51 protein-coding genes and 4 pseudogenes (1 of these 55 running past the window's edge) are annotated in these 57,671 nt (G+C 54.1%); 30 read left to right on the forward strand and 25 right to left on the reverse strand.

All coding sequences use genetic code 11. The annotated features are described in order from the left end of the window. Positions 1–221 precede the first annotated feature (221 nt). Entirely contained in the window at positions 222–854 is a 633-nt protein-coding gene (locus C468_RS00005) for a hypothetical protein (protein ID WP_193788237.1), read from the reverse strand. 285 nt (positions 855–1,139) lie between these two features. Here C468_RS00005 and glmU point away from each other — a divergent pair, with 285 nt between their 5' ends. From glmU to glmS, 3 genes are all read left to right on the forward strand, one after another. Next, positions 1,140–2,351, forward strand: coding sequence for a bifunctional sugar-1-phosphate nucleotidylyltransferase/acetyltransferase (gene glmU / locus C468_RS00010; protein WP_049911718.1), 1,212 nt, complete (start codon positions 1,140–1,142; stop codon positions 2,349–2,351). A gap of 106 nt (positions 2,352–2,457) precedes the next feature. Further along, positions 2,458–3,636, forward strand: coding sequence for a sugar phosphate nucleotidyltransferase (locus C468_RS00015; protein WP_080510538.1), 1,179 nt, complete (start codon positions 2,458–2,460; stop codon positions 3,634–3,636). Between the two features lie 2 nt (positions 3,637–3,638). Continuing rightward, on the forward strand, positions 3,639–5,495 hold the full coding sequence (gene glmS / locus C468_RS00020) for a glutamine--fructose-6-phosphate transaminase (isomerizing) (RefSeq protein WP_049911720.1): 1,857 nt from the start codon (positions 3,639–3,641) through the stop codon (positions 5,493–5,495). 68 nt (positions 5,496–5,563) lie between these two features. Here glmS and C468_RS00025 read toward each other — a convergent pair whose 3' ends face one another. Further along, positions 5,564–6,070: a metal-dependent hydrolase gene (locus tag C468_RS00025; RefSeq protein ID WP_008846791.1), complete on the reverse strand. Its 507-nt coding sequence runs from the start codon at positions 6,068–6,070 to the stop codon at positions 5,564–5,566. Beyond that, positions 6,063–6,578, reverse strand: coding sequence for a hypothetical protein (locus C468_RS00030; RefSeq protein WP_008846792.1), 516 nt, complete (start codon positions 6,576–6,578; stop codon positions 6,063–6,065). Before C468_RS00030 ends, C468_RS00025 begins: the two co-directional genes overlap by 8 nt. Positions 6,579–6,930: 352 nt before the next feature. On the opposite strand from C468_RS00030, the gene C468_RS17020 reads away from it, so the two are divergent. Continuing rightward, a complete protein-coding gene (locus C468_RS17020; protein ID WP_241430942.1) occupies positions 6,931–7,326 on the forward strand; it encodes a hypothetical protein in 396 nt (131 codons plus the stop codon). Positions 7,327–7,644: 318 nt separating this feature from the next. Here C468_RS17020 and C468_RS00035 read toward each other — a convergent pair whose 3' ends face one another. Beyond that, positions 7,645–8,559, reverse strand: coding sequence for an NAD-dependent epimerase/dehydratase family protein (locus C468_RS00035; protein WP_008846793.1), 915 nt, complete (start codon positions 8,557–8,559; stop codon positions 7,645–7,647). A 638-nt stretch (positions 8,560–9,197) separates the two neighbouring features. Between C468_RS00035 and C468_RS00040 the strand changes: the two genes are divergently transcribed. Beyond that, the gene (locus C468_RS00040; protein WP_008846794.1) at positions 9,198–10,037 is read left to right on the forward strand and encodes a TrmB family transcriptional regulator; all 840 of its coding nucleotides are present in this window, start codon (positions 9,198–9,200) and stop codon (positions 10,035–10,037) included. An 81-nt stretch (positions 10,038–10,118) separates the two neighbouring features. Here C468_RS00040 and C468_RS00045 read toward each other — a convergent pair whose 3' ends face one another. The 3 genes from C468_RS00045 to C468_RS00055 are packed head-to-tail and all read right to left on the reverse strand — an operon-like array spanning position 10,119 to position 13,322. Further along, positions 10,119–11,120, reverse strand: coding sequence for an NAD-dependent epimerase/dehydratase family protein (locus C468_RS00045; RefSeq protein ID WP_008846795.1), 1,002 nt, complete (start codon positions 11,118–11,120; stop codon positions 10,119–10,121). Next, entirely contained in the window at positions 11,117–12,085 is a 969-nt protein-coding gene (locus tag C468_RS00050) for an NAD-dependent epimerase/dehydratase family protein (RefSeq protein WP_008846796.1), read from the reverse strand. Before C468_RS00050 ends, C468_RS00045 begins: the two co-directional genes overlap by 4 nt. Before the next feature lie 55 nt (positions 12,086–12,140). After that, complete coding sequence (locus tag C468_RS00055; protein WP_008846797.1) at positions 12,141–13,322, reverse strand: NAD-dependent epimerase/dehydratase family protein; 1,182 nt, start codon at positions 13,320–13,322, stop codon at positions 12,141–12,143. 225 nt (positions 13,323–13,547) lie between these two features. Here C468_RS00055 and aglF point away from each other — a divergent pair, with 225 nt between their 5' ends. Beyond that, positions 13,548–14,273, forward strand: a complete 726-nt coding sequence (gene aglF / locus C468_RS00060) for a UTP--glucose-1-phosphate uridylyltransferase AglF (protein WP_049911723.1) — start codon at positions 13,548–13,550, stop codon at positions 14,271–14,273. A gap of 109 nt (positions 14,274–14,382) precedes the next feature. Beyond that, positions 14,383–15,846, forward strand: a complete 1,464-nt coding sequence (locus C468_RS00065; RefSeq protein WP_008846799.1) for an oligosaccharide flippase family protein — start codon at positions 14,383–14,385, stop codon at positions 15,844–15,846. Here C468_RS00065 and C468_RS00070 read toward each other — a convergent pair. Further along, positions 15,843–17,072 carry a glycosyltransferase family 4 protein gene (locus C468_RS00070; protein WP_049911725.1) on the reverse strand — a complete coding sequence of 410 codons (1,230 nt, stop codon included), beginning with the start codon at positions 17,070–17,072 and terminating at the stop codon, positions 15,843–15,845. The genes C468_RS00065 and C468_RS00070 overlap by 4 nt on opposite strands. A gap of 157 nt (positions 17,073–17,229) precedes the next feature. Here C468_RS00070 and C468_RS00075 point away from each other — a divergent pair. Then, positions 17,230–18,031, forward strand: a pseudogene (locus C468_RS00075) (IS5 family transposase). Positions 18,032–18,437: 406 nt separating this feature from the next. Here C468_RS00075 and C468_RS17025 read toward each other — a convergent pair. From C468_RS17025 to C468_RS19375, 5 genes and pseudogenes are all read right to left on the reverse strand, one after another. After that, positions 18,438–18,941, reverse strand: a complete 504-nt coding sequence (locus C468_RS17025) for a glycosyltransferase (RefSeq protein WP_008846803.1) — start codon at positions 18,939–18,941, stop codon at positions 18,438–18,440. Then, positions 18,938–19,444: a hypothetical protein gene (locus C468_RS00080; protein ID WP_080510539.1), complete on the reverse strand. Its 507-nt coding sequence runs from the start codon at positions 19,442–19,444 to the stop codon at positions 18,938–18,940. The genes C468_RS17025 and C468_RS00080 overlap by 4 nt, the downstream gene beginning before the upstream one ends. Beyond that, positions 19,441–20,538, reverse strand: a complete 1,098-nt coding sequence (locus C468_RS18860; protein WP_008846804.1) for a glycosyltransferase family 4 protein — start codon at positions 20,536–20,538, stop codon at positions 19,441–19,443. The genes C468_RS00080 and C468_RS18860 overlap by 4 nt, the downstream gene beginning before the upstream one ends. A gap of 152 nt (positions 20,539–20,690) precedes the next feature. Beyond that, positions 20,691–21,370, reverse strand: a pseudogene (locus C468_RS00090) (IS6 family transposase). A 75-nt stretch (positions 21,371–21,445) separates the two neighbouring features. Beyond that, a pseudogene (locus C468_RS19375) lies at positions 21,446–21,540 on the reverse strand (IS6 family transposase); the annotation flags it as partial. Between the two features lie 374 nt (positions 21,541–21,914). Between C468_RS19375 and C468_RS17030 the strand changes: the two are divergent. After that, positions 21,915–22,862, forward strand: coding sequence for a glycosyltransferase family 2 protein (locus C468_RS17030; RefSeq protein ID WP_008846806.1), 948 nt, complete (start codon positions 21,915–21,917; stop codon positions 22,860–22,862). Here the strand turns inward: C468_RS17030 and C468_RS17775 are convergent. From C468_RS17775 to C468_RS17040, 6 genes are all read right to left on the reverse strand, one after another. Then, complete coding sequence (locus C468_RS17775) at positions 22,845–24,587, reverse strand: hypothetical protein (protein WP_152422808.1); 1,743 nt, start codon at positions 24,585–24,587, stop codon at positions 22,845–22,847. The genes C468_RS17030 and C468_RS17775 overlap by 18 nt on opposite strands. Before the next feature lie 622 nt (positions 24,588–25,209). After that, complete coding sequence (locus C468_RS00095) at positions 25,210–25,587, reverse strand: DUF2304 domain-containing protein (RefSeq protein ID WP_008846807.1); 378 nt, start codon at positions 25,585–25,587, stop codon at positions 25,210–25,212. After that, positions 25,584–26,693, reverse strand: a complete 1,110-nt coding sequence (locus tag C468_RS17035) for a glycosyltransferase family 2 protein (protein WP_080510540.1) — start codon at positions 26,691–26,693, stop codon at positions 25,584–25,586. Before C468_RS17035 ends, C468_RS00095 begins: the two co-directional genes overlap by 4 nt. Further along, positions 26,690–26,935 carry a hypothetical protein gene (locus C468_RS17780; protein WP_241430943.1) on the reverse strand — a complete coding sequence of 82 codons (246 nt, stop codon included), beginning with the start codon at positions 26,933–26,935 and terminating at the stop codon, positions 26,690–26,692. Before C468_RS17780 ends, C468_RS17035 begins: the two co-directional genes overlap by 4 nt. 617 nt (positions 26,936–27,552) lie before the next feature. Then, positions 27,553–27,819: a hypothetical protein gene (locus C468_RS00105; RefSeq protein WP_008846809.1), complete on the reverse strand. Its 267-nt coding sequence runs from the start codon at positions 27,817–27,819 to the stop codon at positions 27,553–27,555. A gap of 29 nt (positions 27,820–27,848) precedes the next feature. After that, positions 27,849–28,175 carry a MarR family transcriptional regulator gene (locus C468_RS17040; protein WP_008846810.1) on the reverse strand — a complete coding sequence of 109 codons (327 nt, stop codon included), beginning with the start codon at positions 28,173–28,175 and terminating at the stop codon, positions 27,849–27,851. 377 nt (positions 28,176–28,552) lie between these two features. Here C468_RS17040 and C468_RS00110 point away from each other — a divergent pair, with 377 nt between their 5' ends. The 4 genes from C468_RS00110 (at position 28,553) to C468_RS00125 (ending at position 33,543) form a co-directional block, all read left to right on the forward strand. After that, on the forward strand, positions 28,553–28,867 hold the full coding sequence (locus C468_RS00110) for a helix-turn-helix transcriptional regulator (protein ID WP_008846811.1): 315 nt from the start codon (positions 28,553–28,555) through the stop codon (positions 28,865–28,867). Beyond that, positions 28,867–29,349: a hypothetical protein gene (locus tag C468_RS00115; protein ID WP_008846812.1), complete on the forward strand. Its 483-nt coding sequence runs from the start codon at positions 28,867–28,869 to the stop codon at positions 29,347–29,349. Before C468_RS00110 ends, C468_RS00115 begins: the two co-directional genes overlap by 1 nt. A 287-nt stretch (positions 29,350–29,636) precedes the next feature. Further along, positions 29,637–32,387 carry a hypothetical protein gene (locus C468_RS00120; RefSeq protein ID WP_008846813.1) on the forward strand — a complete coding sequence of 917 codons (2,751 nt, stop codon included), beginning with the start codon at positions 29,637–29,639 and terminating at the stop codon, positions 32,385–32,387. 253 nt (positions 32,388–32,640) lie between these two features. Beyond that, positions 32,641–33,543 carry an HNH endonuclease signature motif containing protein gene (locus C468_RS00125; RefSeq protein ID WP_152422810.1) on the forward strand — a complete coding sequence of 301 codons (903 nt, stop codon included), beginning with the start codon at positions 32,641–32,643 and terminating at the stop codon, positions 33,541–33,543. A gap of 472 nt (positions 33,544–34,015) precedes the next feature. Here the strand turns inward: C468_RS00125 and C468_RS18425 are convergent, their stop codons facing one another. After that, on the reverse strand, positions 34,016–34,153 hold the full coding sequence (locus tag C468_RS18425) for a hypothetical protein (protein WP_008846815.1): 138 nt from the start codon (positions 34,151–34,153) through the stop codon (positions 34,016–34,018). 53 nt (positions 34,154–34,206) lie between these two features. On the opposite strand from C468_RS18425, the gene C468_RS17045 reads away from it, so the two are divergent. Both C468_RS17045 and C468_RS18430 read left to right on the forward strand, forming a co-directional pair. Continuing rightward, positions 34,207–35,547 (forward strand): IS200/IS605 family transposon protein TnpB, encoded by a 1,341-nt coding sequence (locus C468_RS17045; protein WP_008846816.1) that lies wholly within the window; start codon positions 34,207–34,209, stop codon positions 35,545–35,547. A 92-nt stretch (positions 35,548–35,639) separates the two neighbouring features. Next, complete coding sequence (locus tag C468_RS18430) at positions 35,640–35,831, forward strand: hypothetical protein (RefSeq protein WP_152422811.1); 192 nt, start codon at positions 35,640–35,642, stop codon at positions 35,829–35,831. A gap of 710 nt (positions 35,832–36,541) precedes the next feature. On the opposite strand, the gene C468_RS18315 is transcribed toward C468_RS18430, so the two are convergent. After that, on the reverse strand, positions 36,542–36,691 hold the full coding sequence (locus C468_RS18315) for a hypothetical protein (RefSeq protein ID WP_161609705.1): 150 nt from the start codon (positions 36,689–36,691) through the stop codon (positions 36,542–36,544). A 114-nt stretch (positions 36,692–36,805) separates the two neighbouring features. Here C468_RS18315 and C468_RS17050 point away from each other — a divergent pair, with 114 nt between their 5' ends. The 3 genes from C468_RS17050 to C468_RS00140 all read left to right on the forward strand — a co-directional run bounded on the left by C468_RS17050 (position 36,806) and on the right by C468_RS00140 (position 39,262). Further along, positions 36,806–37,108, forward strand: coding sequence for a UPF0175 family protein (locus C468_RS17050; protein WP_008846819.1), 303 nt, complete (start codon positions 36,806–36,808; stop codon positions 37,106–37,108). Further along, entirely contained in the window at positions 37,105–37,632 is a 528-nt protein-coding gene (locus C468_RS17055; RefSeq protein WP_008846820.1) for a hypothetical protein, read from the forward strand. Before C468_RS17050 ends, C468_RS17055 begins: the two co-directional genes overlap by 4 nt. Before the next feature lie 394 nt (positions 37,633–38,026). Continuing rightward, positions 38,027–39,262, forward strand: a complete 1,236-nt coding sequence (locus C468_RS00140) for an RNA-guided endonuclease InsQ/TnpB family protein (RefSeq protein ID WP_008846821.1) — start codon at positions 38,027–38,029, stop codon at positions 39,260–39,262. Positions 39,263–39,886: 624 nt separating this feature from the next. Here the strand turns inward: C468_RS00140 and C468_RS00145 are convergent. Further along, positions 39,887–41,260: an ATP-binding protein gene (locus C468_RS00145; protein ID WP_008846822.1), complete on the reverse strand. Its 1,374-nt coding sequence runs from the start codon at positions 41,258–41,260 to the stop codon at positions 39,887–39,889. A gap of 606 nt (positions 41,261–41,866) precedes the next feature. Further along, entirely contained in the window at positions 41,867–43,039 is a 1,173-nt protein-coding gene (locus tag C468_RS00150; protein ID WP_049911734.1) for a tubulin/FtsZ family protein, read from the reverse strand. Positions 43,040–43,330: 291 nt separating this feature from the next. On the opposite strand from C468_RS00150, the gene C468_RS17800 reads away from it, so the two are divergent. The 3 genes from C468_RS17800 to C468_RS00160 all read left to right on the forward strand — a co-directional run bounded on the left by C468_RS17800 (position 43,331) and on the right by C468_RS00160 (position 47,981). Beyond that, complete coding sequence (locus tag C468_RS17800; protein ID WP_152422812.1) at positions 43,331–44,167, forward strand: hypothetical protein; 837 nt, start codon at positions 43,331–43,333, stop codon at positions 44,165–44,167. A gap of 915 nt (positions 44,168–45,082) precedes the next feature. Further along, positions 45,083–46,345, forward strand: coding sequence for a Cdc6/Cdc18 family protein (locus C468_RS00155; RefSeq protein ID WP_008846824.1), 1,263 nt, complete (start codon positions 45,083–45,085; stop codon positions 46,343–46,345). A gap of 394 nt (positions 46,346–46,739) precedes the next feature. Next, positions 46,740–47,981, forward strand: a complete 1,242-nt coding sequence (locus C468_RS00160) for an RNA-guided endonuclease InsQ/TnpB family protein (RefSeq protein ID WP_008846825.1) — start codon at positions 46,740–46,742, stop codon at positions 47,979–47,981. Here C468_RS00160 and C468_RS17060 read toward each other — a convergent pair. Further along, positions 47,948–48,274, reverse strand: coding sequence for a hypothetical protein (locus C468_RS17060; RefSeq protein WP_080510541.1), 327 nt, complete (start codon positions 48,272–48,274; stop codon positions 47,948–47,950). The genes C468_RS00160 and C468_RS17060 overlap by 34 nt on opposite strands. 43 nt (positions 48,275–48,317) lie before the next feature. Between C468_RS17060 and C468_RS00170 the strand changes: the two are divergent. The 7 genes and pseudogenes from C468_RS00170 to C468_RS17805 all read left to right on the forward strand — a co-directional run. After that, positions 48,318–48,869, forward strand: a pseudogene (locus C468_RS00170) (MarR family transcriptional regulator); the annotation flags it as partial. Positions 48,870–49,310: 441 nt separating this feature from the next. Then, the gene (locus C468_RS17065) at positions 49,311–50,972 is read left to right on the forward strand and encodes a tyrosine-type recombinase/integrase (protein ID WP_080510542.1); all 1,662 of its coding nucleotides are present in this window, start codon (positions 49,311–49,313) and stop codon (positions 50,970–50,972) included. Positions 50,973–51,475: 503 nt separating this feature from the next. Next, positions 51,476–51,910 carry a DUF7344 domain-containing protein gene (locus C468_RS19380; RefSeq protein WP_049911753.1) on the forward strand — a complete coding sequence of 145 codons (435 nt, stop codon included), beginning with the start codon at positions 51,476–51,478 and terminating at the stop codon, positions 51,908–51,910. Continuing rightward, positions 51,907–52,590, forward strand: a complete 684-nt coding sequence (locus C468_RS18870) for a hypothetical protein (protein ID WP_241430944.1) — start codon at positions 51,907–51,909, stop codon at positions 52,588–52,590. The genes C468_RS19380 and C468_RS18870 overlap by 4 nt, the downstream gene beginning before the upstream one ends. Beyond that, positions 52,587–53,627 (forward strand): restriction endonuclease, encoded by a 1,041-nt coding sequence (locus tag C468_RS17075; protein WP_008846829.1) that lies wholly within the window; start codon positions 52,587–52,589, stop codon positions 53,625–53,627. The genes C468_RS18870 and C468_RS17075 overlap by 4 nt, the downstream gene beginning before the upstream one ends. A 910-nt stretch (positions 53,628–54,537) precedes the next feature. Continuing rightward, complete coding sequence (locus C468_RS00190; protein WP_008846830.1) at positions 54,538–55,521, forward strand: hypothetical protein; 984 nt, start codon at positions 54,538–54,540, stop codon at positions 55,519–55,521. A gap of 162 nt (positions 55,522–55,683) precedes the next feature. Next, positions 55,684–55,977, forward strand: coding sequence for a hypothetical protein (locus C468_RS17805; protein ID WP_152422813.1), 294 nt, complete (start codon positions 55,684–55,686; stop codon positions 55,975–55,977). A 39-nt stretch (positions 55,978–56,016) separates the two neighbouring features. On the opposite strand, the gene lrp is transcribed toward C468_RS17805, so the two are convergent. Beyond that, positions 56,017–56,475, reverse strand: coding sequence for an HTH-type transcriptional regulator Lrp (gene lrp / locus C468_RS00195; RefSeq protein ID WP_008846831.1), 459 nt, complete (start codon positions 56,473–56,475; stop codon positions 56,017–56,019). A gap of 239 nt (positions 56,476–56,714) precedes the next feature. On the opposite strand from lrp, the gene C468_RS00200 reads away from it, so the two are divergent. Together C468_RS00200 and C468_RS17810 are read left to right on the forward strand one after the other, a co-directional pair. Beyond that, positions 56,715–57,152, forward strand: coding sequence for a TRAM domain-containing protein (locus tag C468_RS00200; RefSeq protein ID WP_008846832.1), 438 nt, complete (start codon positions 56,715–56,717; stop codon positions 57,150–57,152). A gap of 502 nt (positions 57,153–57,654) precedes the next feature. Then, on the forward strand, positions 57,655–57,671 hold the start of the coding sequence (locus C468_RS17810) for a hypothetical protein (RefSeq protein WP_152422814.1). Its footprint extends 175 nt past the window's final position; only the first 17 of its 192 coding nucleotides appear in the window; its start codon is at positions 57,655–57,657; its stop codon lies off the right edge, out of view.

Consider the following 57,671-nt stretch of genomic DNA (forward strand, 5'->3'; position numbering starts at 1 on the left):
AACGCTGGCTCAGTGGAGGTCATACCTCCCGATTACCGGCGACTTAGTGTAATTATACGGTCTTTCCGCGTTTCTACATAAGAGCGTGGCGTCTTAACCAACAAGCCGATGCCTTTGTTCGCTAGTGTTGGTTAAGAGTCAGCCGGATACGACCACGTAATGACGAGCGCCCAGATATACTAGAGAGAACGGTGACTGAGAAAAGCCCCTTCGCAAAACCCTCAGAGTTGGAGCCGAACTCGGGCACTTACTACGGCCAACACGAGCAGTAGCGCGCCGATACCCCCCATGACGACTGACTGTGCTGTCAGGCCGTGTCGGAGTAGACTGCCAACCAGTGTTCCACCACCGATTGTCAGGATGAGACTCCCAAGGACAACGAGGCCACGCATCACTGATTGTGAGAGCCGGGTGGTGACCCATGGCGCGACAGCGAGTTGGCCGCCGAGTGCGAGTCCCCCAGTACCGGCAAGAGCCGTTCCAACACCGAGATACAGCCCTTGCAGCCCGCCAACACCCACGTGGACACTCCCAACGGCAACCAACCCGACGCCGCTGATGAGCGCCAAGAGGCCAGCGCTCCGAACGAGTGTGTCAAGCGATCGGACTGCCGTGAGTGGTCCTGGGTCGGTTGTCGTCGTGGTGCGTTCGTGAGTCCGGTATGCCCAGTGATCGCCGAGACTCACTACGAGGATGAATGCACCGAGTGCGAGCGCCGCCACCGTGTACGAATCCGTGGGATCGACGACATCGAGCGTCTGGTGGAACCAGAAGACGTTCGTGAAGACTGACGAGTGGAGAGCTTTGAGCTCGGGGGCGTAGAACGGCGCGACCCAGTGGACGTCTGGCAGCATGCCCCAGCCACCACCGAGGAGCACAAGAGTGCGTGCGTACCGTGTCGGCGGCAGCAAATAGAGCGCGATGAGGGCCGTACAGATCCCTCCAACAGCAAAATGGGTGATCGCTAATGACACAAGTAGAATCTCGCGTAATGTTGTGAAAGCTTTGTGCTCGGCCTCGATGAGGATGTGTGATACATTAGAGAACAATAGACGAAGACTCGGACTTAACGTCGAGTACGTCCAGCTATTCAGGTAGTACCGTAGCGGCTAAACCCCAGTCTCCCATCGCCACTAGGCATGTACGGAGTCGTGCTAGCGGCCGGCCGTGGGACCCGGATGCGACCCTTGACAGATCGTCGCCCGAAACCGCTCCTGCCGGTTGGCGACCGGTCGCTGCTCGAACGCGTGTTCGACACCACGGTCGACATCGTCGACGAGTTTGTCGTTGTGACCGGGTACCGCGGCGAGGCGATCCGCGAGAAGATCGGCGAGTCGTACCGAGACCGCCCGGTCCACTACGTTGAGCAGGTGGAGGCACTGGGGACGGCTCACGCCGTGGCACAGGCCGAGCCGGTCATCGATGATGACTTCTTGGTGCTCAACGGCGACGTGGTTGTGGACGCATCGCTGCCGCGCGCGCTCGCTGAGGCCGAGGGGATGGCGGTCGCAGCGACTGAGGTCCCAGACCCGCGGGCGTACGGCGTGCTCTCGACGACCGACGATGGCTCGCTCGCGGGGATCGTCGAGAAGCCCGACGACCCACCGACGAATCTCGCGAACGTCGGCTGTTACGCGTTTGAGCCTGCGGTGTTCGAATACATCGACAGAACGCCTAAGAGCGAGCGGGGTGAGTACGAGATTACGACAACGATCGAGCTCCTGCTCGACAACAACTACCGAATCGATGTGGCCCCCTACGAGGGCACGTGGCTCGACGTCGGTCGCCCGTGGGAGCTGCTCGAAGCCAACGGGCTCGCGCTTGCAGAGTTCGAGGAATCGGACGAAGCCGTCGCCGGTACCGTCGAAGAAGGCGTTCATCTGCACGGGCCGGTCGTTGTCGAGGCGGGGGCCAGACTGCAGTCTGGCACGTACGTCGAAGGGCCAGCAGTCATCCGTGAGGGGGCGGAGGTCGGCCCAAACGCATACATCCGCGGGTCGACGGTGATTGGTCCGGACGCCCATGTTGGTCACGGCGTCGAGATCAAAAATAGTGTGTTGATGGACGACGCGTCGGTGGGCCATCTTTCGTACGTTGGTGACTCCGTGCTCGGGCGCGGCGTGAACTTCGGTGCGGGAACAAACGTCGCCAACCTCCGGCACGACGACGCGAACGTCCGGCTGACGGTGAAGGGGAACCGCGTGGACACCGGCCGGCGGAAGCTCGGAGTGATCGTCGGCAACGGGGCCAAGACCGGAATCAACACGTCGCTGAATGCCGGCCTCCGGATCGGCGCGGGTGAAACGACAGGCCCCGGCGAGGTTCTGACGCGCGATCGGCTCTCTGACTGATATTCGTTCACCTGGACAAAACGACTGAATCTGTATCGGACTCTCAGAATCAGTTACGGATCCTAGAGCGATGTCCTTTACCGTGTCGGAGAGTGACGCAGTTGACATGAGCGACGCACCAGTCACGGCGGTGATTCTCGCCGCCGGCGAGGGACATCGTTTAGAACCGCTGACAAATCGGCGGCCAAAACCGATGATCCCCGTGGCAAACCGACCACTCCTCGAGTATGTTGTTGAGGCGGTCGCCGAGGCAGGCCTCGATCACATTACACTCGTTGTCGGATACCACCAAGAGCGCATCCGGAACCACTTCGGTGACGGCGACGAGTGGGACGTGACGATCGAGTACGTCGAGCAATCGACCCAGCTCGGAACCGGCCACGCTGTGCTCCAAGCCGAACCAGTGGTTGACGGGCCATTTGTCGTGCTCAACGGCGATCGAGTTGTCGATGCGGCACTGGTCGAGCGTGTTGCCGATGCCACGCGTGACGGCACCCGTCCCACGATGGCAATTACGGCAGTTGAGACACCGCGTGACTACGGTGTGGTGGCGTTTGATGAGGAGCGCGTGACAGAGATCGTGGAAAAACCTGAAAGGCCGGTTGAGACGAATCGAATCAACGCTGGCGTCTACGGCTTTTCACCTGCAATCTTCGATGCAATCCGGAACACAAACACACACGGCGAGTTAGCGCTGACAGCGACCCTTAATGAGCTCGCCGATGAGACCGATGGCGTCAACGGGATCACATACACCGGTCGGTGGCTCGATGTCTCGAACCTCTGGGACCTACTGACGGTCAATGCCGGCCTGATCGGCGCTGAAGCAACGGCCTCGAACGAGAGTCGTGTCGAGAGCGCGTCAGTGAGTATTGCTGATGACGTCGTGCTGGCAGACGGCATTCGCGTGGGGCCGACAGTGACAATTGGGGGGAACACCGCTGTTGGTCGGAACGTGACGATCGGATCGAATGCGGTCCTCGAGAATGCGATTGTCTTCCCCGATGCGGTGATCGGGGCTGGCGCAGTGGTGCGCGATGCCGTTGTCGCCAACAACGCACGAATTGGACCGAATGTGACAATTGAGGGAACACCGTCGACGATGGTCATCGAGGAGAGTGTCCATCACAATATCGAGTTTGGTGGCGTGGTTGGTGATAATGCCACGATCGGTCCCGGCGCGATACTCACGACGGGCGCGATTGTTGGCGATGATGTCGACACTGATGCGGGCGTGACGATCGACAGTCGGGTTGCGGCGGGTACAACGGTACGGAGGGGATAATCATGTGTGGCATTATTGGGTACGTGCAAGCAAGTGGTGGCGGGACACCGACAGTTGCGAGGGACGGCGGTGTAACGTACGATACTGGTGAGATCATCCACGAGGGGCTTCGGAATCTCGAGTATCGTGGGTACGATTCTGCGGGAGTGGCGCTTGTGGGCGCGTCGAGTGGGCTCACCGTGGCGAAGCAGTCAGGTGCAGTCGATGGGTTGGAGATTCCTGACGTGGCGGATGCGACGCACGGCGTTGGTCACACACGCTGGAGCACGCATGGCCCGCCGACGGACGCGAACGCACACCCACACACTGATTGTGTGGGCGACGTCGCGGTCGTCCATAATGGGATTGTTGAGAATTATGAGACGCTCAAAGCGGAGTTGGCAGATCACGAGTTCACGAGCGACACGGATACTGAAGTCATTCCGCATCTGATCGAGGAGGAGCTCACAGCCGACCCCGATGCCGATCTGCTGGCTGCAGTCCGACGCGTTGAGGATCGACTAGAGGGCAGCTACGCAATCTGTGCAGTTCGTGAGGACGACGATCGGATTATTGTTGCGCGACGTGGGAGTCCGCTCGTGTTGGGACGTAGCGAAGACGCGTCGTTCGTCGCGAGCGACGTGACCGCGTTCTTAGAACATACGCGCGACGTGACTTATCTGGAGGATGGTGACGTGGCGGCGCTGTCGGAGGATGGCGTCGAAATCTTCGCAAGCGGTGAACGGGTTGAGCGCGATATTGAAACGGTGACGTGGGACGCTGATGCCGCAGAAAAGGGCGGGTATGAACACTACATGCGCAAGGAGATTCACGAGCAGCCTGAAGCACTCCGACAGACCATCACCGGCCGCTTAGATGTTGACGCTGGGGACGTCGATCTTGATGTCTCGTTCCCGCCGGGGTTTCTGGCGGATGTCGAGGAAATTCGGGTTGTTGCCTGCGGGACCTCCTACTACGCCGGTCGGTATGCCGCGCAGCTGTTTGAGGAGCTTGCCGGTGTGCGCGCGACCGTCGAAATTGCCAGCGAGTACGAGTTCGGTGCCGGACGAACCCCAGATCGGACGCTCGTGGTTGCGGTCACCCAGAGCGGCGAGACGGCCGACACGCTTGGTGCGGTGCGGCGTGCGAATGAGGCGGGCGCGCGGACGTTCGCCGTGACGAACACCTTGGGGAGTACAGTGACGCGGGAAGTTGATGGGACCGCGTTCATCCGGGCTGGCCCGGAAATTGGCGTGGCGGCGACGAAGACGTTCGCTTCGCAGGTGGCGACGCTTGCGATGCTTGCGGTGAGTATCGGGCGGGATCGTGGTGCGCTCGCAGCCGCCGACGCGCGTGCTGTATTAGAAGATCTACAGGGGCTACCTGGAGCGGTTCAACAGGTGCTTGATAAGGAGTCACGAGTTCGGGAGGCAGCCCAAACGTACCAAGATAGCGAGGCGTTCTTTTTCGTCGGACGTGCGCTTGGTGTTCCGGTGGCCTTAGAGGGTGCGTTGAAGCTCAAAGAGATCTCCTACGACCACGCTGAAGGGTTTGCCGCGGGTGAATTGAAGCATGGGCCATTGGCATTAGTGACGCCAGAGACACCCGTGCTAGCGGTGTTGACGGAGGGGTCGCGGGCCAACGAAACGATGAACAACGTCACCGAAGCGCAGACGCGTGGCGCGCCCGCGCTGGGGTGTGTCTCTGCTGATGCGGAGTATGACACACTTGATGTCGACTTTCCCGTGCCCGATGTGGGTATCGTTGAGCCGCTGGTTGCCAACGTGTACTTGCAGTTGTTCGCGTACCACGTTGCTAACGAGAAAGGCCGACCAATCGATAAGCCACGGAATCTAGCGAAGAGTGTAACGGTGGAGTGACCCGACTCTGAGCCTCGTTCAGAAGACCCGACCGGCCCGCTCTGTCGAACTACACATTCTGCGATCGATTATTGGCCCGGGGAATCAGTGAGCATCACCCGTCGATCGATGAGCCACACAAGCCCAGCAAGCGCCATCGCAGCAACTACTGGCCACCGGTCGCTGCTCAGGTAGAATCCATTGACGGCAATCCCATGTGTAATGAACGGCCACAGGAGCGGGCTCGTTATCCCAGACGGTTTATACAATAGTAAATCGAGCGCGTAGTGGGACCCGGCACCGGTACACAAGAGTGCGAACACGATACGTCGATACGCGTTCGGGACGAGGAGTGCGCCAATACACACAACAAGGAGCGTGCCGCCAACCCGATGGAGTGGACCCCACGTGAAGGGCACTCCCAGGAGTATAGTAATCAGATCGCTGGGGAGCACAAGATCGATCCGGTTGAGATCTGGGAGCGTTGAGCCGATCATCACCGCTGTGATGAATGGGTACGAGATCCACTCGTACCGCCACGAAAGCACGATCCCGAGAACGTATCCAAACAAAATGTGGGTGAAGAGATCAGCCATCCGTATCTTCCTCCGACAAATAGCGGGTATGAAGCGGTGTGTCCCGCGGTGAGAAGGCGATCTCATTCAGATCAAACCGCCACCCATCGAAGATACGAACAGCAACGAATAGCGCCCCAAGCACTGAGATCGCGTACATGTACGTTGTCTCCCACGGCTCACGGACGACTGCACGGTCCCGGTTCACGACGAGTGTCCCGTCCGTGGTGAGCGTGCCATCGACAATGATCCCTTGCCCAACACGTACATCCGGCGCATTCTTAACGGGAAGTCGTTGGGTGCTGGTGCCGTCCTCAATCTCAATGGTGACGGGATCAGTCGCGATGACCTCACCACCGGTCTCAACGTGTTCACCGGCAAAATTTTTAGGCGATACGTCAGGATCAGCGAGGTTCGGGCCCGAGTCTGGCGGTGCTGGGTACCCCGCGCCAGCAAGCACAAAGAGTCCGACAAGGAGTACGACACAGACTCCAAGGGCACCCATGCGATACCCGACAGCAGTAGCCATCTAGGTATTGGTCCGTCAGTGTCGGGTAAAGATTCACCGGTAGTACTGTGTCAATCAATAGCCCGTACACACACGAGATCCTCGATTAACCAACAGTCATGAAACTACCTGTTCTTTGTTGGTTAATAAGTTAGTTCCAACCTTATAGACATATCACCTGATTTATGACGTGTTGGTGACATTCAATTCGGCAGTCATCTTTCCGACTTTAGTGCGGAGAGGCCATTCAGTACTGGCGCACCCGGAGTCTCACGAACACAACGACGGCGAGGATTGAATGCATCCCGTTCTAAATATCCAATATGAAAGTAATCTCGCAAGGTGGATATCTCACTCTAGTAACACCGTGTATATGGAACCGACAGCGCAGTCACTCGCGCGGACCTACTTCGATTGTGTCTACTCCGACGCATGGGAGAAAGTCGAAGAAGTAGAGGGGATACAGAACCACTCTCAGCACGGAAAACTCGTGTTGTACGCACTAACACGGCTCCACGAACGTGGTGAAACGCCGGTGCGGACGCGTGAAGTCGTCGATACGTACCGGACCGTGGCTCACTCGAAAGGTATGAGTCCGGTCTCGGAGCGTTCGGTGCGTGACTATCTGGGTGAGTTGGCACAGTTGGGAATCACGAGGGCGACAGAACACAATCGAGGGAAAGACGGTAGAAAATACAACGAACATCGGTTGTCGAAGTCTGTTTCGGCGGTCCGGAGCGGGGTATCGACCTTGTTGGAGTCGGCGTAAATCAGGCGTCCCGGGTACTCTGGTGACAGTGGTGTCTGCCCCATCTAACAGCGGAAGCGGTGGGGTGCGTCACTACGCGATCGGGATCGAGGGCTGGCTCGTGGACGTTGAGTATCCTGAAGATCATGAAGGAGTCGAGGCGCGACTTGTGAGGGAGATTGAGGGAGGCGAGGCGGCTACGGGATCAGCGGAAAGAGAGAAAAAAGTATTTAGATAATCTAAGGTAATTCCCACAAATTTGGATGCAAAGCATACTAGATGACATAATCCTAACAAGAAACCATAATAATGGGTGGTTGCGTTCTTTCTTTGGCTAATTCAATTTTGATACGGTTCACAGACCCGCGAAACGCCCTTCTCAAACCCAATCGTTGGCTCCCATCCAGTGGCCTCATGGAGTTTCGAGTAGTCAGCCATCGTGTCGTGAACGTACTCTTCAAGTGGATTCTCGATATACTTCGGCTCGATGTCGGTTCCGAGCTCATCGTTGATCAGTTCGATCATTGTATTGAACGAGTAGCTCTCTTCGGTACCAACGTTGTAGATACCCTGGAGTTCATGATCGGCAGCGAGTTCACACGCACGAACGACATCGTCGACGTGCGTGAAGTCGCGTGTCTGGGTGCCATCGCCGAACAGTTCTGGCCGTTCCTCATTCGCAATTTTGTCGGTGAACTGCGCGACGGTGTTTGCAAACTGTCCTTTGTGTTTCTCGGCACCGCCAAAGCCCTGGTACACTGAGAAAAAGCGCATGCCAGCCAGGGTCATCTCGTGGAAGCTGTGGAAGTACTCCGCGTAGCGCCCACGGGCGAGTTTGGAGGCTTCATACCCAGTGCGGGCTTGCACGTCCATTGTCTCTGGTGAGGGGTCGGTGCGATCGCCGTAGATCGACGAGGTGGTCGCGTACACGACAGTGTCACACCCGTCTTGCCGTGCTTGTTCGATGGTGTTCACGAACCCCTCCACGTTGACGCGAGCGCCTTGTGCAGGGTTTTCTTCGTGCATCTTGTACGAGGAGAGGGCCGCGAAGTGGAACACAACGTCGACGTCGGTGGGGAAATCATCGTCGACGACGGAGGCGTTGATAAATTCGACTTGGTCAGCAAGATTTTCAGGTGTTCCAAGATAGCAGTCATCGACGGCGATCACATCATTGTGGTCCGCCAGATGGTTCGCGAGATTCGAGCCGATAAACCCAGCACCGCCCGTGACGAGGACGCGTTGATCTTCCATACACATATCTGTTCGGTGATTGAGTGAAAGACTTGTGATACTGGTGGTAGTGGGGTATCAGTATCATAGGATCTCTAATGAGAATGTCTGAATTAGTATCCAGATAACAAAGCCTGTGACAACCGTACACTACTCTATGAGTGAGAGATGCCCATGGTGTGAAGAGCAAGTGCATGGTGCAGTGAAACTTACTGGTGAATCGTTCGTACTCGTCTGCCCCAGCTGTCGCAGTGAATATTCTCCCACCGATGCGGCATCGTCAAATCAGCGAGTAGTCTGATACTAACGCGTGTCCATTCTTGATTCTAGTTAGGAGTGAAGAACGACCCAGTATCGCTCGCAGAATTAGTCGTCGGCCGCTTCCATGCGGTTTTCACTAAGCTTTTCCCAGATCTCGGTACAGCCTGCCCCATCTTCTAAACCATCAAGGTGGTCGTGTTCATCCTCGTTTGTGTTACTCATTACGTGAGTAACCAGTTAAGACCTGATTATATTAATGCATCGGAGACTTTCCCTAGTGTATCCAACTAGACCGTCAAATAGACCCTGAAGATTACTTAGAGTATCTGCAGCCTTCAGTAAACAGGTCTCTTTGCGTAGTACAACGTTTTATTCATATCCGCAAACGAAGACCGCTCATGACTGAGAATCCATCGGATCTTCTTGAAACACTTGATCTCACCGAATACGAGGAAGAAGCGCTTGAAACGCTCCTCATACTGGGAAAAACGTCTGCTCCTGATCTGTCTGAAGCGACAGGAATCCCCAAAGCGCGAATCTATGGTGTGCTAGATACGCTCGGTGATGCGGGGTACATCAAAATTATCCCTGGTCGCCCAAAAATGTACCAGCCCAAACCACCCTCAGAGATTCTCGATCGCGCTATCGAAACACGTCGTCAAGCGTTCGAAACCTACCAACAGACGCTTGAAGACATTCGTACCGAGTTTATCGAAACACTGCAGCCGCTTTATGAATCCGCAAGTTCGGATGTTTCACCGACCGAGAATCTATTTTATGTAGTTAACGTTGGTGACTCAAGCGAGGAAGAAACTCGCCAACTCTACCGCAACGCAGCCAACCAGATCGATATCATCACAAAAAGTTTCGAATATTTTGATGCAGTCGAGCCAACACTCACACAGGCTGTCGACGACGGCTGTACTATCCGTATTCTCTTTCTCCATCCCAAGCACCTTTCGACGACAAATCAGCAGATCCAACGCGCGATCGTCGATTATATCCACGACTCGCATCCCAGCATCGAGACACGGTTTAGTGACAATCAGCTCCCGTGGCGGGGGACAATCACTGACCCGAGTATGGACTATGACCAAGGTTCTGCGATTTTTCTCGTTGAAGAGAAAAATATTCCACTACACAAGCGCCAAGCTGCTGTCACCGATAACGGCTCGTTTGTCGCTGGCCTCGAACGCTACTTCAATCTTACCTGGACGTACGAAACCACCGACACTTAGCCTCGCTAGGCGTGGCTAAACTCTTGGGCCGCAAGAGAACGAATTCGAATAGATGAGTGGCGATTTCGACGTCTGGAAAAATCAGTTTTCGGCTGCGGTGTCACGAAGGAGACCACGAATGCTGTCTGCAACCGAGTGTGTCGGTTCCCATCCAAGTTCAGATTGTGTGTTGGTGGTGTCGACGGTGAAATCCTTAACAAGCGTTTCGTCGTCACCGCGTGGATTCTCAACGAGTTCAACATCGATATCGTCCCCGCGTTCCTCAGCCGTTATCTGTTGGACGAGTTCGGCGACAGCTTGGACGCTCGGATCTTCGTCCGAGGCGATTTCGTACTTTTCGACACCCGTCTCGCCAGCGTCGAGTTGCTCGAGGAGTCGTTCCGTGCTGTGGACGTACGCACGGGCGACATCATCCACGTGGACATAGTTCCGCGACTGCGTTCCAGGTCCGTACACGGTGAGCGGCTCTCCGTTGAGTGCCCGATTCACGAAGAAGTTGATGACCGTCCCTTTCGAGACACGCTGACCGTCGATGGTGTGTTGGCCATAGAGATTCGACTTCAAGTAGAGGTGCGCCGGGAAGGCATCTTCAGCGTATGCTTCGATAGCTCTCTCTCCGAGTAGTTTCGTGCGGCCGTACCAGTTGAATGGGTCACGTGGATCATCAACGGTTATCGGAAATGTTTGTGGGTCGCCGAGGACTGCCATACTGAACGGGAACACGAGCCCAGCACCGGTTTTCCGGCAGAACCACGCCACATTGTTCGTCCCGGTGACGTTCACATCGTATGCGAGGTCTTGCTGTTGCTCACAGTCATCAACACCGCTGATCGCCGCGAGATGAAGGACAATGTCTGACCCGGCGAGTGCGGCTTCGAGTTCGCTCCGATTTCGGATGTCGACGTGAGAGACCTCGACATCGCCAATGCGGCGGACATCGCCCAAATAGAAGTTGTCAAGGGCGACGTACTCCCAATCGGGATATTGGTCGGTCAGTAGCTTCACGACGCGACTCCCGATGTAGCCAGCGGCGCCGGTGATCGCAATCTGTGGGGTCTCTGTTGCTGTGGGTGTGTCTGTCATTGTGGTAGTGGTGCAGTCAGTTGGTGTGTGTTTGTGAACTGGTCCGCGAGCTCTCGAACACCCTCTCGAAGTGTGTACTCGGTACTGAACTCGGTCTCAGCGAGTCTATCGAAGTTCACGTGGTAGGATGGTCCAGGGTGTTCGTCACGGAGGTACGTGATCTCGAGATCGTGATTGAGTTCGTCTTGGATGATTTCGGCGATCGTCTCAACCTGGTAGTTTTGATTGTTGGCACCGACGTTGTAGATGTCCTGTGGCCACGAGCCAGGATGTAGAGCAGCGTGTTTGTACGCACGGGCGGCGTCTTGGACGTGGATGAACGGCCGCCAGTTGCTGCCGTCGCCGTAGATGGTCAGTGGTCGGTTTGTCAGTGCACGGAACACGAAGTAGTTGACCACGAGATTGAATCGGACACCTGGCGAGTACCCGTAGTTCGTACTCATTCTGAGCGCTGTCGCGTCAAATCCGTACTTCGTTTGTGTGTCTCTGATGAGAGTTTCAGCCTCATACTTTGCTTCTGCGTACGGATTCAGGGGATCAGGCTCGGTGGTCTCGTCAATGTCTGTGCTGGATGCGCGCCCATAGAGGTTACATGACGACGCGAATACGACGTTGCCGACATCGAGCTTCCCGGCAGCTCGAACAACGTTTTCAGTTCCTTCGTAGTTCACATCGAAGGTTTCTGCACGCCGCTCATGGGTACTGTCTGCGCCCGTGATCGCAGCGAGGTGAATCACTGTGTCCGTGTCACCCATTGCTTTCTCGACGTCACCGTACTCGCGGACATCTCCCCGCTGAAACGTCACGTGATCGGGTGTCCCAACGCCTAATCCCATGAGGTTCCGAGGCGTGGACGCAGCCAGGTTGTCGAGAACGGTGACCGAATCGACGGTCTCGTCTTCGAGTAATTTGGGGAGGAGTGCACTTCCGATATAGCCACAGCCTCCGGTTATTAAGACGTTCATATACTCAGTATATTTACGAAAGCGAGGGGTAAACCATTCGATACCGGCTTCCTCGTTAATCCTCGAGGCGATCTTCGAGGACACCGGGGAGGAAGCGGTCTTCGTGGGCTTCGATTACGTCGGCGTGGTTGGTGAGCGTCTCGAAGACGTCCCCAATGCCTGCTTCGAAGTCTTGGGCTTGCTCGCCAATAAGGTCGTCATACTGGCCGTGTTCGATCTCCATCTTGTGGGTTTCGTCCTCGTCACGCGGATTCTCGAAGTGTTCCACCGCGACATCGAGCCCGTGCTCAGTGCCGACGTCGGCAATTGTGTTCGCGATCTCGACGATGCTGATCGCACGCGTGGTCTGATTGTAGACGACGTGGTTGTCCGGACGCTCGTCGGGATCGATGAGTGCGAGCTGCGCGAGCCCTTCGACTGTGTCTTCGAGGCTGATGAAGGGTTTGCGCTGTTCACCTTTGCCGTAGACGGTGACGGGGTAGCCAGCGACCGCTTGGGCGGCGAAGCGGTGGGCGACAGTCCCGAAGTAGTAATCAAAGTCGAAGCGCGTGTTGAGGCGGTCGTCTGCGCGCGTCTCCTCGGTTTGGGTGCCGTAGACGATCGCGGTTCGGACGTCGCTGATCGGAATGTTGAACTGCTGGTGGGCCAGCCGCATGTTGGCCGCGTCGTGGCTTTTTGTGAGGTGATACCAGCTGCCGGCCATTGCTGGGAACGGCACTTCGTCCTGTTCACCTTCGTTCTCCATGGTGGCGCCGCCTTCAGGGATGGGGAACTCGGGCGCGCCGTAGACACCAGTGGTGGTGGTCTCGATAAAGTGGGTGTCAGTGAGATCGTGTTCTTCGAGACCCCACAGGAGGTTGCGAGTTGCTTGGAGGTTGTTGTGCTGGGTGTAGTTAGCGCGCTCACCATTGATCTGCGAGTAGGGCGCTGAGGGCTGGGCCGCGGTGTGGATGATCGTGTCTGGTTCGTGGACGGCGAGGAGTTCGTCGACGAAGTCCTTGTTCGTAAGGTCGCCCTCGACGAACGAGAGGTTCGTGAGGCCGTGGGTTTCTTCAGCGGCGTCGAGGCGCGTTTTGATCGGTGCGACGGTGGTTGCGGAGGTGGAGCCAACCTCGTCGACCCACTCGCGGCGCGCGAAGTTGTCAACGAGGAGGACGCGATCGTCGGTTCTAGAGGCAATTCGGAGTGCGGTCGGCCAGCCGACGTAGCCGTCGGCACCGGTGATGAGGATAGTCATAGTTACTCAAGGAATGAGTAATTCTATCACATCAAAAAGCCATCGAAGAGAAATTCCCTGACTGTACGGGGGTAAGCCTTAGAAATCGAAGAAATAAAATGACCGATCGAACATAAAGATGAGGGTAGATTAGAAATTGACGATCAAACCTCCGGTTTCGGAGGCTTATTGACGAATTCAATTAAGTGAAAAGGGCTATGACGGAGCATCATCTCCGCTAATGACATGAAAGCCGTTGTACTCGCTGCCGGCGAAGGGACACGACTCCGCCCCCTTACCGAGGACAAGCCCAAGGGAATGGTAGAGGTAGCAGACGAACCACTGCTTACCCATTGTTTTGACCAGCTGATCGAGTTGGGCGCCGACGAGCTCGTCGTCGTCGTCGGCTACCTGAAGGAGGTGATCATCGACCACTACGGCGACGCGTACGAGGGCGTCCCCATCACCTACGCCCACCAGCGCGAGCAGAACGGGCTGGCCCACGCTCTGTTGACCGTTGAGGAGCACATCGATGACGACTTCATGCTCATCCTCGGTGACAACGTCTTCGAGGCGAACCTCCAAGATGTGGTGCGGCGCCAGCGCGAGGAGCGGGCCGACGCCGCGTTCCTCGTCGAGGAGGTGCCGTGGGAAGAGGCATCACGATACGGCGTGTGTGACACCAACCAGTACGGCGAGATCACCGACGTGGTCGAGAAGCCCGATGACCCTCCAAGTAATCTGGTGATGACCGGCTTTTACACGTTCAGTCCTGCGATCTTCCACGCGTGTCACCTCGTGCAGCCCTCCGACCGCGGCGAGTACGAGATCTCGGACGCGATCGACCTGTTGATCCAAAGTGGGCGGACGATCGACGCGATCCCGCTCGATGGGTGGCGCGTCGATGTCGGGTATCCAGAGGATCGAGAGGAGGCGGAGGCGCGGTTGAAAGGGAAGGAAGTAGAAGTTTGATCCCCCGACTTCGCGTTAGATCGTCGGCAAATTCTTTTTAGTGGTCTACTAGCCGCTCCGACTTATCGGACGAATTAAATGCGAACAAAGTAATGCTAAGTCAAATCTGATGGCTTCGCTTCTCCGGTCAATACTCTCCATCTTCTCCGGGAAAGTCGCTGGAATACTGATTGGCTTGGCGTTCACGCCGATTCTCGTTCGGGTTATCTCCCAAGCCCAGTATGGCTTGTATGCGAGTATACTGGCCGGCTTCAGCATCGTCACGCTTCTGTCCAAGGGTGGACTGTTCGACGCGACGAGGAAGATGGTCGCCGAGCACACTGATGATCCCACAGAGGTCTCGTCGGTTATCTCCACGTCGTTATTCCTTAGCGTCGTTTACGGGGTTGTCGCCACGGGCGTCGTTCTCCTGAGTTTGTGGTTGAATATTGTCCCTGATCGATACACCCCTTACGTGTGGATTCTCACGGGAGCGATACTCTTCACGAACGTCTTCGGGATCGTGAAGGGTACCTTTTACGGACTCCAGCAGGAATCTGTGGGCGAGGTTCTGAATATCGTCCGCCGCCTCGTATACACGGCCGGTGGGTTGCTGCTTGCATACATCGGCTACGACGTACTCGGCGTGTTCTCCGCGTACGCGCTCTCGTTCTTACTGTTGAGCATCTCGGGAGCCGTCGTCCTCACGAGATATTCTTCGTTCGGCTTCCCAAGGTGGGGTGACGTTTCGACGTACGGAAGAGAAATCGCGTCCTTTGGCGGCTACCAATTGATCGGAGGCTTGAGTGCGATGCTTTTGTATCGAACAGACATCCTGCTCGTCGAATTCTTCAAGAGCGGGACGTTCACGGCGCTCTATCAAAGCGCGATCACACCTGCAGAGATGATCTGGTTCGTACCGTCGGCGATTCAGCTCGCGTTCCTCCAACACACTGCGAGCCTCTGGGGTTCCGGCGAGATTGAAGAGATTAACGAGAATATACAGACCGGTGTCAAGTACTCCGTCCTCTCGTTGACTCTGTTCGGTGTGGGACTGTTCGTCCTCGCGGAACCGTTCCTCACAGCCTACTTCGGCCCTGACTACGTCGGCGCGACTACGACCTTACAGGTGTTGATCGTCGGAACGTTCTTCTTCGGCATCACCCGGGTCGTCGTTCCGGTGTTCCAGGCGACTGGCTGGGTCCGGCATACGGAACTCATCACCTTCGGCGCGCTCGTACTCAACATCCTGTTGAATACGCTTCTCATTCCTCGATACGGTATCATCGGTGCTGGGATCGGTACCGGAGTGTCTTACGTCGCCATATTCGCCGGGAATGTGGCACTATGGTCGTATTCACCGTTCGACTTCGTTCCACTGCGGTGGGCTGCAAAGCTCGCAATAACGCAAGGGGTTTTCGCTATACTGTTCCTCGGATTCGTCAGGCTCGTCGATCTTTCTCCGTGGCTGTCGTTACTCGTGTTCCCACCGCTGGGATTGGGGTTGTTCCTCGGAATCAACGTTACTGCCGGGTACATTCCTACGCAGCCAGCCCGACCATATTTGAAGATAGTCACCGAGTACCTATCCTAGTCGCTATCGACGGATTTCGTCCCGTGATCGCCATGAGATCGTATACAGGATTGGAAGACACTCACGAGCTCGTCTACCGCCTGTGAGATATCGAACTTTGTCTCGACAGTCTCGCGGCCGTTGGCTGCGATCTCCTTCCGACGACTCGGGTTGTTGAGTAGAGTGGATAATGCGTCGGCCAGTGCTGCCGAGTCATTCGGCTCAACCAGAACTCCGTCGTGTCCGTCTGTGATCAGTTCCGGAATAGCAGAGATCGACGTGGAGACACACGCGGTTTGGGTGGCCATCGCCTCTTTCAACGCAACTGGTGCGACATCTCGATCGCCGTCCGAAGCGATAACGCATGGAAGCACGAACAGTTCTGCTTCGTGTAGCTCGGACTTTAACCGCTCATCCGATACGTGTCCTAAGAATTTGACGTGGTCGTCGATGCCACGCTCTCGAACTCGCTCACGGAGGAAATCTTCGCGCTCTCCGGTTCCGACAATGTGGTACTCGACGTCGTAACCCTGATCGATGAGTTCGGCAACTGCGTCGATCGCATATTTGTGCCCCTTTTTTTCAACAAGTCGCGCAACCGTAAAGATGCGTCCAGACACACAGTCGTCAGACGGCTCAAACTTATCAACATTTGTCGTTGCCGGCACTACAGTCATTTCCGTATCAACACCAATTTTTTCGGAGAGGTACCGTTTGTTGTACTTCGAAGGGGTGATCACGTGATCGAAGCGGGCACAAACGCGCTGTAACCGCTTCATATTTGATGGAGAGAAAAGTTCATACGCGTGTGCTGTGACTGTACATGGAATTTCATGATATGCTGCAGCGTAAGTACATGCGAGTCTATTTGATGCTGCAAAGTGTGCATGAATTAAATCTATCCCGCCTTCTTCCTCTACAGCTTCTATTATTTGCTTTCCAAGATAGAGATAGTAGGCGTGATGAAGAGGATTATCTATAAAGGCTGCTTGGTGGAGGACCGTTGAATTTAGAATTGACCTAGAAAATAGTTCTGGAAACAAAGTAAATGACGGTTGGTCCCCATAGTGGATTGAAATATCTAGTTCGTCTATTTCTTCGTGCGTGACCTCTTCACCTGATCGAGCAAATGAAAAAACAGAGACATTATGTCCGCGCTGTTCGAGCTCGTATAATTCGTTGATGACAAAACTCTCAGAAAGATTTGGGAACTCGTTTACAGTATACAGAATATCCATATCTGGCATGTAGTTCTAACTCTGTCAGCCCTATTTATATACTTTGAAATGATTGGCATTTTTGGGACTGATCCTTCCTTGTTTTTTCGCCTAGTGACGACAGCATCAGACGCTCTTACCGCAATATTCCGCCAGATTAACCCGGAAATGGACGCTGTCTGGCGATATCGCATCGCTCAGACGGCTTGCTTGGATGTGTCGAGATCTTGTCAACAGTATGTTGAGGATCCGGACGTACCCGCCGCGCCGGATGGCGCAGACAGGTACGCCGAGTGGGTGCAGATCGCGTTGATTCTTTACCGCGTCAAACTGGAGAAGAGTCTCCGTGAGGCCGAGGACTACCTCAACGAGATGCCCGGCGTCCTCGCCGTGTTTGAGCATAACGAACACCGTATTACTGCTCGTTTTGTCGGTGGGAAAACGAGTACCGAATGCGTGAACTCCGTCCCCTGCTCCACCGGAGTGCGGAGCAGGCGAACTGGAGTGGTGAAGTTGTAATTGACGCAAGCGGATTTCAACGCGATCGAACGAGCTACTACTACCGCAACCGCGCAGATTTCTCGTTCCAGTATATGAAGACAGCAATTTTGACCGATGTGAATTCGCTGGCGATCAAGGATGCTCATTTTATGACGCAGAAGGCTTGGGGCGGTCATATTGGGATGCAGGTCTTCCGCCGGACCGTGAAAGACCTGCGTGTGTTATCTGCCGACGCGAACTACTCGTGGAGCGAGCTTCGTGAGGAGTGTCGTTCCAACTCGACGCGACCGTTGATCAAACACAGGGAACAAACACCGTTACAGAAGGCATACAACGCCCGACTGAACGAGGGTTACAACCAGCGGTGGATGGGTGAGACGGGCTTCTCGCAGTTGAAGTAAGACGACGGCGAGAAGCTGCGCTCCCGGATCTGGCACGGCCAGTTCCGGGAGCTAACACGCAAGTGCATCGTGCATAACCTAATGTAGGCGGCGACTTAGGGCTCGCCGCCTGCTCCCCTTCTCCGGACGTATCCGGAAGAGGCATGGCCGTCGTCACCGAAACAACGGAGCAAGATACCATAGTTTTGACTCATCAGCAACCGCTGTGAGCGACACCTACTGTGTCTTCAGCGATCGAAAAGCTGCCTCTAGCGCCCTGAGATTGCAGATTAGTGACCCTACCCCGACGCAGTCTTGCGTTCAACAAGCCAACTGATCCTCATTTAGACACTCTGGAGACAGTAGTTAGCGGATATATTGGACGAATAGATCCAATTTAAGAGTGCTTTTCGGATCCCGATTCTATAGTTTGCGACTTCTGTTGAAGACGATCTACACCACCGTAAAAGCCCTATTCCGTCGACTTATCATCGGATTCAACAAAGCAATTTTATCAAAATCTGAATGAGAAAGGGAGCTGCCGCTCTTCGGCCTCTTTCTGCACGATCATGCCAATATTATCTTGCAATTCTCCGGATATTTCTCGCCGGATCTGTGGAACGTCCTTCGGTGCGGAGAGGATTGTTGCAAGTTCCTCCGTGGTACTTGCTATTGTTAGGTCGATACTGTTTGACCATCCGTCGACATGATTTTGCTGGTGGTCGTCATACACCTCATCAAGTTCTGGGTTACGCGGAAACAAAACCAGCCTGACATCGTTATCGAGGGCTGTCAGAAACGTGCCTGTTCCGGCATGTCCCACGACTACACTCGCATCTCGGAAAAATTTTTCGTGTCTATTTGGCGGTAATATATCGACTGAGTCGGCGTATTTCGGTTGGTAGTTTGTGTCACCGGTTTGAATCAGGAATTCCTCTTGATGCGTGGCCGCGATGTTATCAGCTTTCCTAACCAGTCGCTCAAATCCTTGGGAGACTCCGACGGTAACGTAGATCAAAATACACCTCCATGGTACTCCGCATCTTCAGCGTGATCATCTAGAGTTTCAGTGTTCTGAACAAGAACCCTGTCTGAGACAGGTGCGAGAACTCGACCAGCCGTGGATGGTCCCTCGAACTGCCCAATGCTCTCCACGAATATAGTTCGTATCCCAAGAAGCTTAGTTAAGTAAAAGGCTGGTCCTGCGATCGTGAGATCGCCGGTCGAGACTACGACATCAGGTCGTTCCTTGATAAGAATGTACAACAGATAGGCGAACACAACTGGAAGGATGAACGGTGCGGCAATCTTCTCGACGTTCAGCCGTCGCTTGACCAACCCGCCAGCAATGCGCTGGTACACTTTCGGCAATAGGTATCCCTCGATACTTTCGGTCGCCCTCGTTCGATACGTGACATAGAATCGGTCAAAGTCCATTAATCCCTCCTCGATCAATTGGAGCTGTTTAAATGGTCCGCCCGCTTCACAAACAAGACACACTTTTATATTGTCGTCGGTCATCTATTTCCCCCGTGTTCCGTGGCGCTTCGATCGTAGTCGTACACTTCGAGTATTTGTTCGAACGTGTGTTGGAAACCTGTTGTCGTCGATTTCGCATTAGATCGAAAACTTTGCTCTGCGGCAATCGTCAAAATAGACTGGGCAAACCTCTGTGGTGACCCCTCCTCAAGGATAAATCCGTTTTCATCATTTTTGATTATCGTGTCCACGTCTCCCACGTCGGTGGATACAACCGGGAGACCACAGGCAAGTGCCTCTCGAACGACGTTCGGTGATCCTTCCGACTTAGAGGTGAGGGCAAGGCAATCTGCGACATTCATTAATTCACTCAGGCGATCATGGTCAATGTATCCTACGAACTCAGTGTTTGAGCTGAGACTACGCTCAGATATTGTTTCTCGAAGTTCGTCCTCACACTCGCCCCTACCAGCTAGGACGAGTAGCCAGTCATCCTCTTCGACGAGGGCCTCGAACACCTCAATGAGTAGTGGGAGGTTTTTCACACGGCTGAACCGGCCGGCGTACAGCAGCACGTTTTTTGTGTCTACACCGTACTCGTTGCGGACCTGTTTCCGGTCCATTGGGTGGAACACATCAGTATCAACACCAACCGGGATGGTTCTAATCTGGGTGCCCTGATAGGAATGCTTCTCCAAGAGATACTCTCGGCACGAATCGCTCATTGCGATTACCTCGTCTGTAATTCGGAGCGCAAGTGATTCGATGGTGTCGTAAAGCCAAACGAATGGTCTGGAGTGATTCATTCTGAGTTCATCAGTGAGATGCCCGGGACAGGTAGCAACCAACTTCGCGTCCGTCTGTTTTTGGATGAAGGGAAATAGCGTCACAATTCGACGTGCGTGAATAATGTCCACGTCGGTCTCGATTCTACCGAGGAGGACGAGGACGGTGAAACGGATCAGGAACTCAATGTCTGAACCAGTCCAAAGATTAATTCTTACATCCGCACGCTCGCCCGCACTAACGTATGTTGTTCTTAATCCCTCGTCTCTTGCAGCAGAGAGAAGATTGTTGATATAGGTCGGCCTGTTACCGACGCCGACAACCATGATATCCATCAGTAGAACTTTCATGAGTAATTATAATAACACCTTTGATTTACTGATTCGATCAAGTCTATAATATAATAGTCATAATATAACAGTAGCTATGGCTATAGTCGATGTAGAAACAAGATCTAATATGAACTGGCAAAAAACCGATCAAGTTATAATATCGGTACTGTCTAGTTTAGCACCTCCTCAGCTGGTGTTCGATCGTCAAGTGATTGATGCGGCCGCTGATGATTATAGTAGTGTACGAACTGCTCAAGCTATTTGCGGACGCTTGCCCGACTGCCCACCCACGAGTTATGGAAACGGTCAACTCGCATTTTGAGGGTGTGAAATCACTTTTCGATTAGGTTTCGGTCGGTGTAGTCAACCTGACCGTTCAACTTTAATCGAGAGAGGGCAGTCCGGTAACTGAATTGATCGACGAGAAACGTGGCGTAGGAGGGATCGTGTTTCTCACGGAGACCAGCGAGGAACGCAGCGCTGGATCGGTGCCATATCGTCCAAACAATTGGATATCGAGAATCAACTTTGTCTCGATGTCTATTGCAGCATATAGCCAAGACAGCTCACCATTAATTTTGATAGCAGTTTCGTCAACAGCGACCCTTGACGGCTTTGCCGTCGGCGGGTCGCCAATGCTATCGGCAACTCGATGTACCCACTAAAAGATCGCTTGATGAGACCGTTCAACGCCGAAGAGGAGAAGAATCTCTTGTGTTTCTCTGAGAGAACAACCGGTCACGTGGAGCCGGACGGCGAACGCCCTAACGGGCGTCGCCGTCCGCTCACGCTCCCAAAATTCAAGATTCGCCGTCTCGAGCGTCTCAGTGAGCAGTTCTTGGTTGAGCATGAACACCGAAACCAACGAACTGCTCACTTCTCAAACTGGCTTAACTAGACAGTGCCATTTAAGTGATAATAAATACCCTCTTCAATCGCCCAGCGCGGTGTTCGACCTCGCTCCACAAACGACAAGTCAAAACACGCGATACCTTCGCTGAAGCGTTCGATTTCGGTCATAAGCACTCTAAAGTCGAACGCCTCATCCTCTAACTTTACACGACCAGACAGAAAGGGTGAGAGGGCCCTTATTTAGATGCGGTAAAGATCGGACGAAACGGCGTACCCGAGGAGTAAAACCGAACAGAGAGGCTCTCAGACGGATCCTGTTCTGCCGATACAGACACTAACCCACATTGTCGGGAGCGTGTAAACAAGGCCGGGTGAGAGTATTTCGGTTGACGTTCAGCGTAGAAACGACGTTGAGTCACCTGACCCAGACGTGATTGAGATAGATTTTGAAGGGTTATAAATACGAAACTAATGTGCGTTCTTCTTATACAACTTCGATCGACAAAATCATAATTAGCTGTGGACTATTCTATCGCAATTGGATGTCAAATCACAATCCACTCGTTTCAGTTGTAATTCCAACGCATAATAGAAAAGATTTATTAGCAGATGCAATCGATTCAGTAGTCAATCAAACTTATGATAATATAGAAATAATTATAATTGATGACGATTCAGATTATAATATAGAAAATTGTTTACGGGAACATCCACAAAATATAAAATTAATAAGTAATAACAGTAATCAAGGGGCCAACTGGTCAAGGATTAGAGGTATATTGAGTTCTGAAGGGGACTACCTCGCATTTCTTGATGATGATGATTTGTGGGATAATACCAAGATCGAGAAGCAAATTAAAGCTATTACTCACTCAGAATCATCTGTAGGGGTAGTTACAGTTGGATACAGAACAAAAAGTGGTGAGACAATAATACCTAAACAGACATCAGGTAAGCAACTGATGAAGTCTTTTCTTTTATCTGAAAATAGTATTGGAGGATTTTCTATGATCTTAGTCAAAAGATCAGCAATTAAAGATGCTGGACTACCCGATATTCGTCTATCGAGCTCTCAAGATCTAGAGTGGTATATACGACTTGCAAAGGTGTGTGATTTTTATATCATAAGTGAGCCTTTAGTAACGTATAATGATGACAATGACATTGAAAGGATATCAAATAGAAGCTGGGAAGAGCAACATGATTCTCAAGGAGAGATTCTAAATAAACACGAATATATATTAAACAATTTTGGGATTAGATTTAAAAGAAAAGCACATTCAAAAAGATACATTACACTGTCAAAATATGCTGCTATTTCAGGAGAATATTCAAACTGCCGGAAACACGCTATTTTGGCAGCGAAAAAATACCCGATCTCTATGACACCACCAATAATGTATGTGCTTAGTTTCTTTGCTGATGGAATCACTAGTATCTATAGCAAAATCCCAAGTAGGGTCCAAGAACATCTACCTAACATAATATAAATCAAACCCGTTGTTAGTTAACACTTTATTTATATTATTACTTTCTTCAAGATAATTAAAGTCGTCTGACGAATATCGAATTCCATTGTACGCAACCGGATCTCTTTTCCTATCAGTTGCAGTTACTGCCAAATATGTTTTATTATCATAATGGCTCGATAGAGATTGGTCTGCAAAATGGTACGGAACAGTTGCTCTCCACCTGTCACCAGTGAATTGTCGAAAGTTACTGGTTCTCTCACCCCTAAGGGCGTCTATATATCGAAACACAGGAGATCGCACTCGGACAAAATTTGTATCTTGATCAGCATAATTGAATGCAGATTCGTACCCTGAAAATTGTGACTCCGGTACTTGTGTATTTGCTTGGTAAATATATGGAGATGGGAAAAAAGTTGTAACAGATAGTAGAATAAGAATAATGAATATAATAGAAAAGTAGCTCCTATATTTTTCTCTATTTACTATGAATATAGAAAGTCCAACACCACCTAACACAGTTACGATGGGCATAGAAGCTGTAAAGTATCTTGTATAGTTTTGCGATACTGCGAGAGTTATCGCAAATAGAATGAAAATAGGGAGTATCCAAAAGCACAAGGAAACTAAGGCACTACTATGAACGGGTTTGGAAGAAAGGACATTATAATATAGATATTTAATAGTAAGGAGAATCACCGCTGTAGATATAACAATATATGTTATTTCTGTAAAGAATATCTTTAATAAAACGATGATGGGGGATCCTCCTGCCAGCAATAAAGAACTGACCCCTGAAGCGGTCTCCGCACCTGGTGAAGGATTTATTAAGCCTAATACAAAACTCTGGAACGCATTTTGAAATGTGTCGAAACGAAGTATCCAAAAAACCAATAATACACCATTGGATAAAACAAGAGCTAATACCGTATTTTTATTTAAGTACAGGCCACTTAGTATAGATGTAAGATCTAAATACATTAAAAGCGAGAATGAGATAGAAATTACTAAATATAGCAAAAATATTTGAGGATGGATGAATAGTAGCCCTAGTGAAAAAATGTGTGAAAGAACAACGTACCGTATGGGTTTTCTTGTTGATATATGCATCAACAATAATAATAACAAGAATGGTAAATACATCCTTGCCAAGGTATTTGGTGCAAAATGGACTCCATTTCTCCCTACAGGAAGTAAAAGTAATGCTGAAAATATTCCAATATGCCTATTTATATTATTAGACATAACTTGATTAAACAATCCAATAGTTCCGAGAATAAATATACCAACAAAAACTAGGAGGACAACTTGCATACTATATTCAATGCTATATCTAGTAATGCCAGATATAGATAATGTTAAAATATAAGAGAGAGGATAAAAGATCTCCTCACCAGCCGTAACAGTGTTTTTTAAATCCTTGATTGCCCCTAAATGAGTCATTGCATCTGCTTCACTAACGAAAAAGTACCCTCGCACAACTGGTAAGCCAATTATAGCTAAGGTTGCACTAATGGACAGTATTTCTCCAATAGCCTCATATTCAGTTAATACAAATACAACAATTAATGAACTTAAGATAATTAGTGCACAACCAATCCAAAATATTCTGGGCGTAGCTGAATAGATAGATAATTCGTAACCTTGAGGTGGAGAGTGTGTTGCTTTGAGTACGCCAATTGTAAAGACTAAGCTAGAGATCGATAATAAAATTTTAGACAATCGACGGTTATCTCGAAGGTCCATAGTATAATTAGGTTGTCCCCATTATGATACTAAGTCTACCCATATCACCCTCTGCGGCTTCAGAAAGATATAACCATCGGATAAACCTGGTGTCAAAATAAGAACAGAGAATGCTTTGATTAGGGGAAAAAGTATAGAATTTATCTATCGAATATACAGCGGCCCAGAGGACGTGGCATGGTCAGTGTAATATTGGACTCAGTGGCCCTGTTGAAATCCTCAGTAGTTGATGATTTTGCGTGTTCGATCGCTCAGAACAGTGGGATTACTGACTATCCGGTAGCTCGTAGTCGTCTGAGAGAAATATGCTGTTTTGTTCCGGATCGAAGTAGACTTCTAGTGCCTAGATCGCCCCAGCATAGGCAGAATCATCACAAACACGAATCCGATTAAGCCCGAAAAGACGAATCTAAGGACTATTATAGGGAGTCTGTTACTTCCACCTGATAAAGAATACTAATCGGTACGTAGTCTTTAGCATACAGCTGTTTCAGTGTCTGAAGAATAGGATTTCCACAGAGCTGACTCAGTCTATACGTTCTTTTGATCTGGATATACTTGAACCACACTCAATAAATCAAACACACGCTATTTTTGAGTAGAAAACGCGAATTCTGAATAATTAGTCTCGATTATTCTCAAACTGTGAGAGCGCAATCTCTTGATTCAAGTCGTAGAGCTCTTTTCGGTTGGTCTTGACTTTAACGAACGTATAAAACAACATCATCAACAGAGCGAGATTAGAAAGAACAAGCAGCCCAGTAAGACCACTACCAAATCCGAGCACAGCGAGTATCACTTCCATCGCCTCATACACGCGGAGAAGCGTCACCACGTCTCCAAGCGACAGAGCAAACAGCATTGTTCCGAAACAGGACCAGAGGAGAAATTCGAAAACACTCCCCTTCCCAGATCGAACGAGCCGGAAACTCTGATAGAACATCGTCAGCGCAAGCACCATCCCGATTACGTGAATCGGTCGCAGGCCAATCAGAGTCATCGGAGCAGGAGCGTTTTCAGCGTTGTGAGCATCATTCGCGGCGGGTACTTAGCAAAGGTTTCGATATCGAACTGCGACCCATCGGTATCCGGTGGCATCGGTACGGAGATCTCCTCAACGATGTACTCCTTGCGTCCAGCCTCCAGCGTCTGTTCCAGTGCCCAGTGGCTGTTTGCTGGACGACCCAGATCGTCGAGCATCGACGCCCGATACGCTCGGAACCCACTCGTCACGTCGGTGATATCCACCCCTCCTAACACGTTCACCTCCGCAGTGAAGAACTTGATTCCCATCCGACGCACGAGACTGTAGTCCTGGTAGCTGTCGTTCAACCAGCGACTGCCGATCACCATGTCAGCGTCGCGGTCCTCCATGGTTTCGAGCATCTTTGGGATGTAGGACGGATCGTGTTGGCCGTCCCCATCAATCTGGATGACAATATCATAGCCAGACCGAATCGCAGCCCGATAGCCCGTATCTACGGCACCACCGACGCCCATGTTTTTGGGCAAGCTGACAACTTCATCAGCGTGCTCTCGGGCCACCGCCTCGGTGTCGTCTGTGCTGGCGTCGTCAATGACGAATACGTCGTCGACGTACGGAGCAGTTGCGGTGATGACCTCCGGAAGGCTATCGGCTTCGTTGTAGGCGGGAATGATCGCAGCGATAGACTGTCCCTTCGAGATCGATTGTAGTTCCGTAGCAGAATTGTCGACGGGTACAGCTTCGACGCTGAATCCTGCGTCGTCGAGTTCATCTCTACTTCGGTCGTAATCGATGCGTGATTTCGCTGACGACTGTAGAATGATGCCAGACAAGCCAAGTGATTTCGCGGTGTCTTCGAAACCCCTTTTGAGATCCTCAGCATCCTTCGGCTCTTTAGTGGACACCACCGTTGCACCCAACTGATCTGCGAACTCTACCGCTTCGCTGTCCGACCCATCTGTGGAGGCGACTAATACGTCGTATCCCCGATCGTTTGCTCGAAGAACTGTTCGTGCGACCTGCTCACCGTTATCTTCATTCGCAATGATTCCGATTCCGGGGGTCTCTGCCTCGCGATCTTGGGAACACGGTTGTGACCGGCTCAGTTTGCTATTACTCATTCGATCACCTCACAACAATCACTAATAATGATCTCAGTAGGAACCTGGAGGTCTTCGATTGCCGTTTTAATCCATTCAATACAGATTCGGATGCCGGCTTCTTCGTTCAGTGTCGGCATCACGACAGACAGCTGGGGAGTAGTCTCCGAGTCACAGCCAACGAGCAACTCATCAGCATTGAGTTCGCGATCAGCAGCCGCTCCATTCTGTTCAACCGATGATTGGTGTATTGTAGATGCCATCTATGCAGAATCTGCAATTATACACTTCTTAACGGCCGCGTATATGAAACTTCCTCTACAGAAATCAACAACGAGAACACTGCGTTTCACCAGTTTATCCCAGCCGGAGAGGAACCCACAGAATCGGACCCTTGCAGGCCCATTTCGGTCTTTGAAAGGCTCACGCTGACACAGCTGGCTACTGGAGAGACAGAGCTTATGTCAGATAATTATTTGATATAGTATCAACAGGGAAGCTGAAGCAGCACACAACTCCCACCATGGTTCCAAACCACCTGGTTAGGTAGTTCCTACTGATACGGTGCACATACCTGCGCCAGACCCTCGGCGAACAAAGTCTGTGGCTCCCAGCCAGTCGCATCCCGCAACTTCGTTATGTCAGCATAAGTGTCGTGTCGACAAGCGTGTTGAAGCTGTACGACTCTTCAGTGCCAACATTATAAAGACGGTGTCTGAGGATTGACAAAAGTGACCCGATTATATCAGAAGCAGAATAGCTGAGGAAGTGTTATCACCGTCACACACAAAATGAGGTGCATGTCAGAATCACAGGACGGGCCTCGCTGTGTGTGCGGGCGACCGATTCCGCGGGGACTGTCTGCTGCGGCGCAGTGCGATCAGTGTCGGAAGTAGCCATCAGGCCAGTAGGCACCCGATGTCGTTCGGGTCATCGTCAAATTGTTCGAACGGTGAGTCTCGACGTAGTCGAATCTGATATCGTGATCCTCACGCTCAACGGCCTCGGCGTCGGCCAACACTGAACAGCGCCCAAATATATAACTATAGCTCATGGGAGAGCTAGGCTTGAGGACGATCTCCCACGAGGTGTCGTCACCATCATCCGCGAGGCGGTCAAGCACGCGCTCGTTGAGGCTACCTATCACGGGACGGACACCCGCATCTAGGAGACATCTCAATTAGAACTCTCGCTCGGAGCGCTGTCAGTATTGTCGTCGCCAGCCACTTCGTCGGCATCCTCATCGATATAGCGCCAGTTTTCGGTGTCGAGTCGACCTTCGAGGTATGCCTCGCCGTCGTCAGTGATCACGTAGACACCGTTCCCCAAATGTCGTACAAGATCCTCTTCGGCCAATCGCTTACACCGACGGTTAATTTGCTGACGGGAGTATCGAATGGGCCCTTCTCTTTTCATTTTTGCCGGCGACCCAGTTTCGTTCTCAGATAGATACTCCAATATGCGATCATCCGCCGCAGTCATCCATCCGCCAGCATATCTCATGTGGTAAATTCCTACATCCTCGTCCATATTATGCTCGATGAGATTTTTTAAGCACCAATAGCTCTTTGATAATCTACCGGTACATTAATGTACCAACAGATTCGTAGTGTCAATCACGGAGCCCGAGTGATGAAACCTCGGCGAATGAGAAAGTGAAGGAATCCGGCCGCGGTGCTAGAACACCCGGCCGGTGCGGGTTCTGTGTCCACTCACAGAACCATGCTGATGATGGCAACTGCGGGGTTTAAGCCCTGCGAGACGACCGAAGAACCGAACGAAAACACCGACGGCACCTGCACGCTCTGCCCAGCGCGGGCTGACGGCTTCGACGCCGAGCGCGGCGTCCCTGTCTGTCTCGACTGTGCGGAGGGCGACGCATGAGCACAGAGTGTGCAGCCAATAGCTTCGCAAACTGTTCCGCCTTTCAGCGTGACCTCCTGTGGGTACTCTCCCACGAGAACACCCGGAAGACGCCCTCGTTGAAGGCGGAACTCGACGACTACTACGGCGAGTCGATCAGACAAAGTCACCTCTACCAGAACCTTGACGAGCTCGTCGATCGCGGCTTGGTCGCCAAACAGGCGCGCACCAACGACTACCGACTCACTGAATCGGCTCGCCGCACGCTGTCTGCACGTCAAGCGTGGCAAGCGGGCCATCGTGACTACACTACTGCAGGAGGGCACAACTAATGGCGAGCGACGGCAGCGACTACCCGCTGATCGGAGACAGCCGCCGACTCGCACGAATCGCACTCAACACAGAGTATCTCGCGTGTCAGGTCTGTGGGCACTCCTTCCACGAGGGCGACAAAATCACCGTGTACGCCTACCGGGCAGCGGGCGAGCCCGCATACGAAATCGGCTACATCATGTGCGAGGCCGATAGCCACACGCATCCGACCGTCTTCACGCGCGGTGTTCACGAACACGTGGTCACCGGACACATCGGAACGTGTGCAGACGTCCAAACACAATCGACAGCGTACATCCTGCTCGATCCAACGGTCGTCGTTACGAGTTCGCCGACGACAACCGACCCACACGTCCATCCGGACGCTCCGACAGAGCGCACCCCCAAACACCCGAAACAGCGAGAGCCGACACCGCTCTTGACTGCGGTTCGGGAACACGCTCGATCTGACGGTGGCAATCCGTACGGAGGGCATGACTAATGCGGGTCAGTAAGGTAGGTCGCCACCCAAGCGGCCTCTCGCTCCTCGAAGCGATATTGCCGAGAGGCATACTCGACTGGACATCGACAGCTGCCCACCACGGTGATACGCGAGAAGGGCTGGTGATTGCGCACCAGTGCGGTCGCCGCCACACCAGTTGGTGATCACTGGTGACGGCACACCAGCCCACGGCCCATGAGCGAGGGGTCCGTCTCACCACCAGCAACTCGAACGCATCCACCAACGGAATCGTCTGTCCAGCGGTCTCGCCGCGTCTGACTGAGTGGGTGCCAGAACTCCTCGCAACGCTCCGGCCACACAGCGAGCAGACCATCCGCCGGTACACCACCACGGACGATCCGTGGCAGGCAAGCTCGGCGATCCTCTCGACGACGCTCCCGGAGTGGAACACCACAACGGACACGTGGGGTGATGACACCGCTGAAGCGGTCGCGTACACACGCGCGATGACGTCGCTCGCGCTTATCTACACCGACGGAGACCCAGACACGCTCTCGTCGTATCACCGGCGGCGCGACGCCGACCTCACCGACACTGTCGAGTCCGTCGGCACGGGCCGTGGACCGGTCAACGGGAATCTCGGGGCCCTCATGAAGGGGCCGGTTGCGCTCCATCGGGAACTCGACGACCATTCGCAGACACTCACACTGCTGCTCGACGGAGAGTCGTGGACCGAACTTACGGACCGGCGGACTGGTGTCCGAGCACTTGCGGCGATCGCTGTGCTTGGCGACGGGTTCGACGTGCGGGTCGTCGCCTCGCCAGCGCTCCAACGGGAGCTGGCTCGTCGCTACCCACGGTGGAGCGAGATTCACCTCGGTCTTACTGGCGACCGGGATCGGTCCCGGGATGGGAGCCACCGCACTCGCAGTTACCCAGCGGCCACGGACGATACCCATCCGGCATGGGCAGCACTTGATGGACTCGCCACCACCCCAGGGAAACGGCGTCTCCTCGGGAATCTCGATGCCGACCGACGTCGGAGCTACCGAGATATTGAACAGGATCACGCGATCGACCTCGAGGCGGGGACCATCAGCCGGTACGTTCTCGATCTTGAAACGCGTGGCCTCGTGACAGTTGACCGTCGCGGTCAGCAGAATACGGTTCGACTCTCCACGCTCGGCGACACGGCTGTTGAGCGTTTTCTCGACGCCGACCACGAACTTGTCCATCCGGATCAGTGCCGGCTCGATGGGCGTCTTACTGACACCCCTCACGCTTTCACAAGTACAGTGTCGTCCCGCCGGGAGGGCCGGACGGCGGGCACACCCACCACGATCGATGAGTGGATAGCAACAACGGGTGACCCAGATAATGGCGCAGACTACGTCCAATGGCTGACCGGGCCCGATGGGGGATTCAGTCCGCAATCGCTCCACCGCCGGTTCACTACTACAGCTTGCGGGACGGGGATTACGCTCGTCGACGATCAGCCACACGCGTTCGACGACGGCCGGGTTGCGTACCTCAGCCATACCGATGACGAGACGCTCGTCATCCTCCAGTGGGGTGGGCCCTTGCCCACCCTGGGACGTCTCGCGAGTGCCTTACTCAGCGACAAGGCACTCTCGACAATCCTGACGCCATCACGGCTTGGCCGTGCGTTCGAAGCGGTTCACGACACCGACTTTGGACACGACGCACCGCGTGTCCTTCGTCGTGGCCACCAACTCGGCTGGTACAGCGATGATGAAACAACCTACGAGGCGTGGCGCGATCGGATCACAACGGTTCGAGACCGGCTTCTCACCCGTCTCGCCGAACTCACGACGAGTGACGACACGGCTGCCCGCAGCGACCTGTTCGAGGATCTCCACGGGTTCGTCGCGACAGCTACCCACCTGTACCACGCGGCAGGGGTTGATCTAACGACGACGATCAGACTTCCCGACACTGACGCGCTCGCACGCAACACGACGCAGCGCAACGACCTCTGTACGTTTCTCGCGAAAACGGTCCCGAAACAGTCAGTCTACGGCGTCCACTCAGGGTACCGGATGTTGTTCGAAGAGCGACCCGAGAAGCTGTGCCGGCGACTCCCCACCAAGATCGAATCCGACACACAGCTCGATCTCACGATGTCGTGGGTGCTTGCCGGCCCGACCGTCACTGCGCTCCACGACGCTATTAGCACGGCTCTCTCTGAGGAACTCACAACCGTTCGCAAGGCGATTGCGGAGGGTACCGAACACGCACCAACGCTCGAAATACCGGTTCGAGACGGGACGACATATCCCGCCATTCGGCGGGTGATCGACGAGGTCGCGATGACACACGACGTGCAGTGGACACCCCGCGAGCGACAGCGGCTCGTGCGGCTGTGTCTCCGCTCGTTCGGCCTGTCGGACACCACCGACAGTGCGTGTCCGTACGATGTCGTGGTAAGCCTCCGTCGAGCGCTGAACGAGTCTCAAACACCCACACCTGCCGACGTCGAGCGCGCAGCGGCCACACTCCCCGCAACGCGGTTCCGACCCGATCTGACGCCGACGGCCACCAAGCTGTACGCCACGCTCCTCCAAGCGGATCAGCCGCTCGGCCGCTCGGAGCTGATCGAACGGGCGGACATCTCCGCGAGTAGCTACGATCGTCGCTTGAACGACGTCCGCGCCCTCGACCGGGTGACGGCCGTCCACGTTGATGGCCACCGACGGTGGACCACCGAGGATCCAACAGCCCCACCCGTGGCGTCCACGCTACCCGTCTGTGCACGCACCGACCACGACCAGACGTCGACGCCGCTGTTGACGCACCGACACCCGACCAGACGCACCCCAGCTAGCGAGGGCCACGCTTGGCGCTGGCGACTGAGACACCAGAAATTTCGACACACAGTATGTCTCCCACTCGACACCACACGAATGCTCGACGACCAGTCGATCCACCCACGACCGGGTCTGTCACGTGGCAGACCCACCAGCCACCCGAGCACAGCACCGGCCACGGATCATCCTGTAGTACCGGACAGCCACCAGACAACACTACCTACCGGAAACCGCGAGGTGACCGAATGACGACACACGAACGCACCACCACAATCGACGGCAAGCCCACCAGAGTCACACACACCAATCACGGAACCGACGTCGGCCTCACACGCCCGGAAAGCGAGCGACAGTCCCGGCCCGCACCACCACGCCTCGACCAGGACTGCACACCCACCAAATCCCGTGAGAGCGACCACAATTACAGCCGACATCCACACCCCGATCAGCAACGATCTGAGCCACGTACACGTCCGATCCACCACACCGCGGGGGCTGGGGTATGAGACAGAGCCACGGATCGGGGACGGTGGATGCGGCGACGCGGGCGCTCATGTTGAGTAATCGTGAACATCGGTGTCAGTGGTGTGGGGTACGCGGCCCGCCACGCGGCACCGGCACGTTACACGTCCACCACATCGAACGCGACCCGAGTGATGTCGCAGAAGACGATCCGGTGAACCTCGGCGTGACGTGCCGCGTGTGTCACAACTGGTTCCATCACCGTCCCACCGCTGCGGATGCCCCAGCCCCGCTCACCGACGCCGACATGGACGTGTTGTTATCGCATGACGTGTTATTGCTACAGGTGCTCGATGAGATCGGGCCCGCGTCGTTCCATGACGTGTTCATCCGGATGAAGGTCCTCCTCTCAAAAACCGCCGTTCGGGAACGCCTGTGGGTGTTGATGGGGCTCGACCAGTTGGTCACAGGCCGCGAGGAGCAACTTGTTGACCAGGATGCGACGACAGGACGGTGGGGATTCCCAGACGACATTGCGACGTCGGCACGCGGGCACGTCCCCGATGACCGCGCGTTAGCGTTGCAACGCGCTGAAGACGAACTGGTGCGGCGTGCACTCGCCCGCGGATGTGACCGTGACCTCGTCGGATCAGTGTTCGGTGTCACGCGCCGAAACACGTTTCACAAGCAGTACCGTGCCGCCGCGTACGCATTCCCGCTCGGTGAGTTCAATCGTGGTGGTCGCCCAGTCGAACCCGACGACGACAGCGACGACGTCGACGAGACGACCGACCCGAGTGCGGCACAGGAACCAGTGAGTGACACTAACGAGGAACCGGAGGTACCGGACGGTGACCTGGGGCGTGTTGAGACATGGGGTGGGACGGCCGATGAGCCAGGTACACCGGTGAGCGAGTTGCTGCACGACGACGAGCTGACCTGAGCAGCGACTGCACAAAGCAAGACAGTGCCACATCCACATTCACGGTGTGACCGGGCTCGTAGAGGGTCGTCGCGACGTTCGGATCCGCCTGCAGGACAGCGCGGGCCTACCCAACGGCTCGCGCTGATGGGTGTGCGTGATCGAATACTCGTGGGCGGGTTGTCAACGCAACAATCTGTGCACCTTCGTTCCCAATTACGACGAGGTGTTCGTCAGTGTCGGCTGCAAGCGTTCGTCTCAGAAACAGGTGTCAACAACAGGCTCTCGGCGATAGCAAGCCGGATGGGTGATCTCGACATCGAAGGACCCGTGTTCTACAGTGGTGGTCGAGGCCCGTGTTACGTCCAAGATCGGACGGGCAACAGCGCGTCCGTCGACGCTCGCTACATCGACTACCTGAATCAAGGAGAGAGTCCCAGCCTTTAGGCCGGGCGTGAATCCGACATTCCGCTTCACAAACCACGTTCGACGCTTACTCCGGGATATCCTCCCTGACTTTCTTCTCTCCTTCAAGGAGCAACCCTTTCCACGTCAATCCACGGTGCTTCTTCAACGCTTTCAACCGCTCGTATTGTTCGTCGTCATCGAACTCGATGCGGATTGCGACCATGCAGTATCACACGAACGGAACAATTATGTGCGTTACGGTGCAATCAATAGTCGATGAAGCGAGCCAACACGTTTGACGTGGTTCCTCAGTCTGACGAAGACGAGGGATTGCTTCGACGCCTGTTGGACGCTTCTGCCGCTCTCTGGAACGAAATCAACTACGAGCGCCGCGAACACTACGCCGACCCAGACGGAGACGTATGGGAAATCAGCGAGTATCGCGGTCGCTACGGCGGTGTTCTCGGCGCGTCCACGGTTCAACAAATCGAACGCAAGAACCGCGAAGCGTGGAAGTCGTTCTTCAGCCTCAGGAAGAAAGGCGAAGCCAACGGCAAGCCCGGATTCTGGGGTAATGCAGAGGAGGGACGTGAACTTCGCACGTACATCCGTAACACGTCGTACTCCGTCGAGTGGGGTGAATACTCCCGTCTCGAAATTCTCGTCGGCAAAGACTTGAAAGACGAGTACGAATTGGGACACCGCGAACGGCTCCGACTCGAAGTTCGTGGCGACCCCAATTGGGAAGAGTACGACAAGCAGGGTCGGTTGGAGTTGTTCTACGACGAGCAAGCACAATCGTTCAGGGCCTTTCAGCCAGTCACGATCGGCGAAGACCATTCTCGACTGGCACACCCACTGGCTTCGGAAGAAGCCGCTCTGGATATTGGTGCGAACAACCTCGTCGCCTGCACGACCACGACCGGACAGCAATACCTGTACGAAGGACGCGAGTTGTTCGAGCGATTCCGTGAAACGACGCGAGAGATCGCACGGCTCCAATCGCTCTTGGAGGAAGGTCGGTACAGCAGTCATCGTATTCAACGCCTGTACGACCGACGTACCAAGCGACGTGACCACGCTCAAGACGCACTCGCCCGTGACCTCATCGAACGCCTGTACGACGAAGGCGTTTCGACGGTGTACGTCGGGGCGTTGACGAATGTGCTTGAGACGCACTGGTCGGTAGAGACGAACGCGAAGACGCACAACTTCTGGGCGTTTCGGGCGTTCGTGAACCGGCTGGCGTGTACCGCTGAGGAATACGGTATCTCGGTGGAAGTACGGTCTGAGGCGTGGACGAGTCAGGAGTGTCCGAATTGTGGTTCGACAGAGGACACGACGCGCCACCGCGACACGCTGACGTGTCCGTGTGGCTTTGAGGGACACGCCGACCTCGTAGCGTCAGAGACGTTCTTGAGACGTCACCAGAACTCTCCGAGTTCTGGCTGGCGAACGAGACGCGAAGCGTCTCGTCAACGGCAGACAACGGTAACACGGTCGATGGCACGGCCTGTATGCCTCAAGTGGGACAACCACGACTGGTTAGAGTCATCACGCTCTCCCCGTCCCAACGAGGAGCATACGAACCCGCAAGTTGCCTCCGTGGGCCGGTAGTCGATACCCCCAACGCGAGGAAACCTCGCCGTTCACGGCGAGGAGGATGTCATTTCCGAGCGTGTGCTCGCCGTAATTAATAAAAGGACACAATGAGTACGTTCAATACAGAGATGGCGTCCAGCACCGATTCCTCGGCGACGGTCGACAAAGAAGTCCGTCGACTGTACGAGCGGTATCAGGCGGCTGAGAGCGACGCTGAACGCCACCAGATCGCCCTCAAGATGGGGAAGCTTGACGGACGTCGTCACGCAGAGATCTACGCCGCGCTCGAAGACGAGTGAGCGACGCGTCCCCGTCTGGGTGGGCGTACAAGCACCAATACGGTGCGACTGAACGAAGCAGAAAATCCGCCGTAACATCCCCGTGGCCGATCGCTACGGCCAGCCCATCGGCCTGCCACTCCACGCCGCGGCGGTTACAGACAAACCCTTGTGGGATTGAGATCTCGACGCGCTCGCTCCGGTGGCCCGCGACGACCGGGTTATAGACGAACCCTTGTAGGGCGTGTTCGGAGTTACCCGCCGGAACACGTTTCATAAGGAATACCGCGGAGCGGCGTACGCGTTCCCGCTTGACGAGTTCAATCGTGGTGGCCGACCAGCCGAACAGGATGACAAGATCGACGAGACGACCGACCAGCGTACGACACACGAACCAGCAGGTGACACTGACGACGAACCGGAGGTACCGGACGGCGATCTTGGGCGCGTTGAAACGTGGGGCGGGACGGCCGATGAGCCAGGCACGCCGGTGAGCGAATTACTGACCGACGACGAGCCAACCTGAGCAGCGACGCTGCGAACCACCATTCCGTCGCACGACACACAGGGAGAATGGACTGGCAGAGAGTCGTCGCGACGTGTGATTCCGCCTGCAGGACAGCGCGGGCCTACCCAACGGCTCGCGTTGGTGGATGTGCGTGATCGACACGCTCGGAGGCGAGTCGGCGACGCAACGGTCTGTACACCCTCGTTCCCGATTACGACGAGAGTTAATCGATGTCGGCTGCAAGCACCGTCTCGGAGATGTGTACCCAGTAGACCCCGGCGACAGTAACCCAGGTAGCGAGACAGAGTACCACCTTGTCGTGAGCGTATCCCGTTTTGATCCCGAACGGGGCGGCATGGTCTCTGGTGGCCACTAGCGCCTCCTAGCGGAGGCCATTACCCGTCCAAATTATTTGCACACGGATACTCGTAGAGATCATTTCCAACGTGAGACACGCTTATGTAGTACAGCGTACTACTGTGTATACATGCCCTCGATCAGTGCCCGAGTGCCCGATGATGACGAAGACGAGCTTGAAGCAGTCAGTGAGCTCTTAGATGAAGATAAGAGTACAGTCATTCGGAAAGCACTCTCAGAGGGTCTTGCATCCATCCGTCGGCGTGTAGCCATTGAACGATACCAGAGTGGCGAACTTTCGGTCAACGAGGCGTCCCGACTCGCCGGAGTGAGTCTATCAGAATGGCTCGAGATCGCCCGTGAACACAATCTCACGACCCAACTCTCACCAGAAGATATCGAATCTGACGCTGCTGCTGCGCGTGAGCTGTGACGCGGATTTTTCTCGATGCAACGACGCTCATCGCACTCGGTACCATCGGTGAACTCGAACAGCTTACAAGCTTTACTGGTGAGCTTGTTGTCCTTCCCACAGTCCAAAATGAAATCACGACAGAACCCGCGCAGACAAATTTGAGTCGGTTTATCGATCAGGATGCGGTTGAGACGACCGATCCAGCTGTGCAGGACCGAGTGCAACAAGCCAAAGAGGTCCTTGGTGAGGAAGAACAGAATGGAGACGTCTCTCTGATTGCTGCTGTGTTAGCCTATACCGCGGACGATCTACCGGTCGGCGTCGTCTCAGATGACCGGCGTGTTCGTACCACGGTTCGTGGTCTCGGGGCGACAGTCACTGGGACAGTTGGTGTCGTTGTCCGGGCTGTGGAGGAAGGACTTGACCGGGAGGAAGCGTACAATCTCATAAGACAGATTGACTCACATGGTCTCCATATGACTGGTGATCTTCGGGAAAAAGCCTACTCACTCATCGATGACGCTGCTGAATCGACGTCGTGAGCACTTGCTATGCGACTGGTTGCAATGACCGGCTGAGGCCCCTGAACATTAATTGGCGGGTGGTCTTTCCACAGCCAGTTAGGTGGCGTGTGTACAGGACTGAACAACATTAATTTACCTGAATTGAGGCGCTAAGGCCCCTTCCTCAACGAACGAGCGAAGCGAGTGAGTAGGGAGGGGATACAGCGCCGCACGGTTCTCAAACACGTTCGACGCTCGGCCCACAGGCCCACGCAATCGAAACAACTATGCGCACAGATACGCATAGTGCGTATGTAGTGAGGCGGAAGAACATCACCATCCGCGAAGACCAAGCCGAGTGGGTCGAGGAGAACCACCTTAACCTCTCGTCGTTCGTTCGCGGACAACTTGACGAACTCATCGAAGAACGCTCGTGAACTACAACTACAGGTATCGACTCCGACCGTCCGACGCTCTCGAAGACCAGTTAGTGTGGACTGTCGATACCTGTAGACAGGTCTACAACCACTTTCTCCACCGACTCAACCGCACCGACGACACCTCGGCATACTCCGAGCAGAAGCTCCTGCCGAGTCTCAAGAAGTGGTGGAGCGGCCTGAAAGACGTTCACTCGAAGGTACTACAGAAGGTCGTGCAACGGCTGTACGACAACCTCTCGACACTACGAGAGCGCAAAGAGAACGGCTACCGCGTCGGGACGCTCAAGTGGAAGGCACCGGACGAGTACCGCAGTTTCACCTACAGTCAATCCGGCTTCAAGCTCAAGAACACGGGCGGTCGGACGCGACTGTGGCTCTCAAAACTCGGAGAAATCCCGCTCACCTTCCACCGCGACCTCCCCGACGACGCCGACATTAAGACCGTCACGGTCAAGCAAGAACCTACCGGGAAGTGGTACGCCATTCTCGGGATCGAGACGCCCGACGACCCGCCAGAGAAGCCGGAGAATCCCGAGAACTGCGTCGGTATCGACGTGGGGATTCTCAAGTACGCCCACGACACCGACGGAACCGCCGTCGAATCCCTCGACCTGTCCGACGAACGCGAACGTTTGGAACGCGCACAGCGCGACCTCTCGCGGAAACAGCACGGGTCGGACAATTGGGAGAAACAGCGTCAGGTCGTGGCAGAACGCCACGCCGAGTTGAAGAACAAGCGCCGCGACTTCCTTCACAAGCTCTCGAACTACTACGCTCGGGAGTACGAGTTCGTGGCCGTCGAGGACTTGGACGCAAAGGGGTTGGTCGAACTACCGGGCAACTCGCGGAACCGGGCAGGTGCGGCGTGGGGGACGTTCCTGCGGATGCTCAAATACAAGTGCGAACGCGAAGGAACGCACTTCGTTGCTGTGAATCCGCGCGGAACGACGAAAGAGTGTGCATCCTGCGGCGTTTCGACCGAGAAACCGTTGTGGGTGCGCGAACACTCCTGCCCGGCGTGTGGGTTCGAGGCGGACAGAGATGCGAACGCGGCGTGGAATATTCTTTCTCGCGGTGTGAAGAAGCGGTTAGGAGCGGGACACTCCGAATCAACGCCTGTGGAGACTGCGCTCCCTGTGTCCTCGGTTGTGGATGCAAAGCGCGTCGTGGAAACAGGAAGCCCCACCCTCAAGCGCGAGGGCGTCAGCCCGAGCGGTAGGGTGGGGTAGTTCACCTGCGACATTTGGGAGAAACAGTTAGACTAGTATGGCTCTGTTGAAATCCTCTTCTTCAGACATATTATCGTCTGAAACAGCTGTTCGCTAAGACTGCGTTTTGAGCAGGAAGTTTATTATTCATATTGATAATAATGGACAAGACTTATTCTATGCTCCATGCGAAACGAAGATATGCCACGGCGAACTGACGGACATCAATTCCACCTTGAGAAAGCTCTTGAGACGGACACTCTCGAGGAGAAGGATTTCCATATTCGACAGGCTCTCCAAATGTGTGTAGTTGACGACGAGCCGGAATAGACCTCGCAGTAGAGCCAAATCACCGAAAAAATAGTATCCTACGCCGACCAATTATAGCAACTCAAACTGATCGAGCCGTTGCAAGCCTCACACGTTGTATTCAGCAGGGCCGCGTGAACATCAACGAGATCTGGCAGAATCTACAGCGATACATTTGCACTCTTCAGCGAACAGCTGTTTCGGACGAGAACCTGTCTGAAGAAGAGGATTTCAACTGAGCCACTAGGATCTATATCTAGTTAGCAGCCAGAACTCTTCGAATTCTGGCGACACCCTCAACGGCAAGCCGTGAAACGAGCGGGAGGGTGAGGTAATTCACTTGAACAGGGCAGCGAGTTCGTCTAGCCCGTACAGGTACAAGTCGGGACGCTCGTCAGCGACTGTCTGCAGCTCGTCGGTGAATCCGGCGCGCGAAAAGAGGACGTAGTTCACGTTCCGGTCGTCTCCATGCCACCGGACTTCTGATTCGAGTGCTGTGAGTTCGTCGAATACCGCGCGATCGAGAGGTGTGGACGTCCACTTGCATTCGCCGAGCAACAGCGTGTCGGTGTGTTGGTTGAGTCCGACGACGTCGATCTCCTCGCCGTCGTACCACCAGCGGCCGACGCGCGAGCAGGGCACGGGAAACGCGGATGTTTGAACTGCTTGTTGACACACGGTCTCGAAGGTTCGACTCGTGTGCGTCGGGAGCGTCTCGGTAATCGCTGCTCGGACGGGTTCCGTTTGTCCCTGTTCGAGCGTTCCCTGATTCGGTGCCACGTACCGGAACCAAAATCGGAGGAAATCATCTGTCAGTCGGTACAACCCGCGACCGTCTGGGTCTGTGACTGGGTGCTCCTGCTCGAGGATCGCTAACTGCGTGAGGTTCTGGAGGTACCGGGAGAGGCTGCTTGCATCCTTGCCGATCTCGTTGGCGATTTCGGTGACACGAGTCGCTCCACCGGCAATGGCTTCAAGCATCGCCATGTACGTGGCAGGCTCACGAAGTTCCTGCCGGAGCAGGAACTCTGGCTCCTCGTAGAGGAACGCCCCTTTCGAGAGGATAGCGTCCTCGATGTTCTCGAAGAGGCTTCGGTCTGTGTCGAACTGTTCGAGATACGCGGGAACACCGCCCAAAACACTGTATATCTGGATCTGCGTCTGTAAATCGTTGTTCGGGAAGAAGGCGCGAACATCCGCAAACGACAGCGGAGCGAGCTCCCACTGACCGGTGCGGCGACCGTACAGTGGGCTTTCGTAGCTCAATACACCCTCTTCCATCATCGAGATCGACGATCCCAACAGCACGAGTGAGATCTCCGTCTCGTCGAGGACGTCGTCGACGATCGTCTGAAACACCGACGGGATGGTCTCGTCATCCGCGACGAGATACGAGAACTCGTCCAGTGCGATGGTACACGGTCCATCAACACGGGGTATAAGATACTGAAACGCCTCTTCGAAATCGTCGACATCCGGGGGAACATCATCGAACGTTTCGGCACACCGAGCCGCAAACCGCCGCGCATTATGACGCGAACCACGCTGATCACACAGATAGTATACTGAAGTTGTCTCCAGATCCTCGAGTACAGTCGTCACCAGCGTAGTTTTTCCGACCCGCCGTCGACCGTAGAGGACGAGGAGCTGTCGTTCCTCCCGTGAGAGATGTGACGTGAGCCACTCCAGTTCACCGTCTCTGTTGATCATTATGTGCACGGTAATATAATCGCGTGCATAATAGATGTTCGGGTGACACGCAGCAAGCAAACACCTATCCGATCGGTGACACTCCACGAAGGTACCGGATGCATTACCTCACTCAAATTAACCAACAATCTTTTGAGGCCGGGGATTTTGTTGGTTAACTCAATACCGAGTTTGAAGCCACCACCAGGTACCAGAAGCTCTTTCGATCGGAAATCATCGAGATAGTCTAGAGTCTCTGTCATACTATGACGAGATCGTCAGCGATCATAATTGCCTCCGTGGAACTGTACGAGGTGAGCAGGATAGGCGTGGTGGGCGATCCGTTCTGAAGGGCGTGTAACACAAGGATGTGACTCACTGCAGCGATCGTGAGCGAGAGCATCTTAAATGATAGAGGTGCAGTCTTAACCAACGTGATGAATCAATCGGTGAACTGTTGGTTAAACATCGTCGTAGTCACAGTCAGAACATATTGTTGAGGGAAAACAGACAATCCTGTAGAGGGGTACCTACTCTAATCATGGTCCTCCCGACCGTCCTTTCCACTCTCATAATGACAAGCGGGGTAGAGTCCATGGAGATGGAGCGCCACCCACGATCAAATATTCAAAACAGCGACTCTAACTCCCCATCGCTATCCATCAGCTCCGAGAAGTGCTCTTCGCTTTCGTCGGTGATCTCATCAATGTTCTCTTGCGCTTCGATGGCGATTTGCTGAAGCTCTTTCACCCGTGGGACGTTCGTCACGCCGCCGAGCAGCACGAGCGCTGCGACCGTCCCCTCCCCGCGTCGCGGATAATCGCCGCCGCGGACCTCCATCGAACCAGTCTGCTCTTCGAGCCACTTGCGGCCGTGCTCGATTCCCTTCCGATTGAGGTACGCTGGCGGGCCGGCGACAACGAGCAACGCCCGTTCCGTCCCGTTCACCTCACACGGCAGCGTGAGCCGACCGAGCGTCGCCTTCCGGACAAGACTCGTGACTCGGTTAGTTGTCTCGGTGCTGTCGACCTCAACGCCCGAATTGCCGCGGAGCCGCGAGAGCAACCCGTTCCGCTCCGGCTCATCCACCTCGACATCGGCATACCCCAGCGAAGAAATACCACCGCCTTTGAGCGTGTTGATGATTTCCGAGGAGTCGACCACGCTCTCGGCGACGTCGCTTCCCTTGGTCACCTCACCCGCGCTGAAGAGCACACCAAATCGGCGTACCAACTCCTTGTTGATCGCGTCGAACCCCTCCCCGACGGATTCGCCTGAGCTGCGCCAGGCGTCGTTGTCGAACAGCATGAGATTGTCCACTTCATCGACAAACGTTTTGAGCGACCGAGCGGCGTTCAGTGTGTAGATCCCACCCTCGTCGCTACCGGGCAAGATCCCCAACCCGTACACGGGTTCAGTGTGAATCCGCTGGAGGTTCTTGGCGATCACGGGTGCGCCACCAGACCCAGTCCCGCCGCCGAGCCCTGCAACGACCAGGAACGCGTCGATCTCATGGACTGGCACCGAGTCAAGCGCCCCTTGGATCTCGTCGATGTCTTCCTCGGCAATCTCCGCGCCTAACTCGTTGTCTGCTCCCACACCATGCCCCTTCACGCGAGCCTGGCCGATCAGAATTCGACGATTCTCAGGAAGATGGTCAAGCCCCCTGAGGTCTCCCTTCGCTGTGTTGACAGCGATTGCCCCACGAACGACATCCGCACCAGTTCGCGCGTCGTACGCCAAGAATTCATCAAGCACCTTCCCACCCGCTTGCCCAACCCCGATTAATGCAAGTTTCATGTGAACACCCTGCGCGAGGACACACAGGCAGGCGTCATAAAGGTTAGAAGATCAAAATATTCGGGACGATACCTCTAGGGGCAGAACAGGGCCGTTGACACGGGTTCTTCGTCTCGATCCGATTACAGATATCGGCTCAGCCGACTGATGACTCTGCGGTCGGTGACTGTATCCGGAGACTCGACTTTCAAAGCCCAATCGTGCCGTTGTAGTCCATTTCGATTGAAACAGTAGCACTATATCATCTCGAATATCAAAAATTACGTGTGCGTTGAGTGATCCGTTGTTTAGATGCGCTCATGGCTCCCAACTGATTCGCCTAGTCCGCCACAGCTCGATGTAGAAGTTGCACAGGCACACCTTCGTCGACTACTCGAACCGTTCACGGCGGTCGACGGCCAAGCAGAGCTCACCGTCGCTGATGATGCGCTTGTGGTCACCAGTGTTGATGAACTGATGGTCACGGCTGTCGAGACTTCCCTCCATCAAAGTCTCTGTAGTCAGTACAAAACCGCACCAGGGAACATCGAATTCGATCCTATAGCGCTCCTAGATGTTCTTGCTGCTGAGCGTGATGATGGTGAGCTTGCACATCTCAGCTACGCTCCGGAGGAGTCAACGCTGAGACTAGCGCTCCCGTCATTTGTCCACACCCAAGCCGTTGACGTCGATGTCGACGTCGAGCGTCCGGACGTCGATGACTCGCCGAACAGTGCGACCACATATCACACCCGTGACGACCTCGCTCATGCACTCGAGTACTTCACAGACCACTCATCCGTCGTTGCATTTGGATACGACGAGATCGACGATGAGTGCTACCTCGAAGCGGTATCGACGGACGAAACCGTACCGGAGGCCACCACCCGATATCGATGCTCGCGCGAACAGCTAACGAGTTCGTCGACGCCTGAGTCGGTCCGCTCAGCGTTTTCAACTGCCAAGCTTGGAGCAATCATCGAGGCGGTACCACCAGAGACGGTGATCCGAGCCGACTACGCGGATGCGTTTCCGATCCGACTCGCCTGGGACCTCACCGGGGGGCGTGGCATTGATGAGGGAACACTCACAGAGGTCACAGCGCTACTCGCCCCGCACGAGGTTCCCGAATTAACTGCAGAGGAGTGAGCAGACTTTCGAAGTTGAGTGTGTCAGTGAGGTCTTAGAGAAAGTTCAAGCCGAAAACCCACGGCTTTAGCCGTGGTTCGCTTACATCGTGTGCCGATCGCTCCCCTCGGTAAGGGGGGAGGAAGGGGAACGATCAAGAATAACTGCTCTGTATGATAACTAAAACCTGTTGAAATATCTGCAGGCAACCTATTTCCTATCTGGCAGCTGTGACGGAGTTTCACTAGAGAATATGGACTATCACACATTCCCATTCTTCTGATAGCTCGCGCTTGAGTGTGAGCTTCCTGCGTCAACGGGGTACTTTGCAGGAACTCGTGTTCCCGTAGGGATCGCAGTCCCCCTTGGCGGTGATTCGGAGCGTCCCGCTCCTAACCCTTTTTTGGAGCAACACGCTGGACACAAGTGCTCACGCACCTACAGCGGTTTGTCTACCCTCACGCTACTAGACGTGTATTTCTTCGTGTATTTTTCGGGTCAACCGCGACGAAGTGTGTTCCCTCCCACCCCGGATTGTAAGTGTTCTCACGACTGTTAGGGTCCCTATGGAGTATACTGGCCAGTGATAGACTATTTAAAAGACGACTAAAGAGACGTTATCAGACACCCCTAATTGTAAGTGTATATTTGCTTCTTAAGGACGTTCTGTGCCAAATTACTGCTTTCTACTGTACCCTACTATACTACCGTTACCCATAACTATATAATATATAATATAGACAGAAGTAGATACAACAACAGAACAGTAAATCAACCAAGATAACAGATAGTACCCGCGTAGAACCGACCTCACAGTTCCAACTTGTGGAACACTTACAATCCGGGGTGTGGGTGCTCAAAAGCAATGAGAACAGCTACAACACTTACAACACTTGCAAGGTGGGGTTTGAAGTATATCGGCTTACACGACGTGGTATGGACTCGCCATTTAAGGGTGCAAACGATATTTTTCAAACGAAGGAACCCTTCGAAGAGGCATACCATCCTGACGAGATTCTTGAGCGAGACGAGGAGATCGAGACATTTGCTGCGGCTCTACAAGACGTGCTTGATGGCTTTGGACCGCCAAACGTGTTCATTTACGGCCAGACAGGCGTCGGGAAGACTGCTACGACTCACAAAGTTACTGAGTATCTTGAGGCCGACGCCACAGAGGCAGGCGTGAACCTTACTGTCTTTAGTATCAACTGTAATAAGCGAGACACGACCTACAAAGTCATTACACACCTTGCCAACGAACTCTACTCAGAAAAGACGTTCAAGCAAGGCCATCACCCAGACACACTCTGGGATCATATCTATACTGCACTCGACGAACTTGGCGGAAGTATTCTGGTCGTTCTTGACGAGATTGACAAACTCGGCGAACATGAAGAGCTCTTATACGAGTTTCCTCGGGCGAACGCGATGGGCGAGCTTGAACATGCTAAGGTAGGTATCATTGGCATTAGCAACAATTTCAAATTTCGCGAGAGTCTTTCGCCCCGAGTCAAATCTACACTAACCGAACGGGAGATTCAGTTCTCGCCGTATGACGCGAATGAACTCCGAACGATCCTGGACTACTACGCAGACCTAGTCTTCTATGAGAACGTTCTTAGTGAGGATGTTGTTCCCTTATGTGCAGCGTTCACTGCTCAAGACACAGGCGACGCTCGAATGGGACTTGACCTTCTGGAGACTGCTGGCGATATCGCCCGTCATGAGGATGCTGATCATGTCGTTGAGGAGCATGTCCGACTCGCCCGCTCACAAGTCGATCGGGCAAATACTGAACGGATCGTCAACAACCGCTTGACTGTCCAGATGCAGGCTGTCTTGGTCGCAACGACGTTTCTTGATGTTGATCAGAGTGCGGACGCCAAAGTCAAAACCATCTATTCGTTCTATAAGGATCTCTGCGATCGCCTCGATATCGATGTGCTTTCTGAGTCCCGCGTGCGGGATCATCTAGATACGCTTGATATGTTTGGGCTTCTCGAAACGGAGGAAGTGAATCTCGGTCGTCGTGGCGGTCGATCATATATCTACTCGATTGTGGATGAGCCACGGGTTGTCATCGAGACACTCTACAATATGGACCGCTTCGAAGATCTCTTTGGTGACAGCGCCGAGGAGTTCTTAGACACGTACGAGGCTGACACACGCAGTGATATTCAAACAAAGCTGGGGCTGTGAACTACAGATACACTTGCAAGCCGGGGTGCGTGATCTGAGCGGTTAAACACTTACAATCTGGGGGGCCGACTCCTCGTCGAACACTTACAACTCGGGGTGTACTACGGTCGTGAACACTTACAATCTGGGGGGTCGACCTCTCGCCGAACACTTACAATTAGGGGTGTGTACGAGATGTGCGACATTTGTACGCCGGCCCTGCGATAATCTTCTTCCCCAAAAATTCCGATATCTTGTTAGCAGATCCTACTCATTCGAACTGACCGGACCCTTGTACTGGGAGCAGATTTTATCGGCGGACAAGGCGAATACCCCGAGGCTTGACCTCGGGGATGAAGCCGACAACTCGTGATACAAACCACTAAATGAACATATCACTAATCAATAGACAGCGATGGAATACAGTCACCGCTACCACGCTTACCCGACACAACAGGTAGTGGAAGGACTGGAACACCATCTAAACATTCATCGCCAACTCTACAACCACGTCCGCTGGGACTACACGAATAGTCCCGAGGACGACAAACCGACCGAGTACGACCAGAACAACAAACTTCCCGACTGGAAGCGAGAGTGGCCCGTCTTCAGTAAACTACACTCGAAGGCCGCCCAAGCCACCGTCGCACGCTTCTATCGGAACCTCTCGAACCTTCGCAAGAAGAAAGAGAAGGGATACAACGTTGGTCGGCTCAAACGGCAAGCACCCACCGATTATCGAAGCGTCACGTACAACCAGTCTGGTTTCGATCTCGATGAAAAGAGGGGCCAAGACAGGTTCGCTTACGTCCGCTTCAGCAAAATCGGTTGGGTGAAGATTCGTTACCACCGCCCGATTCCCGACCACGCCACCATCAAAGAGGTCACGTTCAAGAAGGAGACGACTGGCGAGTGGTTCGTCTCCTTCGGCCTCGAAACAGACGACGCCGATCTCCCCGAGAAACCCGACGTGGAATCGCTGGACGCGAGCAACAGCGTCGGCATCGACCTCGGAATACTCAATTACATCCACACTAGCAACGGCAAAACCGTGGATTGGCTCGACCTCGAAGACGACTACGAGCGACTCGGACGCGAACAGAGTAAGTTATCTCGGAAGGAGAAGGGGTCGAACAACTACGAGAAACAACGAGTCGAAGTTGCCAAAGTCAAGCGTCGGATTCGCCGGAAGGTGCTGGACTACCAGCACAAAATAACGACGTGGCTCGTCCGCGAGTACGACGCCGTATTGGTCGAAGACCTGAACGTGAAGGGGATGCTTGAACAGTCGCACAACACTCGAAACAAGCAGGATGCGGCGTGGCGACAGTTCATCACCCTACTCGAATACAAAGCAGAATTGTACGGCAGTCACGTCGTGCAGGTCGAAGCCCGAGGCACGAGCAAAGAATGCGCGTCGTGCGGTGTGGAGGCAGCGAAACCCATCTGGGTCAGGGAACACTCCTGTCCGTCGTGTGGATTTGAGACGGACAGGGACGCGAATGCGGCGATGAACGTCTTGCAGAGAGGCTTTGCTGAATTAGGGCTGGGATGGCCCGAAGACACGCCCGTGGAGACTGTGACCGCTACGGACACGACTCACTTCGAGTCCGTGTCTGCAAGTCATGTCGTGGAAACGGGAAGCCTCGAGGCTTGACCCCGAGGCGCTTCACCGCCGTCCCGCCACTGCCAGTAGTAGTAGCGGTTATCGTTGATCTCCTTGATCGTGATCGTCGCTTTGGCAGGAACGTCGTTCGGGAGGTCATCTGGTCGCTCCTCCGCTTCCTTTTGATCTGCCGACTCTTCGAGACGGGTCTCACGTTCCTTATGCTCGGCTAGTGCTTCGGCGTACGTAGCGATACCTTGGAGCTGCTCCGGAGACAATTTATTGAGCGTATTGACGATCTCTGTCGGGAGGTTCGCCGGTGGGGTCGGGGGCTCGTGGGACATCGGTTGTTTCGTGTTAACAAACATAACTCGCAAATTCATATTTTTGTTGGTTAATCTGGTGGTACCGGTCCCTCTCGTCGACCGGGGTGACACGATATCTGAGCTGGCGACGAAGCTCGACCACAGCGAGAGCTACCTCTCTCGTGCTGTCTCCGACCTCGTCGACAAGGGGCTTGCCTACACGGAACTCGACGGCCGCGGAAAACGAATCGTCCCATCGGATGCTCGCGCCGTTGACTTCTATCAGGATCTCGTCCGCCAGTACTTCCACATCGACTTCCCCGAACTGTTGACCGGCAAGGCACTCGAGGTGCTATACTATCTCGATCAGCCGCGAACCGTCTCCGAGATCGCCGACTGGAGCGACAACTACCATAACACGGTTAACGGCGTCCTCAAGCGGTTTCGCGACCGTAGTCTTGTCGAGACGGTCGACGGCCACTACAAGTTCAATGCCGACTTCGACCACCTCCATGAGTTCGCCCGTGAACTCACACCCTATGTGTATCGCTACCGCTTCGAAGTCGTTGTCCCGAACGGCACGATTCTCTGGAAGGACTACGACGAATTCTTTGCCCAGGCCGAGACGTCGATCTCGAGGTACATGGTTTTGTCACGAGATGCCAGCGCGTGAAGTAGAGATTCACTCTCGTGGAGTAGCAGTGTTTCTATCGAGTCAATAGAGCAGATCTAGTACAATTTGACTATATTATTTAATATAATTCGCCTTCTTAAAAATTGTGAATACAGTGTTGTAGTACGGACGAAAGACGTACGTCTTTCGTCGCTCCCAAGTCTGTGCCGTCTTGGGGTTCTGATATACACTTCACGGGTTTGACAACAACCGCTGGGAATCAACTGACAGACAGCGTCGCCATCATAAAAACAAAAATCCGCAACGAAAACCAACACCTATTCTCTTAGTCATTTTGGAGAGCATTCAAAAAAACTGAATATCTGTGTTATGTGTACTGATATTGAACGTTTATTTCAAAAACGGGGAAAAGTATATAATACCCGCATGGGAGTTCATGGTATGCGGTGGACTGAAGAAAAATTAAGAACACAATTTCCGGCGAAAGTCCGGGAAGAACGCTTGGCTGAGGGTCTCGATCCAGATGTTCGACCTACTCAGGAATGGATACGTGATCACGGCTATAGCGGGATCGGAGGATTTGCACAGAGGAACGATATGTCGGTTGCTGAGGTATTAGAAAACATCTGTGGGTTTGAACCTCGAAAAAAGAAGGCGCTCGGTATTCGCCATGCCCAAACCCGTCGTCTCGTCAAAGATTGGCTAACAGTGGAGCAGGACACCTTCAACACGTGGGGGGACAACCGTGTTGATGATGCCAGGTCGCATTTCCGGAAGCTGGCGTCTGTCGCTTACGATGAATTTGGAAGTACCAACCTCCTTCGAATCGTCCAGTCGGAGTCCCCGGCAGACACAGATCTCCTGTTACGACTACTCTCTCATCTCTCATCACATCTTGAGACAGAGGGCGCCCAATCAAACTATACAAGAAGCCTGTCACGCTGGGCAGATTACCTCTCTATTGTAAACGAGATCGATGACCACGAGGTTGATAGGGCTCGCAAAATGATGGGCTACCAATTTGACCGTCGCTCGCCTGAGCACAAACTTGAGCCAGAGCAGATTCGAAAATGTTGGGAAGCAGCTGAAACACTAGAAGAAAAGGCGCTTCTCATTATTCTCGTCGCGGCTGGTACACGTCGCGCCGAACCAACTAATCTGAAAATTTCCCAGTTACGCCTCAATCAAGAAGATCCGTATATTGTCTTCGATGATGAACGGAAAACGGGGGCAGCGACCGTACCAATCATGGCCGGTGTAGAGGTCATCGAAGCATGGATTGACCAGCTCGAAGAGCTGGACTATTGGGACGGAGAGTGTCTATTCCCAAGTAAACAGTCTCGTGATGGAACGCGGCCTCCTGGGTGGGTGAATAACACCATCGGAACGATCATAAATCGCGCCGGTGTCACCTTCCCCGACGGTGAGGTGCCGACACCGAAGTCGTTCCGATCGTTCTGGTATAATCACTATAGCAACGCACGCCAGGCGTGGCTTGCTAATGTCGAGATGCTTGCGGACGAACAGGGAGTCTCCTCGGCCAAAGTGATTGACCTCCACTACCTGACTGCCAAGGGAGAACGAGATCACTTCCGTAAGTTCGCTCAATCGTACTTCGTGGCCGTGTTCGGAGAAGACCAGGTACATGACTTCGAGGGCATCCAAGAGGCACGCGACTCTGAGCGTGACGAACACGTACAGAAAGCCATCGATGATTTCGTCGACGACATTCGCGACGAGTTGAAGACATCCAGTAACGATGAACAGAACTCGAAACACGAGTCGTCAGCCGCCACAGATCCAATTAGTGCTTGGACTCGCGCTCGCCTCCGAATTGAACATGCCTCTACTATGGCATCGGACAAATTGGAGCATTACCCACCGTCGCCGAAGCGAGCTGTTGGTATTACAGCGATATTCGGTGCTTGGGCAGTGATCTTCGGAACATTTTGGGCCTACACCGGAATATTCTCTATCGACGTTCTCTCGGGTCAAGTTACTGCGGCTCCTGGGGCAATTATCGGTCTTGTCCTCGGATTCCTGTATATCGCCACTAATCTACCGGACCTCAACCGCACTGACCCGAAATCTCCACGTTTGTGAACAATTTCGAGATCAAGTCTTAGTCACTTGGTCCATTTCACCTAATAATTTGATGTAAAAGGGCCGCTGTAATGACTGATTATTTTTAACTACCGGTTGGTGGTGAGGCGTGAATTAAGAGGTGATTAAGAACAGAATCCAATTCCAACTCTAGAGACACTCAAAAGGCCAAATAACCGACTCTCGGTTTGTGACACTCTTATAAAAGTTACAACCGATTCTCTTCAACTTACGCACGATTCCTGACGGAACCCTCCGGCGCTAGGACGCCGGAGGAGTCGTGCTGCCACCTAATGACAGCAACCAACCCAAATAGGGTCAGGAGTGATAACTCTGTTTTTCAGAGTATCCCACTCGGCATTGACCCACTGACACACCGCGTCGCACAGACCAGTTTCAGTAGCTCGCCGAACCGCCGCCAGCGAAACGCCGGCCGGACAACCATCGTGGGGTCGGTCTAAGTGACCGAACCCACCGACGATCCGACCTCGTTCGCTATCCCGATGGATCCAGACCGTGCGTTCAACGCAATCGCAAATAGTCGTCGCCGCCGCGTCTTGCTCTCACTCTCACAGTCGCATGGAGAGATTACCGCAGGTGATCTGGCCGTCGAAATCGCTGCCATCGAGAACGCGATCGACCCCAGTAAAATCGGGAGCAACGAACGCACCTCGGTCTACATCTCGCTGACCCAATCGCATCTCAAGACGCTCGATGAGTGCGGTGCAGTCGCGTTTGATGACCGATCGAAGTCCGTCTCTCCGACAGACGCGACCGAACCGCTCGCCGAACACATCCGCCGACTCCAGACTGCGTGTTACAAGCCAGATTNCCGATCGAAGTCCGTCTCTCCGACAGACGCGACCGAACCGCTCGCCGAACACATCCGCCGACTCCAGACTGCGTGTTACAAGCCAGATTCGAAGGAGTTCCAATGACTGAGTACCAGCCAGAGCTGGAGACACTCAGAGACCTCGATACCAGTTTCCACCGGCTGTTCGAGGCGGTCAACGACTCTGAGGCCCCTTCCATGCCAGGCGATGACCCACTCTCCACACTACGGCGGGCACGGGCACAGATCGACGCCGCACTGTTCGCGTATCGTCGTCGAACTGAGGACGCTACACTCGCTGATGATGGGACATGTCTCCTCCAGTGGGACCCACTGAGTGCTCCGCCTCGCCGCCTCCGGTTCGAGCCCGACAGTATTGGCGAGACGTGGACCCGTCGCGAATGGGAGTGGACTGGCGCTGAGTGGCGTCCCTGTGGGAGTGATCGCCTCGACAACGTCGCGATACGTGCCCCAGCAGCGGCGCGGTATCCAGAGCCAGTCGATCCCACACCGATCGAAACGATGCTCGAGTGGACCCGCGACAGTTGGGCTCGTCCGGATCCACCAGCGCTCGTCTTCTCCGAGACGACTACAACTGAACTGGGCATAGTCGTTTGCGTTGACGACGAACTTCGCTACCGTGAGCGCGATAGTGACCGGTGGTATCCAGCGACGACAGACGAATTCTACCACCATCTTCGCTCTCACGGACAGCCAACGCTTCACTCGCTCTCAGAGACGCCGCTGTGTCGCCATCACTTCACCCCAAGTCCGCTCAGCCAATGACGAACGACTCATCATCGCTTCCACCGGGGTTCACCGACGAACTCAGCCAACTGATCGCGTCCATTGAGTCGCTCCGAACCACCCTCACGACCGAGGAGACACTGACGACCGAACAGCAAGTGACCGCACGGCGTCGGTTGTTTTTGATGCTTCATCCGCTCAAAACGATCCGCTGGCAACTCGCCGGCTCGGAGTCACCCACGTCCCAGTCCGATCGGGAGGTGACTTGGAACGGATACGAAGAAGCATTCAGTCACATCGAACAGCGTCTCGAACGACTGCTCCGAGAGTTCTCACTCGAACAGGTGGACGCATCTTCTGAAGAATACAAGATTGAACAGACGCTCGGCGCGGTTCAGGAGCATCTTGTGATCCTTCGAGACGCACTTCTAGAGATGTCCACAGAGAGCGCTACGCTCCCCGAGCAACTCCCCAGCCGTCAATCACTGTACGCAGGCGTCGCCGGACGCAAAGTTGGAGATGGGCGGTGGCTTGAATATCAACTCCACCGGGCGTTGAGACGGTGGGGGTACCAGGCAGCGACTCGACAGACACTGTTCAATCTCGAGGTTGACGTCGTCGCCACCCGAAAGACAAAACAGCACAAGCCGAGCGATTGGATCGTTGCCCAATGTAAAGACTGGACGAGCGACACGATCACCCCGGCGAAGATCTTCCGGCTGTGTACGATAGCGTTTGCCTGTCGGGCAATGCCGGTCCTCTGTCATACGACCGAGCTCACACCTCGGGCTGAGAAACTCGCCCGTCACTTCGAAGTTCGGGTCCTCGATCTCCGCGATCTTGAACGTGGAGCGCTTCCTGCTCCCCAAGTGTACAGCCTGTCGGCTGAACTCAACGAATGGCCTCCAGAGTATGGGGTACGTGAGGATCGGGGGAGTCTCCCCTTGATGTTCTACAGAGAACCTGGCAAACGGTTCAGCTACGTTCCAGGCTTCACTCCCATGGGGATGGACTACGACTACGAACCGATCGATACCGACCGAGACGACGATACCCATCCCGCAGCCGGGCACTAAATAGTTCGTTCACGACTTTCCCGGTTCATCGTCAACTGCACCGATTTGGAGGGCCTGTCGAATATGGAAATCTTTCTCTTCGAGAGTGTCCGCCTCAAGAGCTTTCTCAAGGTGGAATTGGCACCCGTCAGTTCGCTGTGGCATACGTTCGTTTCTCATGGGGGAATCGAATAAATTCCGTTTGTATTATCAAAATCGATACTGACTTCCTGCTCAAAGCGCAGCTTCGTTTCATCGGATAATCCGTCTTAGATATATTGAAATAAACACCGACTTCGCGACTGCTAACAGCAGAAATCGACAGCAACGATTATTTATCCCGGATCTATGACGCCCCCATGGAGCGAACAACTTAAACTCGGAACGAGGGGTGGGGGAGGTCAAGAAGACCAAGACGGGATTGAAACGGAACGGCGGCCTTTGCGGATCGTGCCAGTAGTCGTCGAGACGGAGAGAAAATCCAGCACGCCTATTGATCACCTTTCACTACCGCCACGGGTCAGACTGAAGATTAATTGAGGACGGTTGAAGGACACGCATTGAGGACCGTTGAAGGACACGCCTCACAGGTCACTTGCGGCACAACCCCCCACACACCCACCTCGGTGGAGAGTACAAGCGCTGAAACAGCGAGCAGTACGTCAATTAGAATACATGATGGATATCGTTGAGAACTCTCGTGAAAAGTGGGGGGTGAGGTGGTGATCAGTACAGACGAAACTCACGAAACGATCTCTATCACCTCACACCGCAAACCTAGACGGTACTGGGGACCTTGGAAAGATCCTCTGAGGATAGGCTCAAAAATTAACCAACAGACTGGATCTTCTGCTGCTGTCTGTTGGTTAATCATGGTGAGCTCCATCACGTACGCCCGTATACTTTTGTCTCGTAGTACTGAATCGCCAGTATGTCGTTTCGAGTGACGTGGGACAATCTCCTCGACAACGTGGAGGAACTTCCAGCAGACGCTACACTCCTCACTCCGCTCTCTCAGAAGCCGTTTCACATTACCAACGTCCAGCAACACCGAGTGCTGATTGAGTATCAGGCCGACAGTGACACCGTCCCGCTCCAGCGAGAGCAGTTTGAGACGCTGTTTGAGCGTGTCGCCGATGCGACTGGGTCGTTCGATCTCGATCGCCTCCCGCCCGGAGCTGAACCGTATGCAACCGTCATGAGTCTTCATCCGCGATTCACGATCGACGATCGAGACGGCACGCTCTCCGAAAGCGAGACGCCAACACCGTCGCCGCTCGTCGATGCGCACACGGTCGAACACGACGATGGCCCACGAGAAGAGCCCGATATCCCAGTGTACGCAGACGCGCTCCTGTTGATCGACGCGCTCGAGCAGCACGATGTGACGTCACTCACCGAATTAGACGTGCCGACACTCGTGAACCTCTACACGCTGCTGTCCGACGTCCAGCGCAACGCTAATGACCTCCGACAGAAGGTTCGTGGCGTCTTGCTTGACCGTCTCCATCACGATCAACCTGTGAGTGGTCAATACGGGTCCGTTCAACGGGCTGTCCGTCGGAATCGAACACTCAAAGATGACGAAGCAGTCCTTGAGCTACTGGAAGCAGAAGGGATCGACCCCGAGCGCGTGATGAGCGTCGACACGAGCAAACTCGACGACGCGTTGGAGGTAACGTCACTCTCTGAATCCGATGTCTACGAGATTGAAGAGAGCGAGTATGTACGGAAGGCAGACGTCGACGAAGAGATGAAAGAAACTCGTCTCCAAGGACTCAAAGACCAGTTGGCTGGAGCCGACGAAGACACAACCGAGCTCCAAGCTGAGATCGAGGAGTTGGAGCAGCGCATTACCGAACTCACCAGTTTTGACTCCGGAGCCTCCTTCCATACTCGTTCAACTGGTGGGTAGCCAGCGTCTAGGAGAATGATGTCACAGCCGGAAGTGAGGACTGCTGTTCCACAGCAGCGCTCGCTGGGGGGCGCTGGACCGGCCACGGGGGGATGGCCAGATACTGCATCCAGATTCTCCCTCGAGGTGGGTCTTTATCGGTCTGATGGACGAAGCCATGGTATGAGCGACTCGGCGTCTCCAAGCGCCTCTATCTCGCTATCTGAGCCGACTGACGTTCCAGCAGTCTTGACTCGGGCTGGAATCGATTACGTCAGTGTTCATGATCAGCGACTACTGGCTATCTATCGCACCGGCATATTCAATGTGGTAACTGAGTCGGAGTCGGTGTCGAATACGCACACACTCGAGATCGAATGCTGGGAAGCACCGCTCCCGTCTCGTGCCGATGGGAGCTCATCACAGGAGCTTCTTGACGACTTTGCCGGCGTGTTTGTGCGTGGCGATAAGGAGTGAAGTCACTCGTCTTTAGCTGAAGGCGGATGGCCCGTACGGTCAGTCTTCGACATCGAGTTCGAACTGCTCGTTTTCAGTGACGGCGTTTAATACAACGTTCGTGTTTGACTCGCGGATGTCCGCGTCAGTGAGCAGCGACTTGATCTGATCGTTCATCCCGTCGGTGTCAGTGAACTTGCCGACTGCAATGATGTCTGCGTCGCCGGTGACCTCATAAACGGTCACCATCTGCTCTTTCTGTCGGAGTTTCTCTGCAATCTCTGGTAGTGCATGGCCTTCAACTTTAAGCTGAAGGACCGCTGTTACGTCGTAGCCTAGCTTGTCGTAATCAACGATTGGGCTGTATCCTTGCACTGCTCCCTCAGCCTCGAGCTCATGGAGGTGATTAGAGACGGTCGTTACAGAAACGTCCAGTTCCTTCCCCAGACTTCGGAGGCTGGCGCGACCGTCTCCGAGTAGGGAGTTCACAAGCTTGTGATCAAGATTTTCATACGCCATATCATTTACTCACGTTCTGCGGATTTATAATATAATGCACTCCGAGTATACTGCTTCTGAACGTAGTTACAGACGAATTGACCGAAGTGATCTGTGGGTGAGTGCAATTCGATAATCTGATAGTTGTGCCAGACTGTGTTCTCTATTGAGTTCTTCCGAGCCGAACTGCGGTAAGCGATTGAGTGCTGGGGAAACACTAGAGTCAAGTCCCCTAGCACAAGTCAAGATATACGCAATCTATGGATATTTCTGAGACACTTCAGACACTGTATACGGCGACTGTTGAGCAGGACGATGGAACCTACCAGATCACCGTGCCGGAACGCGAGATAGAAACCGGGACACTCACTGAAGCTGAGACATACCGTGTTGCGCTCATTTCAACGGCCGCATCGGATGCTGACGATACAGAGACGACTGACACCATCAACTCTACAGACCACGAAGATCAGCAGCAGGAATACCAGGGCCCGCCTGTTGAAGAGGGTGAACAAAGAGATGTTGAAATCGAGAATCTCGGTGACCAAGGTGACGGGATCGCAAAAGTCGAGCGCGGCTACGTCGTGATCGTTCCCGAAACGAGCATCGGAGACCGCATCACTGTCGAGATGCGACAGGTGCGCGAAAACGTTGCGTTCGCGGATGTCGTCGATCGAAACCCTCGCCAAGAAGTCTAGGACTCGCTGACTAGCAGTGGCAAGTGCGGCATGAAACACTTCCCACACCCAAGTGGGAATCAGTTAGTGAGGGGTGGAAGGAGCGTGTGACACTATCCTTCCAAATGAACGTTAACAGGGCTTGAACGTAAGCTTTTGGCGGGTTTCTGGGTCAAATACACCGGGTTCTGGAGGATACAAACTACCAGTTGGAATTCTGAGTAGGTAACACATGTTGATCTGATTACGGTCAATACAGGGGACTCACGTACCGATCTCGGACACCGATCTCTCCACAATATGTCAGTAGCGGTGTGCAAGATACAGAGGTTCTAATCCTCACTCTCTACAATTATCAGAAGACTCAAAAAAGAAATTCTTAATAGGAAATATTCCAGAGCCGATACTCGTGGTTGCTTGGGCGATCTACGCAGGTGGGCATCGAGAAGCGTACTGCTCCAAAGGAACAAAGGGTGATATTAAAGGGGTCCTCGGAGACACAATCGCTCTGTGGACACGTGATATGACTGATCTCATTGA

This window comes from Halorubrum kocurii JCM 14978 (assembly GCF_000337355.1).
Classification (GTDB): domain Archaea; phylum Halobacteriota; class Halobacteria; order Halobacteriales; family Haloferacaceae; genus Halorubrum; species Halorubrum kocurii.

What these genes read in the sequence shown, in the direction of transcription:
- C468_RS17060 (WP_080510541.1), bottom strand. Translation starts at nt 48,274, where the DNA reads ATGTCCCACGAGCCCCCGACCCCACCGGCGAACCTCCCGACAGAGATC.
- C468_RS00145 (WP_008846822.1), bottom strand. Translation starts at nt 41,260, where the DNA reads ATGATCAACAGAGACGGTGAACTGGAGTGGCTCACGTCACATCTCTCA.
- C468_RS00025 (WP_008846791.1), bottom strand. Translation starts at nt 6,070, where the DNA reads ATGGCTGATCTCTTCACCCACATTTTGTTTGGATACGTTCTCGGGATC.
- C468_RS17020 (WP_241430942.1), top strand. Translation starts at nt 6,931, where the DNA reads ATGGAACCGACAGCGCAGTCACTCGCGCGGACCTACTTCGATTGTGTC.
- C468_RS17040 (WP_008846810.1), bottom strand. Translation starts at nt 28,175, where the DNA reads ATGAGATATGCTGGCGGATGGATGACTGCGGCGGATGATCGCATATTG.
- C468_RS00190 (WP_008846830.1), top strand. Translation starts at nt 54,538, where the DNA reads ATGTCGTTTCGAGTGACGTGGGACAATCTCCTCGACAACGTGGAGGAA.
- C468_RS17030 (WP_008846806.1), top strand. Translation starts at nt 21,915, where the DNA reads ATGTCAAATCACAATCCACTCGTTTCAGTTGTAATTCCAACGCATAAT.
- C468_RS00005 (WP_193788237.1), bottom strand. Translation starts at nt 854, where the DNA reads ATGCTGCCAGACGTCCACTGGGTCGCGCCGTTCTACGCCCCCGAGCTC.
- C468_RS17800 (WP_152422812.1), top strand. Translation starts at nt 43,331, where the DNA reads ATGCGCTCATGGCTCCCAACTGATTCGCCTAGTCCGCCACAGCTCGAT.
- C468_RS00150 (WP_049911734.1), bottom strand. Translation starts at nt 43,039, where the DNA reads ATGAAACTTGCATTAATCGGGGTTGGGCAAGCGGGTGGGAAGGTGCTT.
- C468_RS00080 (WP_080510539.1), bottom strand. Translation starts at nt 19,444, where the DNA reads ATGACCGACGACAATATAAAAGTGTGTCTTGTTTGTGAAGCGGGCGGA.
- C468_RS00155 (WP_008846824.1), top strand. Translation starts at nt 45,083, where the DNA reads ATGGACTCGCCATTTAAGGGTGCAAACGATATTTTTCAAACGAAGGAA.
- C468_RS18430 (WP_152422811.1), top strand. Translation starts at nt 35,640, where the DNA reads ATGAGTACGTTCAATACAGAGATGGCGTCCAGCACCGATTCCTCGGCG.
- C468_RS00065 (WP_008846799.1), top strand. Translation starts at nt 14,383, where the DNA reads ATGGCTTCGCTTCTCCGGTCAATACTCTCCATCTTCTCCGGGAAAGTC.
- C468_RS00030 (WP_008846792.1), bottom strand. Translation starts at nt 6,578, where the DNA reads ATGGCTACTGCTGTCGGGTATCGCATGGGTGCCCTTGGAGTCTGTGTC.
- C468_RS17075 (WP_008846829.1), top strand. Translation starts at nt 52,587, where the DNA reads ATGACGAACGACTCATCATCGCTTCCACCGGGGTTCACCGACGAACTC.
- glmS (WP_049911720.1), top strand. Translation starts at nt 3,639, where the DNA reads ATGTGTGGCATTATTGGGTACGTGCAAGCAAGTGGTGGCGGGACACCG.
- C468_RS17050 (WP_008846819.1), top strand. Translation starts at nt 36,806, where the DNA reads ATGCCCTCGATCAGTGCCCGAGTGCCCGATGATGACGAAGACGAGCTT.
- C468_RS00040 (WP_008846794.1), top strand. Translation starts at nt 9,198, where the DNA reads ATGACTGAGAATCCATCGGATCTTCTTGAAACACTTGATCTCACCGAA.
- C468_RS00050 (WP_008846796.1), bottom strand. Translation starts at nt 12,085, where the DNA reads ATGAACGTCTTAATAACCGGAGGCTGTGGCTATATCGGAAGTGCACTC.
- C468_RS00160 (WP_008846825.1), top strand. Translation starts at nt 46,740, where the DNA reads ATGGAATACAGTCACCGCTACCACGCTTACCCGACACAACAGGTAGTG.
- C468_RS17035 (WP_080510540.1), bottom strand. Translation starts at nt 26,693, where the DNA reads ATGAGTAATAGCAAACTGAGCCGGTCACAACCGTGTTCCCAAGATCGC.
- C468_RS00110 (WP_008846811.1), top strand. Translation starts at nt 28,553, where the DNA reads ATGAGCACAGAGTGTGCAGCCAATAGCTTCGCAAACTGTTCCGCCTTT.
- C468_RS00070 (WP_049911725.1), bottom strand. Translation starts at nt 17,072, where the DNA reads ATGCCAGATATGGATATTCTGTATACTGTAAACGAGTTCCCAAATCTT.
- lrp (WP_008846831.1), bottom strand. Translation starts at nt 56,475, where the DNA reads ATGGCGTATGAAAATCTTGATCACAAGCTTGTGAACTCCCTACTCGGA.
- C468_RS18860 (WP_008846804.1), bottom strand. Translation starts at nt 20,538, where the DNA reads ATGAAAGTTCTACTGATGGATATCATGGTTGTCGGCGTCGGTAACAGG.
- C468_RS17045 (WP_008846816.1), top strand. Translation starts at nt 34,207, where the DNA reads ATGAAGCGAGCCAACACGTTTGACGTGGTTCCTCAGTCTGACGAAGAC.
- C468_RS18425 (WP_008846815.1), bottom strand. Translation starts at nt 34,153, where the DNA reads ATGGTCGCAATCCGCATCGAGTTCGATGACGACGAACAATACGAGCGG.
- glmU (WP_049911718.1), top strand. Translation starts at nt 1,140, where the DNA reads ATGTACGGAGTCGTGCTAGCGGCCGGCCGTGGGACCCGGATGCGACCC.
- C468_RS00125 (WP_152422810.1), top strand. Translation starts at nt 32,641, where the DNA reads ATGAGACAGAGCCACGGATCGGGGACGGTGGATGCGGCGACGCGGGCG.
- C468_RS18870 (WP_241430944.1), top strand. Translation starts at nt 51,907, where the DNA reads ATGACTGAGTACCAGCCAGAGCTGGAGACACTCAGAGACCTCGATACC.
- aglF (WP_049911723.1), top strand. Translation starts at nt 13,548, where the DNA reads ATGAAAGCCGTTGTACTCGCTGCCGGCGAAGGGACACGACTCCGCCCC.
- C468_RS00055 (WP_008846797.1), bottom strand. Translation starts at nt 13,322, where the DNA reads ATGACTATCCTCATCACCGGTGCCGACGGCTACGTCGGCTGGCCGACC.
- C468_RS00095 (WP_008846807.1), bottom strand. Translation starts at nt 25,587, where the DNA reads ATGACTCTGATTGGCCTGCGACCGATTCACGTAATCGGGATGGTGCTT.
- C468_RS17065 (WP_080510542.1), top strand. Translation starts at nt 49,311, where the DNA reads ATGCGGTGGACTGAAGAAAAATTAAGAACACAATTTCCGGCGAAAGTC.
- C468_RS00045 (WP_008846795.1), bottom strand. Translation starts at nt 11,120, where the DNA reads ATGACAGACACACCCACAGCAACAGAGACCCCACAGATTGCGATCACC.
- C468_RS17805 (WP_152422813.1), top strand. Translation starts at nt 55,684, where the DNA reads ATGAGCGACTCGGCGTCTCCAAGCGCCTCTATCTCGCTATCTGAGCCG.
- C468_RS00200 (WP_008846832.1), top strand. Translation starts at nt 56,715, where the DNA reads ATGGATATTTCTGAGACACTTCAGACACTGTATACGGCGACTGTTGAG.
- C468_RS17780 (WP_241430943.1), bottom strand. Translation starts at nt 26,935, where the DNA reads ATGGCATCTACAATACACCAATCATCGGTTGAACAGAATGGAGCGGCT.
- C468_RS00035 (WP_008846793.1), bottom strand. Translation starts at nt 8,559, where the DNA reads ATGGAAGATCAACGCGTCCTCGTCACGGGCGGTGCTGGGTTTATCGGC.
- C468_RS17775 (WP_152422808.1), bottom strand. Translation starts at nt 24,587, where the DNA reads ATGGACCTTCGAGATAACCGTCGATTGTCTAAAATTTTATTATCGATC.
- C468_RS00015 (WP_080510538.1), top strand. Translation starts at nt 2,458, where the DNA reads ATGAGCGACGCACCAGTCACGGCGGTGATTCTCGCCGCCGGCGAGGGA.
- C468_RS00115 (WP_008846812.1), top strand. Translation starts at nt 28,867, where the DNA reads ATGGCGAGCGACGGCAGCGACTACCCGCTGATCGGAGACAGCCGCCGA.